This window comes from Paenibacillus dauci (assembly GCF_000971985.1).
Taxonomy (GTDB): Bacteria; Bacillota; Bacilli; order Paenibacillales; family Paenibacillaceae; genus Saccharibacillus; species Saccharibacillus dauci.
In genome coordinates this window covers 57,672-115,061 of sequence record NZ_LAQQ01000017.1, presented here as the reverse complement: position 1 = coordinate 115,061, position 57,390 = coordinate 57,672, and the positions used below count along the sequence as shown (strand labels likewise).

Genomic DNA, 57,390 nt, shown 5'->3' with positions numbered 1-57,390 from the left:
AAGTCTTTTTCGTTGTCGCCGTATCTCTCGGTGACAACTTTTATATCTTATCATGTTAGCAACCATTCTGTCAACATATTTTTTTGAAGAAGTTTTGAATGACGCTTCAGCACGAAGTGCTGTTGTTTCCGATGATAACCGGCTATTTCTTGGCCGGAATTAGAGTATAGCATGCTAGCAATTTAGATGCAACCCCTTTTTCGAATTAAATTTATCGATCGTTTATATCTTTAGGGTACTCTGCTTTATCTCTGTAATTGTCCTGCTTTGGATTATGGTATTGGAGTTGGATCGATTAGCGGGTACAGATCTCTTAATGGATACTAATAGTAATTATAAGATCATTTTCAGACAGCTAATCACCAGCACTCAATGACCTCTATTAAAGATACGCTTATATAATAACAGCCACCTTGTCATCTTCAAAGCAAGGTGGCTGTAGTATTACTATTTTTATAATGGAGCTCTATCTATTATTTCTATAGATAGCTTTATTTCCAAACATATCTTTCTAAGCATTAATTCTTTTGGCATATTCGATCTTCATATATCCCAATGTGTACTTTTTTCTATAGTTGCTGTTCTGCTGTTTTAGATCTTATTCCTTTGACATTATCCTTTTATTGGGGTTTCGTTAATCATTAACTGTCATACTGGTCTGTGACTCTTTATTCCTTGGTTGGCTTTTTATTTCATAGAGTTGTTATCTTCTATAGTATGTTCCTGCTGCTCGACAATCAGGGGCAGGGTAATTTTGACTTTGGTTCCTTCTCCTTTTTTACTGGAGATGGTTACGCCGTATTGCTCACCATATAGAAGTGTAATGCGGTGATGTACATTCTGGATACCAATACCGGTAAATAGCTGGCGTTTGCTTTTGGGATTGGGTAGTACGCTTTGCTCGCCCTGCTCCAGGCCATCCATGCCGTCTCCATTATCGACGACTTCGCAGACCAGCGTATCTTCCAACTTGGAAACTAGAATGTAGATCACACCTGCACCTTTTTCATTAAAAGCATGGAAAAAGGCGTTCTCGATAAAAGGCTGAATGATGAGCTTGGGCACATGATATTCCATACAGTCCGGCGAAACGAAATAATTGACCTGAACTTTGTTGCCATAGCGTACATGGTTGATAAATACATAATTTTTCATATTATTGAGTTCCTGCTCAATCGTGATGGTCTCGCTCACATTGCTGATTGTATTCTGGAGCAGCGAGATCAGGGCATTTATTGTCTCTGCGGCGGTATCCTTGTTGCCTTTTTGCACCAGCATTTTGATCGAAGCCAGCGTATTATATAGGAAATGGGGATTGATTTGCCGCTGTAGAGCAGCCAGCTCTGCATTACGCTGTTCCTTCTGAGTCTGAAGCAAACGCGCAATGTAATCATTTAATTCATCCAGCATATAATTAAAAGCACGGCTCAACTCCTGCACTTCATAACTGCCGGTCACATGCACATAATTACCGAAGTCTTTTTCCGTGATAGTCGACATCTGACGCACCAGCCGAGTCAGGGACTGAGTTAGTCTTCTGGAGATCAGGAAAACGGTCAGTAGTGCCGCCATTACGATACCGATACAAATTAGCGCAATATCGCGCACATTTACAATCTGTCCTACCGCATATTCGCGATCGATCATATTGACCAGGTAGATATTATAGGACGGGATATAGTTGGACAGGATAATATGATTTTTGCCCATAACATCTGCATTGGTATAGCTTAGCTGCTTCTCGTTAATTTCTTTGGCATATCCCAGCAGGTCCGGCGAGAAGCTGCCGATCAGCTGTTCCTGGTTACTGGAAATAATACGTCCATTGGCATCCAGAATAAGCACGTCGCTGCCGGTACTCGTAAAGTTACTATAGAAGCGTTTGAATTCCTGCTCTTTGATGGCCATATAGATTGTACCGTACAGGAAACCGCTGGTACGCTCCATCAAGGCTTTGGAAGCTACGATATATTTGTCTTTGAGTACGCCGGACCGAGCCGATTCTTCATCATATTGATACATGAGACGCTTTGGTTCGGCTATGGTGCGTTCGGTGAGTTTGCTTTTGGCGAGCTTTCCCGGATTGACCGGCCAGTAGGACCAGTCTGACGAATAGCTGCGTCCATTCACTCCGCTGACAATAATACCTACATCATAAGCATCTACATTCGACTTGATCTGCTTCATCTGCTGACCCATATCAAAGTAGGAACTGGACATTGTAATTGAATCACTCTCGCCGCTGGTCAGATAATTTTTGACCGTACCATTCTGGGAAGCGTGACTCACTCCATTTACAATAGAGTCATTAAAAGATTCCATGCTGCTCTTGATCTGATTCAGCACTTTGGAATTGGTAATGCTGAATGTCTCGGTAAATAGCCTTTCCGACATGCGTATGGTCACCAGTGAGGTCAGCAGACAGACGGCGATAATACTGACAACCATTACAATGAACAATTTAAAAAATAAACCCTGCTGCTCAAACCGGAGCGCATGTTTCTTCCAATTCATCGGACTTCACACTCATTTTCTGTTCGGGTTATAAAGAAATCGGACTGACCGGCGCCTGCATAAAATCAGCATACAACAGCCTGACAGCTGAGTATGTATGAACTAAAAGGATGATTAACCAACAACATCCCTGCAGTAAAAACACAGGGATGTCCTAACACATACATGTCTAACTTCTATAAATACAAAACGGCAAATTAGCCGCGTACATGCTGTCTTCGGTATTGACTGGGCGATAGACCGGTCCACTTTTTGAATACTTTGGTAAAGTAGCTGTGATCCGAATACCCTACCTTGCCGCTGATCTCGGAAATAGAGTACAGATCCGTGCGCAGCATCTCGGCTGCCTTTTCCACCCGGATCTTGTTAAGGTGCTCACTGAATCCTTCCTTGTTATGTGTCGTGAAGTAGCTGGACAGATAGGATGGATTGAAATGAAAGTGCTGCCCCAGTCCAGTCAGGCTCAGCGGTTCGGCATAGTGTTCTTCTATATATTCCAGCAGCATCTTCATATTGGTACTACCGTTCTGGGAAGAACGGGATTGGATCTGCAGATGAATCCTGCTCAGGAATTCGTTCAGTACGGCTATGGTATCCTGCACATGAACCGCATCATTGATTTCTCTAAAATAATCATACTTTTCTTCATCCAGCTGTCGGACATCATAATCCTGATTCCCCAGCAGCGTAATAATGTTAAAGATGATATTGCCGAGAAAGGACTTCAGCTCAAACGGAGTCGCCCGATAATTGCCTGCCATTGCATAGACATACGTATCCAGCTCGGTAAAAGCAGAATCAAAATTCTCGCGCCGCATCTCCTCGGCAAACTGCTTCAGATTAAACGCTCCTGGCACATGTGCCGGCTCACCGAGCTCTGCCTCTATCATGAATGGGCGATCAGGGAAGTAAAAATGATATTCCAGCAGTTTGAGCATTTGCTGGTAGATAACTCCCAATTGATCGATATGTGCAAATTCTTCGCTCATTGCCCATAAGGTCTGCTGATCCTCTGCCGATCTTGCATAAGCAAGCTCGCGTATTCGTGCAATGACAGCTGCCTCACTATCTCTGTTCATATTTAAAAGAAAAACAATCAGCTGGGGATCTGCAGCTACCGGGCGGAAACTGACTGGAACACCAGCAGATTCTATGGACTCTGCCAATCGGCTGCTAATCGCCGATACGTAGCTGCTTTTCTGCTGAAGGGTCAGATCCCCACCAGATGCCCGTAGCTGGTGAGGCTGAATTCCCACCAGTATATATTCCCCATATGGAAAATGAACGGCCACCATCTCCGGATCATAATCCATCTCATAACCTGCAATCAGTTTCTCCATAATATGATCGACCGTTATCTGCTCATCCCCGGATGTTTCATCATAAGCAAGAGAAGGAATACGCCGCGCAGTATTTTGCAATACCTGCAGCAGCTCCTGTGTCTCCAGCTTGGGCTTGAGAATATAATCTGCTACGCCGCTCTGAAAAGTTGAACGCACATAGCTGAACTCTCCATAACTGCTGAGCACGATCACTTCAATCTGTGGATAGTTTTGCTTGACGATTCGGGTGAATTCTTCGCCATCCATGACCGGCATTACAATATCGGTAATGACGATATGAGGCTGAAGCTCATCGATCAGATCCAGCGCTTCCCGGCCATTGGATGCTTCACCGATAATCTGAAATCCATATTGTTCCCACACCAGATAATGCTTGATTCCCTGACGAACCAGCACTTCATCATCTACAATCAATATTTTGCATAATTCTTTCATTCAGACACTCCCTATATCACCAGATGCCTCAGTTTTAAGTTAATTGTGAGCATGCCGGAAATGGTTCTTTTATTCGCAGCAGGCTGTATCTCTACGACTGCAATCTTCACGATCTAGCAGCCCAGTCTATACTCATTTATATTGATAGCGTTTACATTATAGCTGTATACCAAATGTCTGATTTTGTCTTTTTATGCTATCACATAATTCATATTTACGGGACAAAATGTTTTATGTATCCGGCTGTTCTCCCCCTTATGTGCGGAGATAGAAACGCATGGTAATTACTTGAGCCTCTATAAGTAGATTGCAGCGCTTATTCATTTTGCGGTTAATCTTATCTATAAATAAGTATACAGCATCGGCAGAGACTATCTGTGTTAATAACACGCTGCTATGTCTAAAATAAGGAGAGATGACGATGTCGGATTCACCTCATACCGAACCGGTAAACGAATCAAAATATACTCAACAGCATCTTGCAAATGAACGGACTTATCTCGCATGGATTCGCACCAGTCTCGCTATTCTGGGGATTGGCTTTCTGGCGCCAGGGCTTACCTTTCGATCAGAGATGTTCGCGCATACGGGTCATCTGATCGCTTCGATCGGCGGAATCGCTGCAGTGCTGATGGGCGGTTGTGTGTTTGGACTGGCGACACGCAGCTATTTTCGCAAAAGACAAGGGATCAATAATGGAAGCTTTGAATCCACCGGCGTACTGATCTGGTTTGTCGTAGCTGCGCTGGGATTCATTATGCTGCTACTGATCATGCTGGTCATTCTGATGCTGCTGTAAATTGGAGTATGCAGGACTACAATAACAAACCGCCAGCGTAATATAAGCTGGCGGCCCTTTTTATTTATTCATACTCTTTGTAAAAACATACTTGCGACCGGCCGCGACGTTTGGCTGTATACAAAGCCTGATCTGCATAATTCAGCAGTAGTTCCGCCTCTATTCCATCATGCGGATAGACGGATACTCCGATAGAGGACCCGGTTATGACCGATTGCGATTGAAGATTCCAAGGATGCTGGAGATGACTGCATATCCGTTCGGCTATTTCGGAAATACGTTTATGAGTGGTGATCAGCGGTAAAATAATAACAAATTCATCGCCGCCAATTCGGGCAATCGTGTCCAAGGGACCCAGTTCTCCGGATATCCGCTTGACCATCTGTACCAGCAATTCATCGCCGGCATCGTGTCCCAGCGTATCATTCACTTCCTTGAATCGATCAATATCCAGATACAGTACTCCAAGAAGTGTGTCATTATCTATCGTGGTCTGCATATCCTGAGTCATCTGATTCATCAGATAGCGACGGTTGGGAACGCCGGTGAGCGGGTCCATATAAGCGAGTGAACGCAGTTGCTGCTCATGGTTTTTGCGCTCCATGATATTACGGGAGACAATGAGTATATAGTCGGTATCACTGCCACTGCGGACTACGTAAGTCATATTCATTTCGAACCAGAGATAATGACCTTCCGCATGCTGGTATCTGCATTCGTCTTTGAAACCGACTGCGTGATTAGCCAACGTCTGTTCAAAAGCATCCATAAAATGCTCTACATCGTCAGGATGCAGCAGGGAGAAACGTTCCATTTCACGGAATTCTTCGGGTGAGTAACCCAGCATCGTCTCCAATGAAGGAGATACATATTGAAGCTTCCGTTCAGGTGTCATCATCGTTATTACGTCTGACATATTTTCGGCAATAAGTCTGTACTGTTCCTGGCTGGCGAGCAGTGCTTCTTCCGCCCTTTTGCGCTCGGTCACATCCCGGCTTACAATGACCAGTCGATGGCGGTCTCCGTATTCGTCAAAAATCGGCGTTTTCATTACTTCCCATGTGCGGTGAATACCGTCAGGAGCAACAAATGATTTTTCGACCAGCAGCGGAGAGCCCTTTTCCCAGGCCTGCTCATCGGTCTTGTAATTATATTCAAACAGCGTCGTATAATGTGGCCGATAAGCCGCAATCTCCAGATCGGTATGGTACAAATAATCTTCCAGTTCCAGACCATACATATCCATAACGAGTTTGTTGCATACAAGCCAGCGTCCATCACCGTCTTTTAATACGATAAATTCGGGAATTAAATCAATCAGTGTACGCAACTGGGACTGATCGTTCAGGCTGGAAAGCAGTGACTGGTGAAAATCCATAGGTTGTCCTCCTTTCGGATGAGATAAGATAGCAAACAGGAAAATAGCACCGCTATTGCACATCCTGCTGAATCTCTATCATGCCGTGTTGTTTATTCATTACCTTATATATCGGTTGCAACCGTAAATATGAAGAGAATAGCGCCTGTTTATGGCATTTTTTTATATTGGATCACAATAGACCCAGCCTATTCTCTTCCAAAAAGGACAATCCGTGCTATACACCAATCGGATATGCCTATTTTACGGGATGTAATTTCATATTTTTATCGAATCTTGCCGATTTCAATGCCCTCCCAATGATATAATAAGGGGATACCAATTCTGACTTGATAGCAGGAGAACTGAAACTTATGGAACCTAAAGATAAAACGTATATGGATGCAGATATGCACCCTTCCAACTATTCCATACCTGCCTGGCAGCAGCAGATGAACGAACAGCTGGCTCCGCTGGAAGGCAGTATCCGGAATGTACAATATACCGAGCAGGCACTGGAGATGCTGATGCAGCATCAGCCCCGACTGACTCCGGCTGCACAAATAATCTATCGGCTGAATGCACTGCTGTTGATCTATAACAATGTGATGCAGCCTACTCACAAAATCACCGGCTCTAGTCCTCTCTCGCTCGGCTATCATACCCGAATGGCTGTGACAGAGATGCAAAATCTGCTCAACCTGGAGCTCAGTCAGTCTCTTCCTGCTTTGCAAAATGAACAGGAATGGCAGCTGCTCACCGATATGTTGGCCTATATCCGGCAGGACATGCTGGCTGAAGTAAGAGACTCCTATGCCCTGCTGTCCTGTTATTACGCATTCTGGCACAACTGGATTCTTCCGCTGGAACGTGGAGAGCGGCTGCTGCGCGATGAACCGATGGCGCTGCAGCAGGCAATACCCGAGGAGGAGCCGCAGCCGGGAATACGCAGACCCGGCAATTCCTTTGCCTATGCTTCCCTCCTGCTGGCACAAAGCTATATTGATTTTCTGTTGGAACAGGACGATCAGGCACTGGAGATTCTGCATGCAGCCGCAGAGCGGCATGACTTTTACCCGGAGAGATTACCGGACATACTGACCCAGCTGGAGCAAAAAGAACAGTGGCCGCGGATGGTAAGATGGCTCGTGGAGCTCGCCCCCATTTTGCGCCGACAGTATTCGGATCTGCAAGGCTATGGCGAGCACTGGGAACAGGCAATCCGTCATCAGCCGGAAGCGCAGGCACAGATGTGGACTACACTGGAGAGTCTGCTGCCGCTGGGTGGACGTTTGTATGAAGATAAATTATTGGAATATGGAAAATGGCAGCAGTGGATGGATTATCAACTCTCTTCCGGCAAAGATCCGGCCAGTTACAAAGTAACCGAGCTGAAACCGCTGGAAATGAATGCACCGGAAATGCTGCTGCCCTTTTACCATCAGGCAGTAGAGCGTCATATGGCCCACAAAAACAGGGATGGCTACAAAGCAGCCGTACGGCTGCTCAAACGTCTGTCCAAACTATATAAAAAACTCAAACAGGAAGAGCGCTGGGAACAGTTCATAGAGCAGTTCACCGGACGACACAGCCGATTGCGCGCTCTTCAGGAAGAATTGCGGAAAGGAAAACTGATTCCATGAGCCACTATTTGCAAAACATCACGATTCAGGCAGGGATCAGCGAATACGGCGATGCCCTGATCTACGGTTCCAAGGAAGCCTATGGATTCGTCCCGGCGATGTACCTCAAGCATTTGCTATTTGCCTGGCATGAACCTTCCTTTTATGGCACAGAGCTACAAGTGGAACAGACACCGGAAGTAGAATTAATCATTCTGCCTGCAGAGCAGGTAATTTCTTTTTTTGCCGATCAAAAGCTGCTGCATCATGTGAACTGGAAGTGGGAAGGTGAAGCCGCCCAGCTGCATCTGCTGGCTCCCTATCTACTGTCCAGTCTGGACAACAAAAAATATATGCCCAGCCTGACTGCCTATCGTAGAGGCAAGCTGCAATGGAAATGGGATACGGAAGAAGTAATCAAAGCGGCCGGGCGCAAACGGCAAAAAGCCGAAGTACAGGCCCTCCTGAAAGAAGCAGACAGCGACTTCCTGCAGGGACTACAGGCTGCCTACTCGGCGGCGGTATCCGAACGCTACTACAATGATGAAGCCGAAGCTGCGGATCTGCGCCGGGAATATCCACAGTTATTTGACCGTAACAATAGTACCGCAGGTCTGGATGAGAATACCTGGCTTGTCTCGATTGGCTGGAAAAGCGATATGGCTCCTTTCCGGCCGGCGCTGCAGCTGCTGGAACCGGAAGATACCAACAGCGGATGGCGGCTGCGGCTGGTGCTCCAGGACAAAACGGATGAGACCCATCTGGTACCTGTACGGCTGGAAATGAGCGGCTATGCAGAAGGAGATTGGCCAGACGGTTGGGAGCATCATGTACGCGATCGCTCAGCCGGATGGCGGGAGCAGCTGCGCGCGGTTCTGCCGGTGACCCAATTTGCTACGGAACAGGATATGATCGGCCGGACACTGAATAACGAGCAGGCATGGAAATTTCTGTCCCAGTACAGCAATCGACTACTGCAATCCGGCTGGCTCGTCCTGCTACCAGCCTGGTGGGAAGCGGCCCGCCGCAAGCGTCCGAAGCTCAAAGCCAAAGTCAGCGAAGAAGAGGAAAAACGCACCGGCAAGTCCTTCTTTGGACTGGATGCACTGATTGATTTCGATTGGCGGGTATCGATTGGAGAAACCGAGCTGACCGAAGAAGAATTCGCCGAACTCGCAGAAAAGCAGGAACGACTTGCCCTGTTCCGCGGACAGTGGATTGTGCTCGATCCGGAGCTATTGGAACAGATCCGCCGTGCAATGAACGGGATTGACCGGCGGCGCGGGCTTTCTTTTCAGGATGTGTTACAGCTGCATCTCATGCGACAAAGTCGTGCTGCCAAAGAAGAAGAAAACGAAGCGGAAGAAGAGGAAAATCAGCGGATTGAGATTGAAGTAGAGCTGAATGAGCATCTCGCCGGACTGATCAGCCAGATCAGCCAGCAAAATGATATGCCGCTCATCCCCGTTCCTGCCAGTCTGAATGCCCAGCTGCGTCCGTATCAGCAGGAAGGCTTCTCCTGGCTATCCTTCTTGCGCCGATTTGGACTCGGTGCCTGTCTGGCCGATGACATGGGACTCGGAAAAACGATCCAGCTCATTACCTATCTGTTGCATATTAAGGAAGATGCAGCTTCGGAAACGCTGCGACTGTCCCGCCTGCTCCTGGAAACGGCAGAGGAAGACATGCAGCATACGCAGTTGGCAGCAGCAGCGGATATACTGCCTGGCAGTATGGATCATCAGGATATAGCTCCCCAAGCGGGTAGTGTCCGATCAACCAAAACGAATGACCAGAAGCTGAACGAACATGCGGACAAGACAGCTACGGCAATGCTTCAGGTCAGTCCGGCGGTATCCAATCCGACCTCACTGGTCGTCTGCCCGACATCTGTTCTTGGCAACTGGCAAAAGGAAATCCTGCGCTTTGCGCCTTCGCTCAAGGTAGCACTGCATTATGGCAGCAAGCGATTATCCGGTGATGCTTTTCACCAACTGGTCAGCGATCATGATGTCATCCTTACTTCATACGCGACCGCATCGCTCGATCAGGAGCTGCTGCAGGAAGTCACATGGGCAACAATTTGTCTGGATGAAGCGCAAAATATCAAAAATGCCCAGACCCGCCAGTCCCAGACGGTACGCAGCCTGTCGGCTCTTCATCGCGTCGCGCTGACCGGTACGCCGATCGAGAATCGCTTGGCTGAGCTGTGGTCGATTTATGACTTTATCACGCCGGGTTATCTGGGCAGTATGAAAGGATTCCAGGACCGGTTCGCCCAGGCGATCGAAAAAGAGCAGGACGAGCAGCGCACGCTCGATTTGCAAAAGCTGGTCAAACCGTTCATGCTGCGCCGGACGAAGAAAGATCCGAATATACAGCTTAATTTGCCCGAGAAAAATGAAATGAAAACCTACATTAATCTGACGCCGGAGCAAGGGGTTATGTATGATCAGGCTGTTAACCAGCTCATGCAGCATATGAACGATCTGGAAGGGATGAAGCGCAAAGGAGCCATCCTGTCTGCACTGACCCAGCTCAAGCAAATCTGTGATCATCCAGCATTGCTGCATACCCGTGCCCAGACTCCTGATCCGGAAGAAACCGAAATACAGGATGTACCAGAGGATCTGGAAGCACTGGTCAGCCGCTCTGCCAAAATGGAACGGCTGCTGGAAATGGTACGCGAGCTTCGTTCCAAAGACGAGAAGTGTCTGATTTTCACCCAGTATATCGGGATGGGACAGATCATTCAGCGTGTGCTCAGTGAAGATCTGAATGAGCAGGTCCTGTATCTAAATGGCAGTACGTCCAAAACAGCGCGTGACCGGATGATCGAGCAGTTCCAGTCTCCGGGCGAGCCCAATATTTTCATACTGTCCCTGAAGGCTGGCGGCGTCGGCCTCAATCTGACGGCAGCCAATCATGTCTTCCACGTCGACCGCTGGTGGAATCCGGCTGTCGAGAACCAGGCGACTGACCGGGCTTACCGGATGGGGCAGACCCGGGATGTACAGGTACACAAATTCATTTCGCTCGGTACGCTTGAAGAGCGAATTGACGAGATGCTGGAAAGCAAACAGCAGCTCAGTAACAACATCATCTCCACGTCGGAAGGCTGGATCACCGAGCTGTCCAACGACGAGCTGCAAAGTCTGTTCAGTCTGCGGCGGGAATGGGCTGAAGTGTAGGCTGCGCATTTACAAGGTTAAAGAACATAAAAAGCGTGATCTGTTCAGGAGAACAGGTCACGCTTTTTTGTGATTTTCAATTTGTTCAATCTACTTTAATATGACTGGTTACATATAGGAGTTGCTCCATTGTTGCTTTACCACCAGCATTGTTTATTGTGTAAAAATAATCTTCTGTAAGCAAAAACACTTGTCTTCGGGTATGGTTGGTTTCTTCAGCAAGAACGGGATAACCATTTATTTCCAATTCAGTTAGGACAGTGGAAGGATTGTCAAAGCCCTGCTTCATTTCCTCGATCGTTACCGGATTACCTTTCCAATCTTCATTAAATGATTGATTGACACGGATCTCTGATTTACCGTCTTGAAGTCCATATGTAATGCGTACCAACTGATTATCTTTTCCAGTAATAATTCCGCGAGTATACTTTAATTCCGTAATAGGATTATTCGGATCATCTTGATAAGAAGAGCTGTTTAGCTGAGAAGTAGAGTGGTCTGCTTGTGCCAAATTCATAGGAATATTAAGCTTATAATCGTCCGATACATTGAAATACATAAGCGGTGGAACGTTGGGATCTGTAGTATTGGAATACTGATTCGACTTTGCATGTGCCGGATAAGTCTCTACCTGCTGTCTCTCCCCAGGTATTCTGACCTGTTCTAATTCCGCTGCAAAAGAATCTGTATACACAAATGTAGTTATTCCCGTTATTATCAGCCCTACTGCCAATAAGCCAGTCCATCTTTTATTCTTCATCTTTGAAGCTCCTTTCTTCTTCCTGGTATGCTACTTTCATTCCTTATTAACAATAAAGCAACTTAACATTACCATAAAATCCCATGCATTTCTCAAATTATTCTCTTTATAATAAAAAAGCTTTTTCTCCAATGGGTGCTTGTCCGCATTCCATCAAGAAAAAGCCTTCGAATCCATACATTTTTAATTATTGGGGTATAGCCTTGTCTGGAAAAGTACCTGCTTTGGATCCATCCCAGCTTAATCTACAATGCAGGTATCGCTCTTGTAAATAAATGATCTGTCTTCTATCACATATCTTTAAATATCCACTACAGCCATTACGCCAAAATGATCTGACACGACTGCACCATTCTCACCATTTAGAGCTACCTGGGAAGATTGTACCTGCACCGGGCGATTGGCGTAGATATAATCGATCCGCAGATTATGCGCATTACCTTCCCAGCCAGCAATCGATTTAACGACGGTATGACCGGCGTCTTTGACCGCTGCAGCTGTGTACGTATCCTGCCAGATCTGCTTCATCATATAGTCGTACCCTTCGCCGCGAATCTCGGCTACATTGTTGAAGTCACCCAGGAAGAACATCAGTTGCTTCTGGTACGGTTCAAGCAGCTTCTCGGCTTCATCCCACTGTTGGCGGAATGGCTCCAGTTCATCATTCCACCAACCAAAATGTCCGTTGACCAGCCAGACTGGCTGCCCTGCATGTTCGGTCTCCACTGCCAGTATTTTGCGTGTCTTGGAATTGTCATAGTCCAGCAGCTGGGATACATGTCCATGCATATGAGCAGTCAGTGGTGTTTTGGACAGAATCGCCAGTCCTTCATCCAGTGTTTTGCGGGAAGCGGAATGCACAGGAATCCATGTCCAGTAATAATCATATTCCAGCTGTTGGAGCAGTACGTATGCATAATTATTTTGGCGGATTACCGTTTCCGGATCGGCCTCATAATAGCGTCCCAATTCCGACGGAGATACGATCTCCTCGGCTGCCAGCTGATTGACTTCCTGCATCGCAATCACATCAAACTGCTGCTCATTGATAAAATCCGCCAATTGGCCAATTTTCTCCAGCTGATTCTCTTCGTGCCAAGCATGGGTGTTCAGTGTAAGTAGCTTCATGGATGGTCTCCTATCCTTTATAATCGCTCGCTGTTTATTTCATATCTCTATTTACTATAGCATACGGCTGCGTATGTATTGATTAGAGATGTACATTTAAACCAAATCATATGATTAAATAAATAGATCCGCTAAATGTTATTCAGACCAAAAACGCCGCTTTCTTTTGGGAGAACGGCGTTTTTGGTCTGAATATATTCATTATAAGTGTACTGCAGTAGATGCTATTTGCCTTCATTGCTACGCTGCATCTATATACTACCTAGCTGTTACGGCTTCCACCAATTACCGGAAATAAACAGCAGGTTCAGCATATTATACGAATCACTGAAATAACTTTCCTTGTGCGTGACCATCCAGCCCCAACCTTTGTTGACCCAGGCTTGATTGTTGCTGTCGGTCACCCCTGCCGAGATAAATGGGGCAACAAATACAGCGGTCGCATAACTGCCTCGATCGTTACCATTTAACTGGTAGCCATCCTTGATATTATCCGGATTACCGCCGGTTTTCTTTTGAATCCATGTTGCCATTTTGCTCGCGATATTCTTGCCGCGTGTGTCACCATAGAGTGCATAATCCATCACGATTCGCAGGGGTACGCGGGAAGAATTGTAATTGTATTCATTGGTCTCCTTGAACTCGTCCAGGAACCATTCTGGCGCAGGCTTCGGCGGATTACCAACGACAAAGTCGGAGATCAGACCGGTCGTTGGCGAATAGGCAGCACTGAATTGGGCATATTTGTTGTACAGATTATTAATGACATTCAGCCAGGTCTGGTCGCCAGTGACATCATAATAAGCACGCAGATGACTGAGCATCCAGTCGGAAGGACGGGTATCATAACTGGACTTGGAATCCCAGTCACCGAGATTGATGCCATTATTGTTCGTAATGTAACTGGACTTGATCGCGCTGATCATCTTTTTGGCTTCGGCGAGATAATTGATCGCACCGCTGGAGCCCCACTGCCGATCTGCCAAAATCAGTGAGTAGGCAATATCCAGATCACCATCGGTTGCAGAACCAAAGTGGCCCTGAGCTGCAGGATCATCTGCTACTACCCAGCCCATTAGCGCAGGATTGCCACTGCTGTGGTAGGCTCTGACCGTTTTGAATAAACCATCGTAGATCGTGCGTGCATTCGTATCATGACCAGCCATCAGTACGGTAATAACCATACCATAGCCCTGCCCTTCCGAAGTACCCAGCGGTTCAAACCCTTCCGCATCACCGGTAATATCACCCCGTACGTAATAGCCGCCTGGTAGCGAAGACAGATCATGCTTTAGATAGGTTGATTTCCAATAATCGTAATAACCGGATACATCCCGGTTCATCTGCGCCTGGGTAATATGGTTCGGCTTGATTACCCCCGGATAATTCACCTGCTGGGGAAAAGGTTTCTTTTCTCCGGCAGCATGAATTGTGCCTGGCATCCCGGTCAGCCCCATAGATGCAATAACCATCGCCAAAACAAGAGAGAGATGAGTCAGACGTGCTCTTACCATGTTCCTTTTGCGGATAAGATGTCGCATACTTCTGATTCCTCCTTTATTTTTTTGTGTACGGCAGAGCATGTAATTGGGGAGCTGTTAGACCAGTGCTTTATCTGCCGCAAGAGTCTCTTTCCGGAAAAATTGAGGCAGGTACTGCCGGTTGGCCTCCAGCATTTCTTGCAGAAGTGCTTTGGCAATATCCACTGAAGGAACAAGTGGATGATGAACCATGGCTTGCAGCGCAATATCCCGATCCCCTGTAATCGCAGCTTCGATCGTCAGCTGCTCATATGTTTTCACTGCATGGATCAGTCCTTTGATATGCTGCGGAACCGTCGTGAGCTGAACAGGCAGTGGACCGTTCGCAGTAACCAGACAGTTCACTTCGATACAAGCTTCATCCGGCAGAAAATCGATAATCCCCCGATTGGGCACATTCAGCGTCTGTACGTCGCCGGTACCATTATATAGAGAGCGCATCAGATTGACAGCTGCTTCGGAATAATAAGCACCTCCGCGCTGTTCCAGCTGCTTGGGCTTCTCCTGCAAATTCGGGTCACTGTACAGCTGGAATAATTCTTCTTCGACCTTTTTCACAACTTCGGCGCGGCTTCCTTCGCCCTGCATCGCCTGTATCTGATCTTCCAGCATCGCAGGAGTCATATAGAAATATTTCAGATAATAAGAGGGAAGTGACCGGAGCGAGCGCAGAAAATCTCCATCCCAATCCTGATGGGATACATTGACTGCCGCGTACTCCTGTCGATTGTCCAGCAGCTCGGTTAGTTTGTCCTGACCGTCCACCTCGATCCGGGTGATCCAGTGCAGATGATTCAGTCCGACAAACTCGGCATATACACGATCCGGGCTGACCTGATATTGGGAAGTCAGCCATTTGATCATTCCGATCGGTGCATTGCATAATCCGACACTGCGTACCTTGCTGTGCCGGGTAATCGCTTCGGTTACCATGCCGGCAGGATTGGTAAAATTAAGCAGCCATGCGTCTGGTGCCAGCTCTTCAATATCCCGGCAAATATCCAATAGTACCGGAATCGTACGCAGCGCCTTCATCATGCCACCTGGTCCCGTGGTCTCCTGACCGATAACGCCATATTTCAGAGGAATACTCTCATCCAGCGCCCGGGCATCCAGCATGCCCACCCGCATCTGGGTACTGATAAAATCCGCACCCTCGATTGCTGCTCTACGGTCTGTTGTTAGATGAACTTCTATCGGTAATCCCGACGCCAATATCATTCTTTTGGCAAGTTCGCCTACAATATTCAGCTTGTGCAGCCCCGGCTCAATATCGACCAGCCACAACTCCTGTACCGGCAGCTCACTGTAATATCGAATAAATCCTTCCACCAACTCCGGTGTATAGGAGGAACCTCCGCCGATCACCGCAATTTTCAGTTTCTTTTGCATATTCAATCACATCCTGTCGTATAGTTCAAATCTGGAAATTCACATGGATCAATCTGGATAATCTGCCCATCATTCGAGTCGTTATTTGTTCTAGGGTTCGATGGTCTCTGCCGATACCGGATACAGACTACCCTGTTCACGCAGCTGGTTGTATACGCTATCATGAACGACGATGCCCGCCTGTTCCATAGCTCGAAGGACTGCCCCGACCACCGGTTCCATATTCAGTCGGACCAGCGAAGCATAAGGAGCACATTCCTGCATTGCCCGTTCAATCCATGGGCTGATCCAGCCCCGGTCTCCACGGGTCAGCAGACTGCCTGCCATCACTACATCGAAAGTCTCATGTTGCATACCGAGCCGGTGGACAATCGCTATAACCGATCGACCGATCTCGCGCCCTTGATAAGCAAGAATATTCAGTGCCGCCTGATCGCCCTGCGCTGCTGCTACAAATAACAGCTCTGCTACCTGAAGTGGGACCTGCCGCTGATGATCCAGATAATCATTAAACATCGTAGACACATCCGGATAACCGAGCTTTTCCAGTAGCAAACCAGTCAACAAAGTAGGCTGTTCCCTTCCATCCCAGGCACGAATAACCGTACGAAATACCTCGGTACAGAGCATTCCCCCTCCTCCAAAATCTCCATACATATAGTCAAATCCACCACACTGGAAAATCTCACCTTCCGGCGAGATACCAGCACTGTTGGTGCCGGTACCACAAATGACCGATATACCATACGGTCGATTGGTGCCGGCACGCAGGCCGATAATCGTATCACATACAATTTCATAATCTACAAAGCCAAGACCACGAATCATCGGATGCAGGATATCATAATCGGCCTGCCGATCAGCTCCTGCCAATCCAAAGCAGCTAAACGTCAGCTGTTCCATCAAGATTCCAGCCTGCCTGAGCGCCTGATCGGCTGCCTGACCGATATGGTCTGCAGCCAGCTGTCCGGCAATCTGATGATTGCCGTTACCCGCATGGCCGCAGCCGAGCAGACGACCAGACTCGTCGGTGACATAAGCCAGTGTCTTGGTTCCACCGGCATCAATACCCAGGTAATAGTTCACATTATTCACCTCTAGCGGCAGTCGATTGTCGTATAATCAGCTCCGGTTTTAATTTGATTCCATTCATGCGCTTGTTCTGATTCGCCATTTTGCGCAGCAGGATATCGACAGCTGCCAGACCGATCTGATCGGCAGGCTGACGCATCGTTGTCAGCAGCGGATGCAGCTGTGAGGCGAGCATCTGATCATCATACCCGATCACCGACATGTCTCTGGGTACCTGGATTCCTTCCCGCATAAGCGCGTTGATAAATCCGATAGCCATATGATCATCCCCGGCGAATAGCGCTGTTGGCAGCTTACCGCTTTTCAGCCATCTCTGTGCCGTCTCATAGCCAAATTCCACACCATATACACCCTGTTCCATTGCAAAAGGTTCTATTCCCGCTTCTTTCATGGCCCACAGGAATCCTTGCCGTCTCTCACGGGTACTGAGGAAGACTTCCTGACCGCTCAGGTGCGCAATCTCCCGGTGACCCAACTCCAGCAGATGACGTGTTGCTTCGTAGCCTCCGCTAAAATTATCTACACTGATCGAAGCCGAATTGTTCTCCTGCAGCTGATTGTCGATCAATACATACGGAATATTGCGCTTTTTCAGCTCGGCTACAAAACGGTCTTCCTCGAGTGGGGATAACAGGATCAATCCATCTACCCGATCTTCCTGAATCAGATAATGACTCTCTTCATTACCAAATCCACTGGATACCGAGATTGCCAGATAGTATCCCTGCAGGGCGAGCGCATCATTAATCTCTTTGGCTACCGAGTCAAAAAAGGAATCGTGCAGCGTGGTGACGATCAGACCGATTGTTCCGGTCCGTCCGCGAGCCAGTGAGCGTGCCGCTGCACTGGGACGATAATCAAGTTCTTTGATCGCATCCAGTACTTTCTGGCGATTTTTCTCCCGTACGGTATCCGCACCGTTCAGCACACGGGAGACCGTGACGACGGATAGACCGGAACGTTTGGCAACATCAAATATACTGGCTTTCATTGTGTATTCTCCTAGTTGATGCAGTCTTTCCTGTATCAGCGAACTGAATATGGCTTCCTTCACTGCAGTAAAGCTGACATCCGTTTTTGTGCTCATTATACAGGAAGGAATACAGTACCCACTACAATTGCAGGTATTTATGACAGAATTTTATTTTTTGGAACGGGCGAGAATCTCTTCCATTTTTTGCTGAACCTTCGGCATCACATCCTCTACCTGGGCTGTGCCATTTTGCAGCGGCTGCATTTCGTTGATCATCATATCGTTGATCTGGGAGTAGTTGACGATCAGATGATTGAAAGATTCATAGCCATATTGATAAGCACCTTCATATACATTACGCAGATCCTTGGGATCAATACTCTGGAAATGAGAGTAATACTCTTCGGCTGCATCCTGGTTCACTGGAGGTGTACCACCGCTCAGTTCAATCGACTGTTTCTGGATATCGGTCTGCAGCAAATATTCAATCCACGCCAGTGCTTCTTTTGGATGCTTGGAATCCTTGAGAATAAAGAGCGGATCGACGAACAATGTACTGCGTACCTTGTCATTGCCGCCTGCAGGCACAGCAGCCACACCTACATTAAAGCCAAAGTCATTGGCACCCGACAGGTTCCAGGAACCACCGACTGACATAGCTACCTTACCGGTAACAAACGGATCGCCGCCCTGTCCGGCTACGCTGGCAGACCATTCGGGAGGTGGAGAGACTTTGTCATCGAATACCAGCCCGAAAATTTTCTTATACGCTGCAATAGATTCCGGGGAGTCAAAATAGGATTCGGACGGTACGCCACCATTGGTCCACGTATCATCGGAATACATCTTGGCTCCAAAATAGAATGGACGGTTATCCAGCTCGCCCCATCCGAACTGCAGGCCATACTGCTGCTTGTTCGGATCGTCCGAAATCACAGTCAGCTTTTTGGCGTCTTCGACCATTTTGTCAAACGTCCAGCTCTTGTCGTTATAATCCGACGGTGGATAGGCTACCCCTGCTGCATCGAACAGATCCTTGTTGTAGAGCAGCAGCGTCACATAGGAGCTAAAAGGAATGCCGTACGTATGACCATCCACCTGGTAAATGTCCATCAGATTCTTTGGAATCTTGTACTTGTCTGCCTGAAAGCCGGATTCCTTGAGCAGGTCGGTCATATCCAGCAACATGCCTTTGTTGTAATACTCTGCAAACCCTCCATAGCCAAAATGAGAGGTGATATCCGGAGCATTGCCGCCCGCGATCATCGTCTGCAGCTTGCTGTCAAACTGCTCGTAGGGAGCGGTTGCGACTTTGACCTTGATATTGGGATGCTGCTTCTCAAAGTCCGGAATCAGTTGTTCGACAAAGGTACGGTCCGGCGAATCAATCGTATAATAGGTGATCGTCACTGCATCGCCATCGGCTCCTGCACTGCTGCCACTGCCCCCGCAGCCGCTCAGCATGACTGTAGTAGCGAGTAGGGTACTGAGGACTGTCAGCGTTTTTTGATACCATTTCCTTTTGATATTAACCATGAACCATTCCCCCTTTATTTGATACCTGTCAGCACAATGCCTTCAACAAAGCGCTTCTGGGCCAGGATAAACAGTACAACTATCGGGAGCAACGCCAGCACAGAGGCTACCATTAGTAGGTGCCACGGAGCGACCCGGAATTTGGATGAGGTTAGGGATGCCATGCCGACCGGCAGTGTGAATTTATCTGCAGAGTTCAGATAGAGTACGGGTGTCAGCAGATCGTTCCAGCTGTAAATGAAGGAAAAGATCGCGATTGTCGCCATTGCGGCTCCGGAGAGCGGCAGCGCGATTTTCCAGTACATGCCGATCTCGGTACATCCGTCCATCCGTCCGGCATCGAACAGTTCCTCTGGTAAATTCGCAAAAAATTGGCGCAGTAAGAAGATGTTATACGCAGATCCGAAAAAGGCAGGCACGATCAGAGGCAAAAAGGTATCCACCCAGCCCAGCTTGCTAAACAATACAAACTGCGGAATCATAATCGCCGGATACGGCAGCATCATCGTACTGAGCAGCAGCATAAACATCAGATTGCGACCCTTGCCACGAAAACGGGCAAATCCATAAGCAACGAGGGAGGAAGATAACAGCGTAGCCAGAACCGTAATCACAGCAATCATCAGACTGTTCTGATACATCGTACCGAACTGCAGTCGGGAGAAAATCTCCGTATAATTACTGAACTGCAGACTGTCCGGGAAAAGGGTCGGCGGATACTGCATCGTCTCCCGCTGGGACTTGAACGAAGTCGTTACCATAAAAGCCAGCGGCATCAGCATAATCAGCGTAATGATCACCAGCAGGATAAAGCTGACTATTCTCGTCAGATCCATCCTGCGCCGTGAACGAGCTGCTGTCCATACGCCCGATTCCTGCATTCGGTTGGACGTAATCATCGGCTTTTCCCTCCTTCATAATATACATACCGATTCGACAGCTTCATGATGATATAGGTAACGATGAGAACGACAATGAGCAGCACCCAGGCCATCGCTGAGGAATAGCCTGCCCGGTATTCTTTGAAAGCACTCGTATACAGACCGTATACATAGAACCAGGTCGAGTAGTTGGGTCCTCCGTGTGTCATAACAAAAGCCTGTGTAAACACCTGGAACGACTCGATAACACCGAGAATCAGCTGGAACAACAGAACCGGTGAGATCATCGGCAACGTCACATGCCAGAAAATCGATAATCGTCCCGCTCCATCCAGCCTTGCTGCTTCCAGCAGACTCGTCGGCACTCCCTGCAGACCAGCGAGGAAAATAATCATCGCACCGCCCACGCCCCAGAACGACATAATAATAAGGGAATAGAGCGCTGTGTTCGGGTCCATCAGCCAGGCAGGTCCTTTGACACCGAACCAGGACAGCATGTAGTTGAATAATCCAATCTGTGGATTGAACACCCAGTACCAGAGCAAGGACATGGCTACCCCCGATACCATACTCGGAAAGTACATTGCTGTACGAAAAAAGCCTTTGAACGGCAGCTTCTGATTCAGCAGCAGTGCGAAGCCCATCGCCAGCAGCAGCTGAAGTGGCACACTGATAAAGGTATACTTGAGCGTGACCATTACCGAATTCCAGTACAGATCATCGGCGAACATCTCCTTGTAATTGCCCAGCCCGATCCACTGAGGAGAATGAATAATGTCATAATCAGTGAAGCTGTAATAGAGCGAGGCCAGAATCGGAAACAGGGCAAAAACCACAAAGCCAATCACCCACGGAGATATAAAAGCGTACATCAACAACGTCTCACGTCTCATCTCACGAGTCAGCATTTTATCACTTCCCTACTGCTAAATTTGAATAAAGTTATAACGCTTTAACTTTAGAGTTGGATGTATAGGGTCTGCTATTTCCAAAAAAGATAAACCCATCCTTTGCGTGTGTAACAGTAAGCCTCCTTTGATACGATCAATTTAATACTTTACAGTAAGCAAATAAAAGACAATTAACGGACAGCAGGAGAAAATACTTGCGATTACTTTTTTGCGTGCTTGCTGTATGGATGACAATCATACTTCTACAAGCTATTAACTCTTCAAAAGTTAAAGCGTTATAACTTTTAATTGGATTTATCATAGATGATCTTCTTGCCAATTACAATACTATTTTTCGTTTTTTCGCATTTATATGTCAGTATATTTAACTGATATATCGTTTTTAATTCAAAAACGGTTCTTTTATGTAATATTATTTATCATAAATAGTTATATAAATTATTTTCATCCTATTATATTGATTATCCTGTTCAGGATAAATACCATGCTGTATATCCAAAAGGCAAAGCCATAATTCCAGTTATAACCTACAGCTAATCGCCTGATTGGCTTGGCTTTAAACTTCAAATAACAAGATTAATACCTTTACCATTTTTTTGAATACGCTTACATTCGAAAAGGCCAAATTCCTTTTCGAATTTAGCCACTGTTATTTTCACCTTGTCTGAATCGTGATTTTAAACCACCTGGAACTTTTTATACTAACTGCTACTGCTACTGCTACTGCTACTGCTACTGCTGATTAATGATAATGAATATTTATCGTTCATTCTGCTGATCTGTTAGCCATTGATCTATTCGTTGCTGCATGGTCTCGGATATGGGCCAGTCAGGAATCTCCTGCCGAATTTGTGCCAGTGTGAGATATTCTCGGCTAAAACCATTCAGCCGGGCGGCAAGGGTAGAATGAAATAAATCGTTCTGATCCGGATACAGCTCATACAGTCGCTCCATCAGCTGATGCTGACGCTGCAAATAATACTTCTGGTGCCTTGCTTCAGCCAGATACCATGCCTGATAAGGCTGGATTTCCGTTAGTCTTCTTCTCTCCAGGACAGCAGGATCGATCGTTCCAGCATTTCCGGCTTCTGTGGAATCAGCAGTGTAAGACCTATCCTTTTGCAAAGAAAATTCATCAGTCTTAGCTGTCGTCCGCTTCATCTGTTGCATCTGTTGCATCTGCTTCATTTTATGATGCTGCTGTTCATTCCGGTAAAATAGCAGCGACTGGTACTGTCGCCCTTTGTATCCGTTGATCACAGAGGGATTATGATGATTCCAGAACAGCTCCAACAGCTGCTCCAGCGTAATAACGGATGGATTGAATTCGATCTCTACCGTCTCGGAATGATCTCCTAGCTGACGGTATACAGGCGCTGGAGTCGTGCCGCCAGCGTAACCGGTTCGGGTATGCAGCACACCCGGCAGATGACCAAACAATGCTTCGGGTCCCCAAAAGCAGCCCATTCCCAGCGTGAGTATCTCCGTATCGACTGCTTGGCTACCTTGCTTCTTTTCAATATCATCGTTATGGACAGGCATAGCTATCCCTCCTTCCTATCTATATCAACCAGTCTGCGGATCGTTCTACCTAATTGGTTATACAAAAAGAGCAAGTGTGCCTTTATCAGGAAGCAGCACTTGCTCTTTGCTTGCGTTGGTTTGTAGTGGTGCTTAGTCGTTATACAGGATCAGGAGACGGTGATAGTCAGTACCTTGTCCTGCGGAGCTGTCACACTGCCAGTGTATTCTTCCACACCCTGAAGGGCATCCTGACCGTCAGGAATAATAACCGGTGTGATGACCGGATAACCTGCCGCCTGGATCTGGGCAATATCGAATTCCAGCAGCAGCTGGCCTTTTTTGACCTGATCGCCTGTAGCTACATGCGCCTGGAAGCCTTCACCCTTGAGGGAGACGGTATCAACGCCAACATGAATCAGCATCTGCACACCAGAGCTGTGTTCCAGCATGAGGGCATGTTTGGTTTTGAACATTTGCGCTACATTTCCATCGAAAGGAGCATATACTTTGCCTTCGGATGGCTCAATAGCGATTCCCTGACCCATCATTTTCTGGGCAAAAGCCGGGTCCGGTACATTGGACAGATCGACTGCGTTCCCTGTAATAGGAGCAGGAATGTCTATGTTTTGTGTCTTATTTTTTTTGAAAAATGACAGCATGGTGTACAACCTCCTTGTTTTGTGCCGGATCATGAGTGTCCTCTCACAACAGTACGAGTGTACCGATCCATGGCAGCCTGTGTCTCTATGTATATGACAGGCGCTGGTATCAATAATCATATAAGCGGGACAATCGCTCTGTCAAACGAGCTATAGAATGGAATGTATTGTACTTCATGCTGCTTCAAATGAATAGCTGGATGCAAGGCATTCCACCCTTTATCTTCTTTTCACCAAAATAGCATAAAGTCATCGGCCATTTGTATGATTTAGGATCTATTTATATAAATGAATGTTAATTTTTCTGTTTCCCTTGCTATTTCGGTATGATTTACGTCATATGAATGAATAAATTAGATCTCCCTCTCCTTTTCACCATCTATATTTATCGTATCATCCAAAGTTAATTTCATTTTGGTTAAAAGATGATATACTGGAAAGAGTGAACAAAGGAGACGGTTATGAAAACATCCTATAGATATCAACTTAAGACATTGCTGGAATTATTTCTGGTCTTTTTTAAAATAGGCCCTGCCACTTTTGGCGGTGGCTATGCCATGATTCCGATGATTGAACGCGAGATCGTCCACAAACGCAGCTGGATCAGTGAACAGGAGCTGGATGAGCTGCTGTCACTTGCAGGCTCGGCACCAGGTGGTGTGGGCGTAAATGCTTCTACCTTTATCGGTTATCGGATGGGGCGTATTCCCGGCGCTGTTGCAGCGCTGCTCGGCATTACGTTCCCTACCTTTTTTATTGTTTTCGCGATTAGTATGTTCTATTCCCGATTCGGTGATCTGCATAAGGTACAAGCGGCTTTTCAGGGAATCAAAGGCGCCGTGATCGGCCTGATCGCAGTCGCTGGCTATCGAATGGGCAAAAACGCACTGTTCGACCGGACGACGATTGCAGTAGCGGCTGGAGCGCTAATTCTGCTGCTGGTGACCGGGCTGAATCCGGTCATTCTCATTCTGTGTGGTCTGCTGTTGGGCATTCTGATTATCCGTGTCAAAAAGCATCTGGGGCTGAATACACGAACAGAAAAAGAAAGACCTGCCGACCAGGATCGACAGGCACAGATTGAATATTATATTTAAGGAGGTGCTCCGGTGATTCTGTGGCAGCTATTTATCTCTTTTCTCAAAATAGGCTTTGTTTCTTTTGGCGGTGGTTATGCGGTCATCCCGATGATCCAGCATGAATCCCAGCGTTATGGCTGGCTGACACCGGAGCATTTCCAGCAGACGGTATCGCTGGCCGGCATGTCTCCGGGTCCGATTGCGACCAATAGTGCAACATTGATCGGCTATCAGGCAGCCGGGATCGGCGGTGCATTTGCCGCTACCGCTGGTATTGTGCTGCCTTCGCTGGTACTGGTGGTACTAATCGCCAGCTTTTTCTACAAAATCAACAGCAGCCCAGCGGTCAAATCATCCTTTTATGGACTGCGACCGATTATTACCGGCCTGATTATCTACGCAGCACTTCATTTCGGATTCGCCAGCGGCTGGTCGTCCTTGCTGCAGCCGTCAAATTGGCTGGTTCTATTGATCGGGGCAGCTGCCTTTATGGCGATTGTAAAATACAAAACCCATCCGCTGCTCGTTATTGCCGGTTCTGCCGTACTGGGTATGGCCTTTTTCTGATGCTTGGTATTACCGGCTTCACAGTACCGGACATCATTCTGCCTAGCGGGCTGCGCTGCACCGGTCGGCCAGCATGGTGAATGCCTCCTGCAGTTTCTCCTTCGGTATATGGAGATAATTGTCTCCGATACTCACCTCGTAATAGCTTCCACCCTGTTCGTTATCCCGGAGCGCAAGCGCAAAGCCTACTCCTGTCGCCTCGGTTACTTCGGCCAATAGGTGCTCCGCCTGCTCACGTGACAGCTCAAAATGCACATGAAACATATTCGATACCGGTACCGACGGATAAACGGTAATTCCGCGGCATGCCCGGAAATATCCTGCCAGCTCTACGGCTCCTTCGTAATACTCCTTCATTCGGCCTTTGCGCTGCTCATAATAGTAATCCGAGCTAATGATATACGGATACAGGCTGATCAAATCGCCGCCATGGCGTCTTTTCCATACTTTGGATTCTGCTGCAAAGCCCTCCGGTCCTGCCAGAATTGCTCCGGCAACCCCGCCAATCCCTTTATAAAAGGAAATATACACACTATCAAATAATGCACATACTTCCGCAGCCGTTTTCTCATAGTACGGGAGAATCTCGAATAATCGCGCTCCATCCAGATGCAGCCGGATTCCCTGCTCACGGCAATACGCCGATATCTGCTCCAACTCTTCAAAAGCAGGCAGCTGACCTCCAATCTCGCGCTGTGGCAGCTCCAACAGCAGACAGGCAGTAGTCGGGTCCATCTTTTGGACATCTTCCAGAGTGATCACACGATCCCGCTCGGCGATCAGCTGTGGCTCCAGATGATGCAGCTCCCGTAATCCATCCTGCTCGTGAATCTCCAGATGACAGAGCGGATGATAGGCTACTTTCCTGCTGCCTTGGTGATCACACCAGATTCGCAGAGCAATCTGCTGTGCCATCGTGCCGCTCGGAAAAAACACTGCCGCTGGCATACCCAGTTCCTGCGCCATCTTGTGTTCAAAGTCATTGATAACAGGTCCATTACCGTACATATCGCTGGCTGTCTGTGCATCGATTTCAGCCATTGCCTGCTGAAGCACTCCAATCTCGCGTTTACCATGTCCGGATAGTGAATACCGGGCCGCACGGAACTGTTCCGAAAGCCCACTTGTTGCAGCTGGAGTGCCTGCATAGGAATCTTTTTTCATGTATTTAGTCTCCTTTGGATCATGTGGATTATCCCAGATTCTCTGCCCATAGCAGATCATTATGACGATCTCCATACCGGTTCATTGGAATAATAAAATAGAACAGCGAACCGGTACCTTCCGCAGAGCGGACGCCGATTTCTCCATCCATCAGTTCAATCAGATTTTTGCAGATAGCGAGTCCCAGGCCGGTTCCTTCATAGGTACGATTAATCTTGGAATCAATCTGGTAAAAAGGCTGGAACAGCTGCCGCTGGTCTTCCTCACTAATCCCGATCCCGGTATCGTGTACAGTAAAGTTAAACTGCCAGACCGGCTCTTCTGCAGAGACCGATGAATCAGGTGCTGCCTGAACGGCAATATGAATACCGCCCTGGAAAGTAAACTTCACTGCATTGCTGATCAGATTGATCAGTACCTGACGAATACGCTGCTCATCGCCGAGTACGATATCGGGGATCGCATCATCCGAAGAGAAATGCAGTTCCAGATTCTTCTGCCGAACCTGCGCCTTGAACAGACCCGATGTTTCTTCGAGCAGCTGCCGGATACTGAATGGTTCACGTACCAGACTCATTTTGCCGGCTTCCAGTTTGGAATAATCCAGCACTTCATTGATGACATGCAGCAGGACGGTTCCACTATGATGAATATGACCGACAAATTCCTTTTGCTCTTCATTCAGATCCATCTCCAGCAGCACATCACTCATACCAAGTATTCCATTCAGCGGAGTACGTAGCTCATGACTCATCATCGCCAGAAAGTCGCCTTTGACACGAAGTGCTTCTTCCAGCTCCTGCTTGGTCTGCAGCAGATCGCGCTCTGCCCGCTTGCGGCTGGTAATATCCTTGGAAATGGTATAAATATCTTTGACCCCGTCACTCTCCACCCAGGGAACCATGGTAGAACTCATCCACATCTCCCGGCCATCCCGATGACGAAGCATAAATTCGACAGTATGGGAGATCCCGTCTATCGCATCGCGGAAGCAATCCCGGATGATATCCGAATAGGGTTCCATAATCATCTCGACAAAGGAAAGCCTTTTCAATTCATCCATCGAATAACCCATAATCTTCTCTGCTGCCGGATTGGCACGCAGCAGCTGCCCACTGCGATTGAACAACAGCACCACATCCGGGTTATGCTCAAAAATCGAATCATACCGGCGCTGATTGATCTGTGCCTGCCGAAGTGCAAAACGTTTGTCGAGAATCTGGCTGATCATCAGCAATAGCAAAATAAGCAGCATCGCGCCGCCAATCATGATCGCAAGAGTATACTTATTTGTCTCATAAGCCGGGCTTTCTATCGGCAGATTGTGCATATTATGAATATGCAGAGCGTTCATCCCGGTATAGTGCATACCGGCAATCGCACTGCCCAGCAGCAGGGACATGAGCAGCTTGGCTTTGCGGCTGATCGCCTGTTCCAGATGACGGTGTCGCGCCGAGATTTTGAGCGCAGCAAACGAGGCACTCCAGGCGATCAATACCGACAGACAGACCATCCACCAATCATAGTGCTGCTCAAATGGCATATCCATCGCTGCCATCCCGGTAAAATGCATGGCCACAATCGCGAATCCCATCCATAACGAACCCATAAGCAGACTGCTTGTTTTCATAAAGTCCACACTGATCATCCAAAATGCAGCCAGTACAGCAATAATGGGCAGCAGCATAGAGACGGTCAGCCAGAGTGGATTATAATGAACATCCGTCGGCAGATTATAGGAGAGAATACCGATAAAATGCATCGACCAAATGCCCAGCCCCATAATGACCGAGCCGAACAGAATCCAGATCAGACGCGAGCGTCCATGAAGCATCAGCACGCGTTCATATATATACAATGCGCAATAAGAAGCAAAAAAGGAAATAAACAACGAAAGTAGAACAAGCGGAATATTATAGGTTCCCTGCAGTTCTGTCATATGCATGTTCCTTCCTGGAGGTTGGTAGACAGCGTTCTACTATAATATCTTCTATTCAATCCGTTTCTTATAAGATTAATTTAACCTAAAATTCGAAATACTCAATACATTTTGGAATGAATTGTAAATGCATCCTGCCTAAATTTATATTTTTCGCATATTTCATGCGTCAACTCTATGAAATCAGGTGAAAATTTTTCAGAGCTATGCTATCCTAAAATATTAGAAGAGATCATTGATTTTGTTAAGCCTATATGAATGTTGTTGGTATGACACGGATACTTGTCGGGTGGTGAAAGATACACCCATTTTGCTGTGCAAACTTCATGTTCGTCCTGTACAAATATTTTGATTTCATAATGCGTTGGTTCTGACGCTGAATTATACTGTGTTTCTAACTTTAGGGAGGTTTATTCAAACGCCATGCTCATTATTGGTATTGCCGGTGGTACCGGCTCAGGCAAAACAACCGTCGCCCGCTCCGTCATCGAACGTATGGGAACGAGAAAAGCAGTTACTTTCATCTCTCAGGACAATTATTATAAAGATCACACGCATCTGAATCTGGAAGAACGGGCACTGATCAATTACGATCACCCTTTCGCTTTTGATAACGAACTGCTGATCCAGCACCTGGAAGAACTCAAGCAAGGCAAAACGGCATATGCGCCAGTCTATAATTTTACGATGCATGCTCGTTTTACCGACCAGACGCTGGAACTTCAGCCCAACAATATTGTAATTATCGAAGGACTTCATGTACTGTCCGACGAGAAACTGCGTGAACAATTGGATATCAAGGTATTCGTGGATACCGATCCGGATGTACGCATTTTGCGCCGCGTACTGCGCGATATCGAAGAGCGCGGACGCAGTATTCAATCGATCCATCAGCAGTACATGACGACTGTCAAACCGATGCATGAAGCCTTTATTGAACCTTCCAAAAAATACGCCGATCTGATCATTCCGGAGGGCGGACATAATGAAGTAGGTATTCAGCTGCTGTCGATTCTGACCGAGAAATACCTGAACGGCGACCGCAAATGGGGCACGCTGTAACACAAATGGACTGCATAACGTATAAAAGCTGCCCGGGCGATGTCCCGGCAGCTTTTTGCATAAGGAGAGGAAATTGATAAATGAACCGTAAAATTGTAGCTGTCGACATGGATGATACGATCTGCCATCTTCTTCCCAAAGCTATTCATTATCATAATGCACTCTATCCCGATCTGCCGCTGACGATGGAGCAGATTATTAACTTCGATCTGAGCCGGATCTGGCATCATGAATGTTCGGAAGAAGTCTTTTTCGGCAGACCCGGTCTGTATGAAGAGTTGGAGATTTTCGACGAACATACAGTGGAGGAGATGCGCCGGATTCATGAACAGCATGACCTGATCGTCGTTACTGCTGCCCGTCCTTCTTCGGTGCCGGAGAAATGGAGATGGCTGCAACAGCATTTGCCATTTATTTCGTATGAGAATTTCTTCGTAGCCAAACGTAAATATCTGCTGGAGTTCGATGTACTGATCGACGATGGACCGCATAATCTACTGGCAGCCCGTGAAGCCGGCAAGCGTACGATCGGTATCCCGCGTCCATGGAATCTGCCGTTGCAGCAGGACTTTCTGATGAAGGATTCGTGGGAAGGCATGAGTGATCTGGTAAACAAGGTACTGGCGGAACAGCCGCAGAGATAAATTCAAAGCAAGATCGGTTTTATCGCCTCGCCGGCCACTCAGGATTATTGGTCATTGTGCTCAATCCTGACGGCTCTCTCGTTGTGAGAAGGCATTCATGCTATGATTATCTTTTTTTAAATACTGGATTAACCTCATAGTAAGCGATCTTTTAATGGATCAATTAAAAGCCGGATCATTGTGATCTGTTCAACGAACAGACGGCAGTGATCCGGCTTTATTGGTATATAGATGTTATAGAATGAGTCTGTATCTTATGCTTATTCATACATGTGACTATCGATGAGATGCATAAAGACAATGGAGATATTGGTAATACTCCTCACCACCGGCAGGCGAAAAAGTGATAGATCTACGCCCTACCGCATCAGACGTGTATTGGTACAGTGACGCTTCAGCCAGGCACTAATTCCCTGCAGCCCCGGATAAATGATCCGTTCATTCACATTGGCCTGATCCAGCTTGTCCCTTACCTCCAGCTTCAATTCAGCCGGGATAATAATCTTTTTGTACAGTCCCGGGTACTGCTTGAGCCAATCGTCCAGTCCGCGATCCCGGTTGCTCATGATCGTGAACATGGCGTACTGATTCACAATCCGTTCATCAATCGATGGCGGATCCAGACAGATGACAAAGTCATCATCGCCTTTTAATTGTTCAAAATCGTTCATATTCTTGAACAGCTCATCTAGCAGTTCGACAGTAAATACGAGCAGGTCGTCATCATTCAGCCGATGCTTGAGGCTTGGCGGCAAGTGTGCATGGACCTGATCCGTATCCAGGCACCAGACAGCTCCATCTTCATGGTAGCGGGTCAGATCGGACGTGGCAAAATGCAGCGCCACGTAGGGCGAAAATGACCAATCCAGCATACGCGTCGGCAGTCCATGGTGCTGGGCGACTGCCAGCAGCTCCCAGTCATTGCGCTCGTCTTTGAGTGATGCACGCGCAAACTTTTTGAAATTACGCAAAAGGTGAGATTCCATCCCTGTATTTTCAATCCTCATCAGACTGGTACTCAGATCAAAAGAAGCACTATCCATTCCCCGATAGGCATATGGAGAATGAAAGCGGCCATGTTCAGGATGAGGAGGAAAGTTAAACAGTTCTTCATGGAGGTCCAACCAGCTTTCTGCTACGCTTACTCCATCCTCAATTGATTTCAAGCAAAACACCTGCCTATGCAATCTATATTTGACTCCTCTATTTTATTACACTATTTTGGACTTTTTTAATGAGCTTTGAAGGTATTTTTTTACATAATACGATGTATTCAAAATAGCCAACAGCCCTGCTGCCAAAGGAGAAAATGCAATTCCGCTATTCGCCTGCTGCAACCTGTATGCTACACTGATAGATGTAATTCAGCTAACAGGGAATATGCAATATGAATGAGAGAACTTAGAATAGCGTATGATAATTTTTAATTGAGGATGGCTATTTTGTATATACATACTGAAAGTTCATCTTGGTCCATTCCTCTATGAATGATTGTATTTGAAAAGGAGTGAATAGCAATGCTTGGCAGTATTATGATTGCATTGGTCGCCCTGGAACACCTGTATATTCTGGTTATGGAAATGTTCCTCTGGACAACACCTCGTGTAATGAAGACGTTTGGCACAACATCCGAGCAGGCACAAATAACCCGCCCGATGGCGGCGAATCAGGGGCTGTATAATGGCTTTCTGGCTGCAGGTCTGATCTGGTCGCTGCTGCACCCGGATGGCAGCATAGGCAGACAGATTGCTTTCTTTTTTCTCGGCTGTGTTCTGGTAGCTGCGCTGTACGGCGGATGGAGTGTTAAAAAGTCCATTTGGCTTATGCAGGGTCTGCCTGCCCTGATCGCTTTGCTGCTGCTCTGGCTGGGGTATTAATCAGCTCATGGAGCATTAGAATGCCTGTTGATTGCATTAAGCCTACGGTATGCCCAGATCGTCAGAGCGTTTGTTTATGTTTGGTATATGTAGAGTAGATTACTGATTATATATAGTGAGCAGCTCTATTGCATATTCCGCTCACAGTATACTCACAGGATAGGTACTATCAACAAAAAGCCTGCCGACTGCTCCACGTGCAAAAGTATTCAGCACAAGGAACAGACAGCAGGCTTTTTCGGTTGTACTTCATTTATTCATAGGCTCCCATATTTACAGCGGAACCGGAGGTTCTGGGTTGTCCATCCATGTCCTTGCTATTACGTAATCCAGGATCGGTATACCCATTGTCTACTGCCGGAGAGGAAGATTGCAGATGATAATCGTTAGTCCCGGCATCGACAAATTGCGGATTGGCAAAAAGCGAATGAGCATCATTGCCGCTGCCTTTACGATAGGCTTGCAGACCACTATATTCCTTGCCTTTCCAGATCCAACTGGAATCGGCACTGCCTCCCTGCGAGAAATATAAATTATGATCTACCGTATTACCGGAATTACGGGTGTATTCATTGTAGATAAGCACACCGGCATCTCCGGCAACCATTATATTATTGCGGATCACATTGCGACGGGTATCATACTGGATCAGCAGCTGTCCATTACCTGCCCCAAGGGTATCATTATTATAGAGCGTATTATTCACGATCCGGGAATCTGTCGTAGAACCGCGTTGCTCATCATAACCGCCCATGGCGATTCCGGTCTGCCGATTATGATAAATGAGATTACTGCGTACGATCATACCGCTCGTGCTTCTCCCTTTATGCTCGGAAGCAATCTCGATTCCGATATCGTTATCGTAGCTGTAATTCCGCTCGATCACACTGTTTTTGCCTCCATCCACATAGATGCCGCCTGCCGAGTTGCTGTGGTTAGGCAGCTTTTTGCCATATGAAGGATTGTGATTGGAAGAGACCTGGTAGATTCGGTTGCTGCGAACCAGACCATTACGCGCCTGGTCGTATAGTTCATCTGGCGATATACCTTCGAAGCCGATCAGATCAATACCAATATTATCATTATTGTAGATCCGGTTATTTGTTACAGCGAATCCATTCACATTGCCATTGATGACCAGTGACTCGCTGCTGCCCAAGACCAGATCATGCAGCTCGTTATGATCGATCGTCACCTGCTTGAGCGCAGCCGGTGCCTGATCGCCATACACGGCAATACCGTGCGCATCACGACCCGTCAGATCCGGTCCGGATGGAGTTGCCGTATTGGCAATATGATGCACATGATTGCCGGTTAGCTGGATCTGCTGCCCGCTCCCATGTACATAGATACCAATCGGCACGGCATCACGGGATTTTGTTGTATAATTACGCACTTCCAGATCCTGAATACGCACATAACTGGCATCAGCAATATCGATCAATCCCTGCAGACCACTCACCTTTACCCCTTTGCCATCCAGTATTGCCTGCTCTCCCGGATAACTGGCAAAGGTAACAAAACCTGCCGCTGCCGAGCCAGAACGGCGAATTTTTACTTGCTCATGATACACGCCAGCACGAATATAGATCGTACTGCCAGGTACTGCCTGATCGGCAGCATGCTGTATCGTTCGCCACGGAGAATTTTGAATACCAGACTGGCTATCCCGGCCTTCGGGCGAGACATAATATACTGCTTTCTGGCTGTCCGCTGCAGCTGCCTGTGCATCTTTTCGATGTTCTTGAGAGGAACAAGCTATACTTCCGGCACCCAGAAGGAGCACAACGAGCAGACCGGCTGTTCTTTTAAAATAATGATACAAGAAGCCGCACCCTCTCTTTTAACAAATATTTACTTTTTATTCGATTTGTATATACAATGAAATATATGCTGCAATAGCTCTGGAGGGGACGGTGATCATGTAACCATTCCGATTCCTAAGCGATCATAGCATTCCTTTATTGGAATTCACACTCGGGAGGAATCTTCATGAAACAAGCAATCCTGCAATTTGCCCGTAGAGAGCTCTGGTGGAACCTGCTGGCAATGTGTCTGTTATTTATTGCACTGCCGCTCGCTCTGCATCAAACACTGGGTATACAGCCTCTGATCGGTCTGCTCTTTTTTATCGTGTTATCGATTATTGGTATACGAGGCAAGTATCGACAGAATCAAGCTTGAATGAATAACGATCAGTTGTATTCTTTTACTTGGCTTTTAGTAGATAGGGATATCGCGCCAATAGACCGTACACAACCAGCGACGGAACGATCACCCATAATACCTCGAAAGAGCCAAACATCAGCATAACCCAGACAACAGCGACAATCATAGTCAACATACCGGTGAGATGGCGCCTGGACCAGCGATACATCACATGACCCAATACTGCAACGAGCAGCGCCAGAATCAGAACAAGCCCTATCATATAAATGGTACCCATAAGAAAAACCTCCTTCATATTGGGATCTGTCCAGTATACCATTCCATTTTACAATTTGTGGAATACATAAATACAAGATTGTACATGCACTCGCACAGAACGTAAGAAAAGAAATAAGAGCAAAGGACGACATTTAAGCCTGGAGATCCCCTGTACTTATACCAATTCAGGGATCTCCAGGCTTAACCGGAGGACGTGCTCTTATTCTTTTCTGGAGTGCATGATGTACAATGCGAAGGATACAACGCATTCCCATTCTTCATTGCACAACGCTCCATACCGCTCTACATGTTCCACACCATCCGCTAAATAATCCGATGCTGCAGCCACTTCTTCCCATAAAATCGTTTCATGAAAATAACACCACGTACCGCCCATTCGCAGTCCATTGCGATCCATACCCCGAGGACACCCCAGCCGAGTGTAACACCCAGCACATACCCGAGTACCACCCGGAACAGCCACATCGACAGCATCGATACCATCGAGGTAAACTTGGCATCTCCGGCAGCCCGCAGCGCCGATGGCGTAATGAAGCCGATCGCCCACAGCGGAATCTGGGCCAGTGTATTGATCAGCAGCACCCAGAAAATCTCATCCACAATCTCTGCCGGCGGATCAAACAACGAGATCAGCGGATGGAACAATGGCAGAATAATCAGCCCCATCAATACAAACGACATGGACGCCAGCACCAGGAACGACTTGGTGAACTTGCGTGCTTCGTCGATATTGCCGCTACCGATACACATGCCGACCACGGTAATAATCGTCAGTGACAGCGCATTGGCAGGAATCTGCATCGCGCCTGCCAGTGCGGAACAGATCGCATTGACTGCAATCGCATACGTCCCCATGCCGACAATGAAGATCTGGGTCAGTATTTTTCCGCCGTTAAAAAACATCTGCTCGGTCGCAAACGGAAAGCCGATAAACAGGATCTTTTTGAACATCTCCCATTTGACCTCAAACAGCTCTCGTACACGTACCTTCAGGTTAACGTCCATTTTGAACAAATAATACAGCGCACATGCAGCGCCGCCATACCGGGCAATATTGACGGACAGCGTCATGCCGAGCACACCCATATCCAGTCCATTGATAAAGACAAAATTCAGCAACACATACAGCAGATTCATGATCAATGACAGCATCAGCGAGGCTCTCGTACTGCCAACACCGCGCAGCGCACCGCAGACCGCTTCCACAATCGCAATCCCGACAAAGGAAATACAGCTCCCGATCAGGTATGTACGTGCATGATTCATAACTTCTGCCTCTGCCGAGCCGAACAGCAGACTGAGCAGCGGCCCGTGAAAGACAATACCGATCAATGCTACAGCCAATGCCAGCGCAGATACGGACGAGACTGCTCCTGCAGTCGCCTGTGATACTTTCAGTTCATTGCCATTACCCTTGTACTGGGCGACAACAACGGTCCCGCCTGTAGCGACCGCGATAAATACGCTCAGCAGGAAAATATTCAGCGAATCCACCATATTAACCGCACTGACAGCCGCTACGCCTGCCGAACTGATCATGGCGGTATTGATCAGATTCAGTCCCATCACAAACGCCTGATCGATCAGGATCGGAATAAACAGCGCGATCATCTGGCGGTAATTCATTGTTGCTCCGGAAAAATACTTTTCCAGCAGATTATGAGCTCTGCTCCATCTTATGCTGGGGTCTCCCATGTGATTACCTTCTTTATAACTGGATTCATGGCCTGTCCGACGGTTTACATTCTCCACATTATACCGGAATCTCTACAAGATTCCAGTGAAACTCATAATAAAAACGCCCTCCAGGTTAAAATAACTGAAGGACGTAATTGACTGTATGAATATTCACGTTATAAATAAATAAGAATGCGGTCGAGAGGACTCGAACCTCCACGGGGGTAAGCCCACACGGACCTGAACCGTGCGCGTCTGCCAATTCCGCCACGACCGCAAATGAGTTAGTGAGCTGCGTTACGCAATCACAAGGAATAATATATCATGATATTTCGAAAAGTACAAGCTTTTCCACAAAATATTTTAACGCAGCTCTGTATCCCAATCTCTCTGATCTATTTCACGTATTGTACCCGTGCAGACTGTACACTTTATATTCAAATTCGTTCCATGCCCGCGTCTCTCCGGCCTGCACATATTCGAGCCGAATCGTCACATGATCTTTGCCTGATGTATATCCAGCTGGAATCTCATATTCATCATCCAGCCAGCGCTGATATGGATTGCGGTCAGCCACATACCAGCTGCGCTCCTGTACCAGTACATTATCTACATACACTTTCGCCTTTTGCCGGCCGGTCATCTGGTCGGATCTTCGCCGCAGACGCACTCCCCGGTTATCCGGATGGATCGATATGACGAATTCACTCCATCCCTCTGTCTCGTGTCCGGTGTCTGTAATCAGCACATGATCCTGATCCCCTTCATAACATGCACACAGGGTATAGTATCCACGGCTGCCGGATGTACGATAATGATGGATACCTTCCGAAGCCTTGTTACCGATATCCAGTACATCGGTCAGCTCCATGCCCGGCTCATCCACGCCATAGTAAAATAGAATACCCGAGTGGCGCAGATATTGATTATTATACTCGCCGGCCTCGATGCCGAAGACCAGTTCCTGCCGAAAAGGATACACATCTCCACTGCACAGCCGCACCATCGACCACGGACTATCTGGCAGGCCGTCATATGCGCTGGACGGATTCATCTCCGGCGGCGTAGGGAATCCCCAGCCGTAATTCACCCAGCTCTCGGAGCCGTCACTCTCCACCTGCGGGGTTAATTTGCCATCGATATGAACACGCACATCTCCTTCACAGCTAATCTGCCCCGTAGTCCGGCTGAAGGCTGTCACCTGTCCGGCTACCAGATGTCCGCGTCCGGTGATACGGCCGATAATGCTGTCTGTTCCTTGCGCAGCCTGCGATGGATAGTAGGCCGAGGAACGGAAGTAACCGGTCTGCCCTTGAAGATACAGATCATTATATTCCGTCGTATAACGAATCTCCCAATAGGCAAAGGTAACTTCCGCCGCCCCCCGATTGATCAGCTCAATGTGCGCACGCTCCCAATACGGCATCGGAAAGTATTGATACAGCATGCCCGCTTCCGTTTGTCCGTGAGACAATAGTCCAATACGGTTGTACCCCAGTTCATTACCGAAAAAAGCACCCAATGGACATTCCACATCCGGCCGCTCATGGTTATCCCATGTCGCTCGTATCCAAATCTGCTGCAGCTCCGGATACGGAAAATCGTTCAGCGGCGCACCAGAGTCTGCAGCTGGCAGAGAAGTATTCATTTCAGCGAGTATCGCGGTAATACTGCCTGCTCCCTGCTCATCCAGCAGAACCACATGTTCTCCACCGCGCAGCGTTAGCTGCTGGGTAACCGCCGATTGTGCAGACACATCCGGCTTGGGATCTTCTCCTGTATGGTTCCAGGTGTTCAACAGAGCATCCAGATGTTCATTGCCTGTAAATGTTGTTATTCCACTCGCATCCTGGTAGGAGTGATAAATGACATGTCCCCAGCCTCCATCGCCTTTGGCGGCTCCTTTGAGCCGGATATCCGATGTGATGCGGCAGGAACGCTCATACTCCATTGGTACAAAGCTCCGTACCACCCGGATCTGCCCTCTGCCGTTATCATCTGGACCCATATAAGCATCCGCCAGTGGCGCTACAAAAGGAGCCTCACGACCAAACTCCGAATGCCGGATACGGAATCTCGGTTCGGCTTCTCCATCAAAATAAAACGAAAACGTCGGCTCTTCACTGTCAGGATACCGGTGCTGCACAAAGTTATAGATACAGCCCGGACCATCCACATCGAAGATCACCCATTCCGATCCTTCCTGATACAACCACCAGTCCCAGTCGGCATTGCCTCCCTGCTTGTCTATACTGCCTTCATAGTGAACCTGTACTCCTTCACGCAGCAACGGCAGCTGTTCGAACTGCTGCATGGCTTTTAGACCTTTGGGTACGATTTGATCGGATTCCTGGCTTGATCTCATTATGCTGCTCCTGTTCTCTATGTGGATTGACGAACAATACTGAACGACAAGGCTCCTGGCTCATTTGTATAGATCTACTATGCTGTAATGAACATTCCTTCTGTATTCAGTATAGAATGCAGAGTCTTCTGCCGGGATTGAACAATTTTCAGATGAGTTGAACATTATTGCTGTTGAAATACAAAAAGAGACAACGATCCACTAACAGATCGTTGTCTCTCGGTTTATGATATTTGCTACGTCTTTTGCTCAATTTCTATCGTATAGCTCTCCAGAAATAGTCTCGCAGGGTACTGATTATTTGGAAGACAGCTCCGCCAGTTGGGCTGGAGTCAGTCCGCCTTCGAATACCTGCAGTTCATCCAGTTCGCCTTTGAATGGAGCATCCCAATAGTTCACGCCCAGGCCAAAGCTGGCATTGTCCGCAGCCGAGAAGCGATCCGGGAATCCGCTACCTGTAAAGGTTGCTTTGCCGTTTACATAGACGGTAACGGTGCCCTGATCCACGGTAAACGCCAGATGGCTCCACTCTCCTGCCGGAATCTTCATGCCGGTGCTGGCATCATACCATGGTGTGCTGCCTGCCCATAGCATCGTATTATCGCTGTCTGTTCCGCGCGGCAGCAGGCTGATCCAATGATCACTGTCTGCTGCACCAAAGAATGCCGGTGAGTAGACACTCAGCTGCTCCGGCTTCACCCACATGGAGACGGAATACGAATTACTGTGAATAAGTCCATTTGGCAGACGGATACCTGTTGTACCATCCAGTACAGCCGATTGTCCGTGTACACCTGTGCCATACGTAATGCTACCCACGGTTGCCGGACGATCCAGACGATCGCCGGTCAGTTCACCTGCGCCATGCTGGCCAGTGCTGTCGTTCAGATTCTGGTCGAAGCTGTAACGGGCGGTCAGCTCGGCATTTACATAAGGCATTACGGTTACATCGAATGTTTTGGTACGTGTCTCGCTCCCATGAGCAATACGCGCCGTCAGTGTCACCGGTACTGCCGTGCTACCGGATTCCGGACGGGTTACCTGTCCATTTGCAGCAATAATCTGTTCGTTGGAAGACGTCCAGCTGATGGTTGTACCACGGCTGCCGATAGTTGGCAGTTCCAGATTGGCTGTAATGCCACTCGTGCCGCTCAGTTCCAGTTCGCCATATACATCTTCAATAACCTGTTTATCGGGAGCATCTGGCAGACGACTGCCCCAGCCCATGGTTGCCTGGTCAGACAATGCCGTGAAGGTCATTACATACTGTTTGGACATTGGGTCCCAGTCTTTTACGAATACGCCAGTATACATTTTGCCGTTAATGGTCAATTCTGCATCATTGGTGCCTTTTTTCTTCCAGGTACCCTGCAGTTCGCCTGTAATGGTATGGTCTTCATTCAGACGGATATAGCTCGCTTTTTTGATCGTTGGTGAAGAATCGCTACCATGATCGACAAACTGATAATCACCGGTGATCATTTTGTCGCTGACTTTGGCTTCCTGCTCGCCTGCATAACGGTATGGCGAGACAACTGGCCAGCCTTCTTTATTGATAAACATCTGATGGATACGCAGTTCATGCTCTTCTCCACGTCCCGGGAAACGGGTATGGAAGACGAGGAACAGCTGCCCGGTCTTCGGATCGGTATAGACGGAGTTGTGTCCCGGAGACACATAACCGTAATCCTGCTCTTTGCCTGGATCGCCTACTTTGCTGTCGAACAGGAAGTTGCCGATCAGCTTGTTGCCGTATTCATCATTACTGGTATCTGCCGGCCATGTTGCCTGATGTCCTCTGGCGTCTACATAAGGGCCATCTGCAGACTTGGAGCGGAATACACGCATATTGTACCCGCCGTTAGCTGCGAGTCCACCATAAGTCATGTACAGATAGAAATAGCCGGTATCCTTGTTGTACTGGATATATGGGCCTTCACCGGATTTGCCGTAGCCACCGGCGATTTTCGTGCCAAAGTAGCGGTCGATCATGCGGCCGTCCTTGGTTTTGCCATCTTTGCCCGGATAGATCGGCTTGCCTGTCTTCTGGTCCACTTCCAGCACGAAGATACCGCCGGACCATGAACCATAGGTCATCCACATTTTGCCTTTGGCATCCTGGAAAATGGTAGGATCGATCGCATTCGGATACTGCTGGTTGGCATATGATCCATTTTCGTTAAACCATGCCGGATTCTCCGCGCTGATTTTTTTCTGGTCAATCAGCGTCTTGATATTGGTATTGGTCCACTTCTTGTCTACCTGACTGTTGGCATCGAACGCCTTGTCTTTGGTAAATCCGGTATAAATGAAGGTGTCTGTGTATTCATACGGTCCTTCGATCTTCTGGGATACTGCCATGCCGATCGCGGAGCGGATATACGTAGACGATGTAGAATAATACAGTGTATACGCACCTTTGGAGCCGTCTTTGTTGACATATTTGGGATTCCAGATCACGTCGGGTGCCCATACAGCGAATCCGCCTTTGCTGTCCGAATCATTCTCTCCTGCCCATTTGAAAGAACCTGCCAGTGTTTTGGACAGATCGCCGTACAGTGTGTTACCCGGAGTAGTGTAACCGTTTGCAAAATTCGACCAATGCATCAGATCCGGAGACTTGGCTGCCGAGATATGGGAGCCGAATACATAGAAAGTATTGCCTGTTTTGATAATGGAAGGATCGTGTACGGTAGCATTGGAAAATGTCGGTTCAGCCGGTGTATTATCCGCTTTGGCTGCGGAAGCCTGTTCACTTGTTACACCTGCGGCAGATACCGCCAGTGAGAATGCCAGCGTCGCGACAGCGAGCTTTTTGGTTACATTTTTGCGCATCAGGTAATCCCCTCTCGTCTTGCTCATGAATGGTAATCTATAATGTGTTCCTGCAGATTATGAAATGAACTGCCTCCATAACTCTAAATGATCGAAATAAAATCTATTCTTCTCATACTCGAAGCTTATGAAGGCAGTCATGTACATAACTACCTTGAATCAGGTGATGATCAGTTGTTCAGACGCAGAATAAGTACATTGACCGAGCTTGCTGGCAGATCCAGTACGACTGTAGTACCTTCCAGCTGAATAGTCTGCTCGGATGGAACCACCTGCTCATTGTTTTTCTTGTTCACATTCGGTGTATGCAGGAGCGATGCATCGCCAGTCAGCGTAATCAACTGTGCTTCTGCCTGTACATTCAGTTCTTCCAGATTCAGACGAGTCGCCTTGTCTGCAGCATCGGCATTGACCAGCTTCACATAGACATGCTGCTCATCACGGGTTACAGAATGGAACACTTCACGATTATAGGCTTCGAGCTTGTAATCCAGCACTTTGCTCTCTGTCTGGCCATCGGTATAGGAGCAGATCAGATTGCGTCCGGTCTCGCCGCCATAATTGACCGTAATACTATATTCCGTACCGTCCGCAAGCGGTTCATAGCTGGCTGCCCGCAGGTTGCCTGCTGCCGTACTGGAGGAATAATCGCCCAGCGTATAGCCTTCAATGCCCTGCTTGTACACTTTGACGCCGGTAGCATTGCCGTTGTAGTTGATCGCATATTCGGTCACATCTTTGGTATCCGGATGAATATCTGTCAGTCCGGCACCAATGTAGAACCCTTCGGGACCTGTCAGGCGGGTAGCGGTTACTTCCACTTTGTAGTTGGTCCATTCATCATTCAGAATGTACAGACCATTCATTCCGCTGCCCTGTGCAGCAAGTACCAGACCACGCTCCTTATCGACCGTGTAACCGGCTGATCCCGGGATAACCTGCCATGCCGGATTCAGCTCGGCGGTAAAGTCCTGTTCCAGCAGTACACTGCCATCGACATTGGAAGTGACTTTGACATGCTTCACTGCGATCTCGGCATTGCCTGTAGCGATCTCGATCCCACCACGCGGGATCAGATCGAGCTGGCGGCCATGCTTGTATGTGGAGAATGATGTATCCAGCACTTTATGTCCCAGATATTTGGCGAATAGATGCTGTACATAATAGTTCGGCGTATACCATACGGTCTCATCGTCGAACCAGATACAGTCCGGCGTCCAGCGGTATGTGCCATCCGTCAGCACTTTGTTGAACAGCGGCGCGTAGGCAGCCAGACGAACCACATCGGCATTATTCTCGAATCCGGTCATCACAGCCGCTTCACCAATCGCGCCTGCCAGCGTATTTTTGTCAGTCGATGCATATTCACCAACGAATACTTTGGATGTTTCTTTCCAGTTGATGCTGCCATCGGCATTATAGGCTCTGTAATAATAGTTGTAGCGATCGGCATTGTTGAGCAGGTACTCATTGGAGCGATAGTAGTGCTCATCCGCAATCGTATCCATGTAATTGTCTTCCTTGGCGTACCAGGTAATCGTTTCTTCGATGACTTTGTCCCGATCGGCAAAGGCGACTTCGGCTGTTCCTTCCAGATTACCACTCAGGAACTTCCATCCCTGTTGATACGCATCATCATCAGCCTGTGCGCCAACGGTCGAGATAATATTCAGTTCATGATCCGGATAATGCTTGGCCATGTACTCGTCGATCGAGGTCTTGAACACCTCAAAGTTGGCAAAGAACTCGGTACCCCAGTTCTCGTTACCCACGCCCAGATAACGCAGATCAAATGGCGCTTCATGACCCATATGCTTGCGCATCGCTGCCCATTCGTTATGTTCAAAGTCCATACTGATCGCAAAGTCGATCAGATCGGTAAAGTTCTTGATATAGTAGTCACGCAGCTCGCCACCGGCTGGATGCGCATAATCGGAGCGTGCCTGACAGAGTACACCGCAAGCCATAACCGGCAATGGTACTGCATTCAGATCTTCGGCCAGCTGGAAATACTCCATATAGCCGAGTCCCATCGTCATCATGTAACCCCATACATTGAAGTTTTCTTTGCGCAGCTCGATATCACCGACCGATTCTTTCCAGTCATACACATTCTCCCAGATAAAGGAGCCTTCCGAGATACATCCACCCGGGAAACGCAGGAACGTCGGATGCATGTTCACCAGTGCGTTAACCAGATCCTTGCGCAGACGGTAGTTCGGGTTGCCGGTATAGTTGGCATGGGCAGATGGAGAACCTTCTTCTTCGCCTGCTCCCCATACATCCTGCGGATACAGAGATACCATATCGATCGATATGTCTCCGTCAAAGGTCAGTGCCAGCTGTCCCAGCACTTCGGCAGATCCGGTCAGTGTCAGCTTCGGCTCTACACCATATTTGCGCCAGGTTCCGTTACCTTCCACCTGTACGGTCACCGTATCACTGGCTGGCTGTCCATCCGCTGTCTGTAGCTGCAACGTAATCGTTCCGGCTGCTTCTGCTTTGGCCCAGATCGTAAAGTCGTAACGGGCATCACGCTGGATAAACATGGCGCAATTGTTATTGGTATCGTTAAATCCGCGGTTGATAATCGTTGCACCGCTGGCTACTTTTACATAATAGGAGTTCACATCGGGATCACTGACACCGAAATGTTCATTCAGTCCACCGCTATTCTGCGGAGTCATTTTGTCGGTATCGCCATACCAAGCGAATAATGGCTCACGATTACGACCTGTCGAGCATCCGCATTCACCGGAAGCATGGGAGTACGTATCAAAAGCAAACGATTCAAAGGAGCGGTTCTGCACCATTTCCGCATAGATTCCGCCATCGGCCGCATTGTTGATATCTTCGTAGAACAGTCCGTACATCACTTCGCTGACATCCAGTACTTCCCGGCTGCCATGAATCGTCAGAGTATAAGGCGGCAGATCCTTGGGCAGTACGGATACGTCAAAGCTTTTCTCCAGTGTGCTGCTGCCGCGGGCCATGCTCGCTGTAATCGTCACGCCTTCCGCTTGGCTGACTTCCTGAATCCGGCCGTCATGAGCCAGAATCTTCGGTCGGCTCGATGTCCAGCTGATCTGCACCCGGCCGCCCATCAGAGACTCGGGAAGTGTCAGATCACGCGTAATAATCGTCGTAGGGAAAGATAGATATTTGTCCCGTGCCAGACGAGTAACCTCTTCATCTGTCAGCGAGTCGCACATGACTTCGATGACTTCATCTTCGGACAATCCTGCTTCATATACCCGGAAGTCTGCGATCGCTCCGGTGTAATCATCATCCGCTGCGAACTGGGAACGTCCGATATAATTGCTGTTGTAATTGCCTTCTTCGGTAAATGTAGCAAACCAAGCGCGCAGACGAGCGTAGTTACCGCTCGATGTCTGGCTAATCGTTCCATCTACAGCAATTTCGCCATTTACATAGACGACCGGACCCGCGCTGCTCAGTGTTCCGCCTTCTGTGCCTTTGACCGAGATGGCGACGTGCATCCACTCATCACGGACAAATCCCTTACCAGGGTCGACAGCCAGATCGCCGTCTGCTGTCAGGGTTCCACGCATTTGACGGGTGAGGAAAATAGAGGGCTTACCTTCTCCGGCACCAAAGTCAAAAATACGTTCCCAAATGCTCACGCCCATACCAAAATTCACCCATGCCGTTACTGTAAGCCCTGTGTTATCGCTTACATCTTTGAGTAAATCAGCAGGCAGCTGTATGTAGGAAGAACCGTTTGCTCCACCGGTAAAGGAAGCTGCATGACGTCCGTATACTTCTTGAACAACAGGCGCACTCTTACCGGAAGCGGTTGCATGATTATCTTTGCCGGAGCTGTCTTTGCCGATCTGATCGGCATTGTCGAATTTGTACTGTGCAATGAGTCGATCTTGAATATGTGTCATATGCAATACTCCTATACTTTTATAGTTAATATTTATATTAATATATTAATGTAATTATATTCTATAAAGTCATACTACTCTATATGAAGGGTGTTTTTCAACTCTTTTTCGGTTCGTCGGTAGATTTTGGGTAAATAGTCGTTTATAGATTTGCTGATGAGTAACAAGGGAAGCAACTTATTAAGGGAGCCCACCTGTATATTAAAACGACTACTTTAGGAGAAGGCAGTGACTTTAGCTGAAGACATTACATAAAATATGGATTACCCTGTTCGCAGGTATTCTTATGATCGCAGGAATATGGATGTTCCTTCCCCCTGGTACACCTTCAATCAGGCAGCTTTATTACACGGGTATCATTACGATATCGAGAAACTGGACAGCAATATAGATGGTGCCAAGTTATACTATTCAATCACTCCGGATGACGGATCCATTCACTCCATCAGCAAAAAGCCCTTCGCTAATCATACGAAGGGCTTTTTACCAAATAGATAGCAGATATGATACAATGCTTTGTTCTGTTCATTGAAGTAAAATGCGAATAAACCTGGTAGCAGCACTATCTGCACTTTATTACGGACTATCGTATAATTACACGCGCTTGAACTCGATCCATTCCACCTGCATACCCGGCTTCACAAATTCAAATGTCACTTCATAGACTCCACTTGCCAGCTCAGCTTTGACCAGCTTCTGGCGCAACCATCTGCCTTCGGTGCCATTCGTCTGAATCGTCGTCACAACTTCGCCGTTCAGCATCAGATTGCAGGCACTCTGGGCCAGTTCGGTATCCGGTGACATCACATGAGCGAACAGACGGTAGACGCCTGGTTGCTCGACATAGATCAGTGTCGCTGCTGCTGTATCCACTGTTATCTGGCGATCTTCTGTCGCGGGCTGAGCCTGCTCGGCAGAAAGTGAATCGTTGGCTGGATAAGCATTCACCGTCTCTTCAATCACCTGATTGCGGGCAAATACCGGTGCCTGGATCAGGAAGTTACAGATATTAATCGCACTGCGCTGCAGCTCGCCACGGGTAAGTGTGCCATTCGCCAGCGATTCGATCGTATTGTCGCCCCATACATTCGTCTCTGCGCCATAGTTGCTGACGACCATGTACAGATCGTTCTGGGCGCGTACCATGGCATTGGTATTTTTGCGATCGGCTGGACCGCCATTTACAACGTCATTCATGATCGCCCACCAGTCGGTCATCACGATGCCCTGGAAGCCCCATTCACCGCGCAGAATCGTGGTGTTCAGATCATAATTGGAAGCTGCCCAGTGTCCGTTGACCGGATTGTATGAAGTCATGATACAGTTGGAACCGCCTTGTTTGACTGCAATCTCGTAGCCTTTGAGATAAATCTCGCGTAGTGCACGCTCGGATACAACGGCATCGACCTTACTGCGATACTGCTCCTGGTTATTGCAGGCAAAATGCTTCAACGTACCATTCGAACCGCCGCGCATAATGCCGCGTACACAAGCTGCTGCCAGCTGTCCGGTTACGAGCGGATCTTCGGAAAAGTATTCAAAGTTCCGTCCATTAAGCGGACTGCGGTGAATATTCATACCGGGTCCGAGCAGTGCATCGACATTGTTACGCACCAGCTCCTGTCCTTCCAGTATATACATTTCTTCGACCAGCTCCACATTCCAGGTGGATGCCAGCAATGTACCAATCGAGACCTGTGTAGACTTGTCGCCGCTGTCCATCCGGATACCCGAAGGGCCATCTGCCGTACAGCCTACCGGAATGCCGTAGCCCAGCAGACTGTCGCTAACTCCGCCAAATGCCGATGCTGTGCCAGGTGTAACCAGCGGACTGCTCATGCCTTCTCCACGTACAATCGCAGCCAGATCTTCATCGCTCAGCTGGGCAATAAATTCCTCCATGCTGACCTTTTGCTCCGCTACATCTCTGAGCTTGTAACCGCGATCCCCAGTCTGTTCTAGCTGAGGTGGCATTTGCTGTTCTATCCGTTCTGCCAGCGAAACCTTCTGCTTCGGCACTTCGGTGTATGTGATTTCATACGTACCATTATCCAGTTTCTGTCCCGGCTTGATCCGGTTAAACGTTACTGTCGGTGCCATCGCTTCCTGCAGCTGTTCCACAATCTGCAGCTCGGTCACCTCGTAACCTTCGCCACTGGCATATTTTACAGCCTCCAGCTGACGAATACTGCTGCCTGCATAGAAACGATATACTCCCTCTTCGAGCACATAGGCATGCGCATGTCCGGTAATCCCACTGTCATCGTAGGAAGCCATGCTATGTACCGGGAAAGTAATCACGAGACGCTCCGATTCGCCCGGCTGCAGCAGTCCGGTTTTGCCAAAAGCAGCAAGCGAACGTGCCGGCTGACCCAGCTGACCCTGTGGCGATTCGTAGTACACTTGTACGACTTCCTTGCCTGCATAGACTGTACCGGTATTCGTCACCTGCACACCGATCTCAATGTACTCCTGTCCTTCATGGCTTGTCCGCTGTGCTTCCTCCGGCTTCACTTCAAAGGAAGTATAGGATAATCCATAACCAAACGCATATTGTACCTTCTCCGACGCAAATGTCTCAAAGTAACGATAACCTACGTAAATATCCTCTTCATACAGACTCTGATGCTCATTGCCGTAATTCTTGGTAGATGGATAATCGTCAATGGAATAGGCGATTGTATCCGGCAGTTTGCCGCTTGGCGTCACTTCGCCGACCAGTACGTCTGCAATCGCATTACCGCCCTCCATGCCGCCATGCCAGGAATAGATGACCGCCGAGATCGGATGAATATGACTCTTGTCCTGCACCCAGCTCATGTCCACGATGTTGGATACATTAAGAACGACAACCGTCTGTTCAAAATGAGCCGTAACCTGCTTCAGCATATTCAGCTCATCATCAGTCAGACGGTAACTACCCGGCGCATCCGCATTATCCTTGTCCTCACCGGCGGTACGTCCAATTACGATAATTGCTTTATCTGACTGCTGCCTTGCCTCTGCGACCAGCTCGTCTGTCAGCGTCATCTCCTGCTGGTGCCACGGCTCGGCCGCCCAGCCTCCGCCTCCGTTATCGAACGGATTCTCTTGAATCCACTGCTCGTACACTTGTGCCAGCTGTTCATTGACACGAATATCCGTCTTGCTGCGCAATCCATCCAGTAGATTGGTGGTATACGCTACGTGTACACTACCGCCAGAACCTGTACCACTACGGTAATAATCGACCTGTACGCGCCCAAAAATCGAAACGCTTTCATTTTTCTGGATCGGCAGAACCTGATTGTTATTTTGCAATAGTACTGCACCTTCGGCAGCAACCTTGCGGCTAAATTCAGCAAAGCCCTCGAGCGGGACTCCGATTTGTGAAGTAGTTGGTGTAGTCAATGTATTCCCTCCTGAATCGTAAATAGTCTGGTGATACACATGATGTCCATAGTTACAATCTGCATACTCTCTTCTACCATTATGTACGTAACGAGCTGGAAAAAGCAAAGGCCTGCGCGGTAAATGACCATCCAGTTGTGGCTGATTTGTGAGATACACGGGTATGCAGGTCGTTTGCAGAAGCCAGCAGTAGATGTCCGGTATTCATTTAGCTCTTAGTGCTCGGTTGGTGAGTGCCTACTTCCAAACGGGACACTGTTGATATGCTTTTGGTGGTTTGCTGTGTGCTGTTTGTGGTTTGCTGTTCATTATTCTGGCAGGAATAACAATAAGGGAGTGTTTTGTAATTGTGTCTGATGGATGGTCACCGCTCCGGGAAGGGATCATACCGGCGGCCTCCGGTTAAGAATGGATATTTTGAAATACCGCTTATCGCGGTAAATATCCATTCTTAAATGTCGGCCTATGGTATGATTTCCTTCCCTGTGCTCCGTGCGTTTTATTGCATTCTTATGTATGCACATTTCATATTTTGTTTTTATGTGCCGTATGCCGTATGCCGTATGCCGTATGCCGTATGCCGTATGCCGTATGCCGTATAAAATGATACACCGCCTTGCACAGAATGCATACGCATAGAACGGAAGAAAGGAAATAAGGGAAATGGACGACATTTAAGCCTGGAGATCTTCCTTTACTCCTACTATCAAAGATCTCCAGGCTTAACCGGAGGACATTCCCTTATTCCTTTCTGGAGTGGATGAAGCATCCCCACGCCATACACAAGTCGCATACACATCCATACCTTATACCATTCCAGCCTCCAAACAAAAAAGGCACCGTAGCAATAACGGCGCCTTGCATTGGACAACGATGCAACTCCCATAACCATACGGGTTCACAGTATACAGACGATTTCCTGTTCAGCATCAAACTTCAGTGAAAATGATGCTTACCGATCCCGATGCACGATGTAATCCAGCAGATGCTTCAGAAAAGGAACATCCTTCGGCAGGGTACGCAGTGCTTCGATAGCGCAGCAGTAGTGGTTCCACATTTCTTTGCGTGCCCCTTCTTCCCCAAGAATGGAGACAAAGGTGGAATTGTTGTTCTGTACATCCTGACCGACCGGCTTGCCGATGATCAGCACGTCGCCGCCCAGATCGAGCAGGTCATCTTTGATCTGAAAAGCAATACCGGCGTGGTAAGCGAACGTTTGAAGTGCCTCGATTTCCTTTTCACTGGCTTGTGCGAGCAAAGCTGGCATCACAAGCGAAGCTTCGAAGGCAACCCCTGTTTTGTAAAAGCAGATCGTATTCAGCTGTTCCAGCGTTAGCGCCTGACCGCGGGCATCCAGATCCATCGCCTGGCCAGTGCACAGTTGTTCGGCCTTTTCAGCGGAATATTGCATCAACTTCAGTACGGCTCTGGCATCGAAGTCTTCCATGGAAGACTGTTCGCGGATACTTTTCTGGATCAGGAACAATCCACTCAGTTCGGCCGTCGCGCTGTCATGCACTTCATGGAGGGTAGCTCGTCCACGACGGGTAGACGCGTTGTCCTGGGAAGGCAGATCGTCGAAGATCAGCGAAGCGGTATGCATATATTCGAGTGACCGCAGCAGGGGCATGAGCGCCTGTGCATCCAGACCGTAATGATGCACCCCCATCACCCAGGCGAGAATCGGGCGCAACCTTTTGCCGGAGCCTTCGAGGCTGTAATTGGCTGCTTCGATCAGCCGTTTGTTCATTGGCAGCAGATTTTCCTTATTATCCAATAGTAGCGTATCATTGATCTGCTGCCGTACCTCATGCAGCGTCTGCCGGAATTGCTCCTGCTCTTCCCGATCCTGTCTCAGACTATTCAGCATCTGGTCACGCAGCAGCTTGTCCAGGAAATCCACATCTTCCGCTTTGCGCACCATCTGCTGGATCAGTTGGTTGAACTGAGGCATACCTGCTGTGAGAGTATCCATTATCTCATCATATTTGGCATTCCCCAGACGGACACGGGCACGCTTGAGACCATTAATGGCCCGGTCCAAAATAACTTCGCGAGTCCGGTAATCACTGCCGTATACATTGTGGATCAGATGAGCGATTACCGCCCAGTACAGCTCAAATGGGTTCACCAGATCGCTGCGCTGGCGGTGGTATTTGAGATAATACGTATACGGCGTTACCGAGCCCGCTTTCATATCATCGAACATATCGGCGAAATCATCTGCCAGTTGGTTATAGATACCATAACAGAATGTACGATGATCGAATCCTTCATCTTCCGGTGCTCCGATAATTGAGCGCGCGACCAGCCGGGAACAGGAGGATTTGAGAATTACGGGAATATACAGCTCTTCATTGGTATAGTGATCATGACTCAGATCCCGCGTCCGATCAATATCCTGGGATTGAAAGAATACATAAGACTGTTCAAAAAACACCTGCTGGGTTCCGGGCTGCTGTTTGCTTTTGATATATTCGAACGCCTCACGCAGTTCGGCATGAATATACCGAATTAGCTCCATATGATTTCCCGACCAGTCACCCAGCTTGGGCACCGTACCGGTCAACAATGCAGTACGGATCAGGCGGGAATACTGCTCTTTCTCCTGCACATTGAGCAGCGTCGAATCAAGAATATCATCCACAAAAGGATAGGTCAGTCCGTAGGAGTAGCCCAGACGAACCGCTTCATCGAGTCGGCGAGCACGCTCCGTCGCAGATACGCTATCCTCCATTTCCTCGATCGCATGCAGTACCACACCGACGATAATTTTGATTAGCTTGCGCTGGGCCTGCTCGGCGCTCAGCTCTTCCGGAATATGGTTAGTTACGCCCTGCAGCTTGTCCATTACCCAGATAATAGCGGACTCAATGCCTTCCTTTTGTGCCCAGCGGTAGACGCCATCCATACTCATGAACATCATAATATCACCCTGCGGACCTGTATCCGGATTCACAAGACGCTTACGCAGGCTGGTGATCACTTCCTGAATCCGTGCCTCCGTCTCGGGCGCATCCAGTGCCCGTCCCAGATCCCTCATATAAATGTACGAGACGCTGCGGTTCAGATAATTATCCAATTTGCCTGTCAGGTTCAGCCACTGGATATAACGATGATAATCTCCAGTATCCGGCGTCTTTTTGCGGGAGAAACGGGACAGCCAGGAATGGAGCGGAATATGATTCTTTTGCCAGAGCCGAAAATCACTGGTTAATGCCGGAATATATGCTTGTGCACGTACCTGCGTATACAACTCTGCAAAATAATCAGCCGCTTTCTGTTCAGCCAGCTGGTAGCCGGTATCTGCATGATTTACAAATTTTTCATTCATCAGAAATCCCTCAAATTCGATTTAGTCGTTATCCGGTACCTATCCGGGATAACCTATCAGATAAGCTTATGGGTTATAGTCAGCGATTAAGATACGTGGGCATACAGATATCTAATCCCGTATCGATTCGTATGGTTCACATCATGTAGTAGAGAACTTGGCCGTTCATATGTACAGGGTAATACGGGAAAACAGGAGCCGGGTTACGAAATATGCTCTTTCTCCTTGTATCGTTAGAAATGCGCAAAGAAACAAGCGTTAAATCAACAAAACCACCAACCGAATTGCGGCTGATGGTCTGATGATGGTATAGGGTAACGATAACAGCTAGGCTTGCTTAACAATCTCATCTAGTTCACTTTTGAGTAAAAGGTAACGATGCACACTTCGCATGATCGGCACCTTGGTCAGCTTGTTTTTATCGACGTAGACCTTCATTTGATCTTTGGACATGCCCAGTAGAGCTCCAGCTTCCGAGACGGTTAATACGACTTCATTGCTGGTTGCGTTAAAGGTTTCTTTCACTTTCAGATTCCAGTCCTTGAATACCTGCATAGATGGGCAACCCTTCCTATTCGCATCCAAAATCGTTTCCTGACCGAATCATTCCATTATATCACATTTATGTTGTGTTTTTCTTCAAAATCTGCTGGATCCAAAATTTTTGCAGCATGTGGTCTGAAATGAACGTGTTTGGACGTGTAGATGCTCGTATGAAGTAACACCGCTCCGAAAAGCGATTCTACCACTTCCTCCGGTTAAGAATGGATATTTTGACATACCGCTGATTGCGGTAAATATCTATTCTTAAATGTCGGTCGTTGATAGCATTCTCTTTTCTGCGCTCTATGCTTGATATTACAACTTCACTGTGCTTGTCTGCTGCTTCTCGCTCTCGATCCTTTCCCGGTTTCTGAAAAATTCGATTTTATCATCCACTTTCCGTAGTGCGCGTTCCAGTTCCTGCTGCTGCTCTACAATTCTGGCGCGATAGGTCTCCATAAATTCGCGACGTACTCGGGCTGAGTCGGCTGCGCTGTTATTCATGGCGCTGAACTGCTGCATTTCACGAATAGGCAGGCCCATATCCCGGAAATGCTTGATTACCTGAAACCATTTGATATCCGATTCCGAATATTGACGGTATCCGTTATCATCGCGCTGTATTCCGTATACCAGACCCATCTGCTCATAATAACGCAGGGTATGCACACTTAGTCCTGTCTGCTCGGCAACTTGTTTACTTGAAAAGGTAGTCTCCATTTTTTTAGTATACTCCCGCATTTGGGGTATTGCTATAGAGTGAACTCTATACTTTATGCTGAACCTGTAACTGAATCTCAACCATATAGAGGAGGATTTACCGATGAAAGTATTTGTTACAGGAGCAACAGGATTTGTAGGGTCGGCCGTGTTAAAGGAATTAATCCAGGCAGGCCATGAAGTCACCGGTCTCGCGCGTTCCGACAAAGCAGTCAAGCTGCTGACTGAAGCTGGCGTAGCCGTACATAGAGGCTCGCTGGAAGATACCGATAGTCTGCGTCAGGCTGCGCGGGAAGCGGATGGTATTATTCACCTCGGCTTTATTCATGACTTTTCCGATTATACGGCTGCAGCCGAGATTGACCGACTGGCGATCGAAGCGATGGGCAGCGAGCTGGAAGGCACGGATAAGCCGATTGTGCTCACCTCCGGCGCCTTGATGGTCGCATCGGGACATGTCGCTACCGAAGAAGATAAAGCAACTGCACATGCCACTCGGCATTCGGAAACTGCTGCACACACCCTGGTGCAGCGTGGAGTGAAAGCCTCTGTTATACGTCTGGCGCCTTCGGTGCATGATGTAGGGGATCACGGATTTGTACACACGCTGATTACGATTGCTCGCAGCAAAGGCGTATCTGCTTATATCGGCGACGGTACCAATCGCTGGTGTGCGGTTCATCGTCTGGATGCTGCGGTATTATTCCGCAAAGCTCTGGAGCGTGCAGCAGCAGGTACGATGCTGCATGGTATCGATGAAGAAGCCATTCCCTTCCGCGAGATTGCCGAAGTGATCGGGCAGGAGCTGGGATTGCCGGTAGCCAGCATCAGCGCGGATGAAGCAGCAGAGCATTTTGGCTGGATTCATTTTGCCGTCGCTGCGGATGCACCTGTATCCAGCAAGCTCACCCGGGAATGGATGGATTGGACACCTGTACATCACGGGCTGATTGCAGACTTGAAGCAGGAACATTACTTTACAGAAGCTTGAGCCAAATAACTGGAATCGATCGGTATACGGATCTGCTAGCTATAGAGATACAGGTTCGCTGACGAATATAGCTATACCAAAAAGCACCCCTTGCATAAACATTGACCAACCCTGAAGGTTCAACAATGTTCATGCATAAGGGTGCCTTTTATTTACTCGCAGAGCAATCTGTCTAGAGCGTATAACCTAACTCCGACGGTATAAGCAATATGAATACTTTCAACCTCAACTAGCCGCCGGGATCAGACCCTCTGTTTATTTAAGCGAGCTTGTAGCCGCAGTTTGGACAGAACTTGGAGCCTTCATTCTTGGTACCGCAGTTGGGGCAGAATTTCGGCGTGATTCCATTCTCGCCGGATGCTGGCGCTGATGTATCATTTTGCCCGTTATTCTCCTGCTGACCGGCAGCTGGATTCGCTCCCTGACCGGCATTATTGGCATTTGGATTAGTTGCATTCATATTCTTCATCATCTCGTTGGCCATGTTCATGCCCATCATCATCCCTGCCATGTCGGCTGCTGTACCGCCGCTCTGCACTTTGCCGGAAGCGATGCCGTCAGTCATGCTGACCTGCTGGTACTTCTGCATATTCCCGATCATCTCGTGGGAAGCGGTCTTGGTGATCATATCCTGAATCTCCTGCGGATAATTGAAGCTCATCACCTGGAAGCCGGTAATTCCGATCCCGATGCTCATCATCTGCATATCGAGATCTTCACGAATACCGTTCGCAATATCCGATGCATTGGCTTGCAGATTGAACATATCCTTGCCTTCGCGGCTGATCCACTTCATTAGCAGCTGATCCAGTACAGCCGTGATGCGGATTTTCACATCCTCGACGACATAGCTTTGCTTGATTCCTGCAACCTTGTCGATCAGGGCGACATAATCACTGACTTTGAAAGTAAACGTACCGTTCGCACGAATCGGCATTCCGCCCGGCAGCTGCGGAGCTGGGATCAGGACTGGACTCTGCGTTCCCCATCTCACGGTAAATTCCTTGGTATTCACAAACAGCACTTCCACACGCATGCCGCTGTTGAATCCGAATTTGAACCCTTTGAGTGTCGACAGGAACGGAATAATATCCGAATCCACATCAAAAGAACCTTCATCCTCGAAAATACCTTCGACTTTGCCGTTATTCAGGAAAATAGCATCCTGACCGGAGCGGATAATCAGCTTGCTACCTTTTTTGATCTCCCGATTGTTCCATTTCCAGAAGATCATATCATCTCTGAATTCTTCCCACTCCACTACATTGGCAAATTGATTTTTGAAAAATCCCATATTTCCGCATCCCTTCTATTTGGATATTCATAGGTATATGCTTGTACATCATCCACACAACTACTAAAAAGATCCACGGCTGCCGCTGTGCGAATGACCGCCGCTGCTCGTACCGCCGCCTCCGCCACTGCTACTGCTTTTCTCAATTTTGTGCTTGGTGACTGTCGTATGCGTATAGTTATCGTAGCTGTCCAGTACACCGGAGACATTGGAATCTTCGTAGGTAGACCGGTCGACCGTAACGACACCGCCAGAACGGGCGGCCATGATCCAGACAATGATTCCGCCGATGACCACTGCAATCAAGAACTGGAACCATAGCTTGAACAACAGATTATCCGGTGTGGTGCCCAGCTTGTAGTTCATGTATTCGTTGGAGAGCTGGATATATTTTGTAAAGGCTGCCTCGTAATTGCCTGCTGCCAGATCCGGTGTAATCTTGCTGCGGATTTTGTCCAGTTTGCTGTTATTCAGCGTGTGCTCCGCGGTGCCGAAGCCGGCAAGATATACTTCCCGGTTATACATATCCATCGTGAGGATCACGGCATTACCATAAGGCTGGTTATAGCCAAAGGCTTTGCGGTCGTAGAGATCTTCTGTCATTAGCTGAACATCCCGGCCTTCCGGGTTGTTGCTTGTATAGATAATAAAGTCGGTCTGGTGCTGAGGCGCATAGTTGCTGGCCAACTGGCTTAATGTCTGTTCTTCCTGCGGCGTAAGTAAATCTGCCTGATCGTAAATGAGTTTCTTGGAACTTCCGGAAGTTGTCGCCGCTGTTGTATCTGCTGGAAGTACCAGCCCTAATAGCATCACCAGTGTGATTACAGCGAGAGATATACGATAGATTCTCATAGGAAGTCTCCTCCCAATGCCCAGGCGAGCACTTTCATACCCAGCAGCGATACAGCCGTAATCCCGGCGAACCAGGCCGTGATTTTACCTTTGCTGAGCGGAGGTTTACCAACGACTTTACCAGTCTGGCCGTTCATGGCGAACATATAATTCTTTTGACCAAAGTCATAATTAACGATCCACACCGGCAACAGCGCATAATCGGTACGTCGTACGGTCGTATTCACCTGTTTGTCTCTGTAACTTACACTGCTGTACCCGGACAGCGACTGGGAGACGGACGAATCGATGTACGACTGCGTCTTCTCCTTGGCACGCGGCACCAGCTGTTCATCGTCGTAGTTGTATTTCTCTGCGATATAACCAGCCAGATACGGGGTTTTGAATTCTTTCAACTGCTCATAGGGAAAAGGCTCCAACTTGTCCATGAGTTCATCGTTCATTTTCTCCGAAGCATCCAGCGGCAGATTCACATAATCCAGGCGCAGCTTCCGGTATACATCAAAATGCCGGGTCTCGGTATATTGGTAGTCGCCCTGCGTGTAACTTCTTACTCTGGTCGCATTGGCATATACTTCAACCATATTATGTAATTCATATAACCAGAAAGGCACATAGATCCCCGTTATGCTCTTGATCCGGTCGGCACTCATGAATCCAGCCGGTGTCAGCAGTCCGTTACGACACCATTTACGAAAAGCTTCTTCTGCCTGTGCCTTGCTGATCGAAAAAGGTATTACCAGATCCGGTGCCAGATCACCGATCAGCCGGTCTCCCAGTACAACCGCCGATCCGCAAAAGCTACATGTGGTCGCACTCGTTTCCGGCTCGGTCATAATATCCGCGCCGCAGCTCGGACAATGGTACTGCTGGACTTCATTTTCGGTAAATACCTGCTTTTTCAGCGGATCGGGCAGCTGTTCGATATTATCCTGTCTACCGCAGCTTGGGCAGGATAGCGCTCCCGTCGCACTATCGAACATCATGCTGCTGCCACAGTTGGGACATTTGTAATCTATTACTGGCATCGACTCACCTCC

40 protein-coding genes and 1 tRNA gene are annotated in these 57,390 nt (G+C 48.1%); 10 read left to right on the top strand and 31 right to left on the bottom strand.

What is annotated here, in order from left to right; genetic code table 11:
• Window positions 1-687 precede the first annotated feature (687 nt).
• Window positions 688-2,514, bottom strand: a complete 1,827-nt coding sequence (locus WH46_RS22735; protein WP_046228472.1) for a sensor histidine kinase — start codon at window positions 2,512-2,514, stop codon at window positions 688-690.
• A 197-nt stretch (window positions 2,515-2,711) separates the two neighbouring features.
• Window positions 2,712-4,292, bottom strand: a complete 1,581-nt coding sequence (locus WH46_RS22730; protein WP_046228471.1) for a response regulator transcription factor — start codon at window positions 4,290-4,292, stop codon at window positions 2,712-2,714.
• Window positions 4,293-4,713: 421 nt separating this feature from the next.
• Between WH46_RS22730 and WH46_RS22725 the strand changes: the two genes are divergently transcribed.
• Window positions 4,714-5,091, top strand: coding sequence for a YidH family protein (locus tag WH46_RS22725; RefSeq protein ID WP_046228470.1), 378 nt, complete (start codon window positions 4,714-4,716; stop codon window positions 5,089-5,091).
• A 64-nt stretch (window positions 5,092-5,155) separates the two neighbouring features.
• Here WH46_RS22725 and WH46_RS22720 read toward each other — a convergent pair whose 3' ends face one another.
• A complete protein-coding gene (locus WH46_RS22720; protein ID WP_046228469.1) occupies window positions 5,156-6,469 on the bottom strand; it encodes a diguanylate cyclase domain-containing protein in 1,314 nt (437 codons plus the stop codon).
• A gap of 353 nt (window positions 6,470-6,822) precedes the next feature.
• Here WH46_RS22720 and WH46_RS22715 point away from each other — a divergent pair, with 353 nt between their 5' ends.
• The gene (locus tag WH46_RS22715) at window positions 6,823-8,091 is read left to right on the top strand and encodes a hypothetical protein (protein WP_052714343.1); all 1,269 of its coding nucleotides are present in this window, start codon (window positions 6,823-6,825) and stop codon (window positions 8,089-8,091) included.
• Complete coding sequence (locus WH46_RS22710; RefSeq protein WP_046228468.1) at window positions 8,088-11,261, top strand: DEAD/DEAH box helicase; 3,174 nt, start codon at window positions 8,088-8,090, stop codon at window positions 11,259-11,261. The genes WH46_RS22715 and WH46_RS22710 overlap by 4 nt, the downstream gene beginning before the upstream one ends.
• An 85-nt stretch (window positions 11,262-11,346) precedes the next feature.
• Here WH46_RS22710 and WH46_RS22705 read toward each other — a convergent pair whose 3' ends face one another.
• The 11 genes from WH46_RS22705 to WH46_RS22655 all read right to left on the bottom strand — a co-directional run bounded on the left by WH46_RS22705 (window position 11,347) and on the right by WH46_RS22655 (window position 23,658).
• On the bottom strand, window positions 11,347-12,021 hold the full coding sequence (locus WH46_RS22705) for a hypothetical protein (RefSeq protein ID WP_046228467.1): 675 nt from the start codon (window positions 12,019-12,021) through the stop codon (window positions 11,347-11,349).
• A gap of 300 nt (window positions 12,022-12,321) precedes the next feature.
• A complete protein-coding gene (locus WH46_RS22700; protein ID WP_046228466.1) occupies window positions 12,322-13,149 on the bottom strand; it encodes an endonuclease/exonuclease/phosphatase family protein in 828 nt (275 codons plus the stop codon).
• A gap of 269 nt (window positions 13,150-13,418) precedes the next feature.
• The gene (locus WH46_RS22695) at window positions 13,419-14,690 is read right to left on the bottom strand and encodes a family 8 glycosyl hydrolase (RefSeq protein WP_046228465.1); all 1,272 of its coding nucleotides are present in this window, start codon (window positions 14,688-14,690) and stop codon (window positions 13,419-13,421) included.
• A 57-nt stretch (window positions 14,691-14,747) separates the two neighbouring features.
• Window positions 14,748-16,082 (bottom strand): 6-phospho-beta-glucosidase, encoded by a 1,335-nt coding sequence (locus WH46_RS22690; protein ID WP_046228464.1) that lies wholly within the window; start codon window positions 16,080-16,082, stop codon window positions 14,748-14,750.
• 90 nt (window positions 16,083-16,172) lie between these two features.
• Entirely contained in the window at window positions 16,173-17,168 is a 996-nt protein-coding gene (locus WH46_RS22685) for an N-acetylglucosamine kinase (RefSeq protein ID WP_046228463.1), read from the bottom strand.
• Between the two features lies 1 nt (window position 17,169).
• Window positions 17,170-18,165, bottom strand: coding sequence for a LacI family DNA-binding transcriptional regulator (locus WH46_RS22680; RefSeq protein ID WP_046228462.1), 996 nt, complete (start codon window positions 18,163-18,165; stop codon window positions 17,170-17,172).
• Window positions 18,166-18,315: 150 nt separating this feature from the next.
• Entirely contained in the window at window positions 18,316-19,683 is a 1,368-nt protein-coding gene (locus WH46_RS22675) for an ABC transporter substrate-binding protein (protein ID WP_046228461.1), read from the bottom strand.
• Between the two features lie 14 nt (window positions 19,684-19,697).
• Entirely contained in the window at window positions 19,698-20,582 is an 885-nt protein-coding gene (locus WH46_RS22670) for a carbohydrate ABC transporter permease (protein ID WP_046228460.1), read from the bottom strand.
• A complete protein-coding gene (locus WH46_RS22665) occupies window positions 20,579-21,472 on the bottom strand; it encodes a carbohydrate ABC transporter permease (RefSeq protein ID WP_046228459.1) in 894 nt (297 codons plus the stop codon). Before WH46_RS22665 ends, WH46_RS22670 begins: the two co-directional genes overlap by 4 nt.
• Window positions 21,473-22,234: 762 nt before the next feature.
• Window positions 22,235-23,017, bottom strand: a complete 783-nt coding sequence (locus tag WH46_RS22660; RefSeq protein WP_046228458.1) for a peptide-methionine (S)-S-oxide reductase MsrA — start codon at window positions 23,015-23,017, stop codon at window positions 22,235-22,237.
• A 149-nt stretch (window positions 23,018-23,166) separates the two neighbouring features.
• Window positions 23,167-23,658, bottom strand: a complete 492-nt coding sequence (locus WH46_RS22655) for a PTS sugar transporter subunit IIA (protein WP_017814927.1) — start codon at window positions 23,656-23,658, stop codon at window positions 23,167-23,169.
• Window positions 23,659-24,119: 461 nt separating this feature from the next.
• Here WH46_RS22655 and WH46_RS22650 point away from each other — a divergent pair, with 461 nt between their 5' ends.
• Both WH46_RS22650 and WH46_RS22645 read left to right on the top strand, forming a co-directional pair.
• Complete coding sequence (locus tag WH46_RS22650; protein WP_046228457.1) at window positions 24,120-24,755, top strand: chromate transporter; 636 nt, start codon at window positions 24,120-24,122, stop codon at window positions 24,753-24,755.
• Between the two features lie 12 nt (window positions 24,756-24,767).
• The gene (locus WH46_RS22645; protein ID WP_082208496.1) at window positions 24,768-25,304 is read left to right on the top strand and encodes a chromate transporter; all 537 of its coding nucleotides are present in this window, start codon (window positions 24,768-24,770) and stop codon (window positions 25,302-25,304) included.
• Between the two features lie 42 nt (window positions 25,305-25,346).
• On the opposite strand, the gene WH46_RS22640 is transcribed toward WH46_RS22645, so the two are convergent.
• Both WH46_RS22640 and WH46_RS22635 read right to left on the bottom strand, forming a co-directional pair.
• Complete coding sequence (locus WH46_RS22640; protein WP_046228456.1) at window positions 25,347-26,468, bottom strand: threonine aldolase family protein; 1,122 nt, start codon at window positions 26,466-26,468, stop codon at window positions 25,347-25,349.
• A 28-nt stretch (window positions 26,469-26,496) separates the two neighbouring features.
• A complete protein-coding gene (locus tag WH46_RS22635; protein ID WP_046228455.1) occupies window positions 26,497-28,407 on the bottom strand; it encodes a sensor histidine kinase in 1,911 nt (636 codons plus the stop codon).
• Between the two features lie 423 nt (window positions 28,408-28,830).
• On the opposite strand from WH46_RS22635, the gene udk reads away from it, so the two are divergent.
• Together udk and WH46_RS22625 are read left to right on the top strand one after the other, a co-directional pair.
• Window positions 28,831-29,469, top strand: coding sequence for a uridine kinase (gene udk / locus WH46_RS22630; protein ID WP_017814922.1), 639 nt, complete (start codon window positions 28,831-28,833; stop codon window positions 29,467-29,469).
• An 80-nt stretch (window positions 29,470-29,549) separates the two neighbouring features.
• Window positions 29,550-30,113, top strand: coding sequence for a 5' nucleotidase, NT5C type (locus WH46_RS22625; protein ID WP_046228454.1), 564 nt, complete (start codon window positions 29,550-29,552; stop codon window positions 30,111-30,113).
• Window positions 30,114-30,472: 359 nt separating this feature from the next.
• Here the strand turns inward: WH46_RS22625 and WH46_RS22620 are convergent, their stop codons facing one another.
• Entirely contained in the window at window positions 30,473-31,288 is an 816-nt protein-coding gene (locus tag WH46_RS22620) for an FRG domain-containing protein (RefSeq protein ID WP_407944438.1), read from the bottom strand.
• A gap of 342 nt (window positions 31,289-31,630) precedes the next feature.
• Here WH46_RS22620 and WH46_RS22615 point away from each other — a divergent pair, with 342 nt between their 5' ends.
• The gene (locus WH46_RS22615; RefSeq protein WP_407944437.1) at window positions 31,631-31,990 is read left to right on the top strand and encodes a DUF1304 domain-containing protein; all 360 of its coding nucleotides are present in this window, start codon (window positions 31,631-31,633) and stop codon (window positions 31,988-31,990) included.
• A 253-nt stretch (window positions 31,991-32,243) separates the two neighbouring features.
• On the opposite strand, the gene WH46_RS22610 is transcribed toward WH46_RS22615, so the two are convergent.
• Window positions 32,244-33,815 carry a right-handed parallel beta-helix repeat-containing protein gene (locus tag WH46_RS22610; RefSeq protein ID WP_052714342.1) on the bottom strand — a complete coding sequence of 524 codons (1,572 nt, stop codon included), beginning with the start codon at window positions 33,813-33,815 and terminating at the stop codon, window positions 32,244-32,246.
• Window positions 33,816-33,982: 167 nt separating this feature from the next.
• Between WH46_RS22610 and WH46_RS22605 the strand changes: the two genes are divergently transcribed.
• Entirely contained in the window at window positions 33,983-34,174 is a 192-nt protein-coding gene (locus WH46_RS22605; protein WP_046228452.1) for a hypothetical protein, read from the top strand.
• A gap of 25 nt (window positions 34,175-34,199) precedes the next feature.
• Here WH46_RS22605 and WH46_RS22600 read toward each other — a convergent pair whose 3' ends face one another.
• The 10 genes from WH46_RS22600 to WH46_RS22555 all read right to left on the bottom strand — a co-directional run bounded on the left by WH46_RS22600 (window position 34,200) and on the right by WH46_RS22555 (window position 53,213).
• Window positions 34,200-34,436 carry a hypothetical protein gene (locus WH46_RS22600; protein WP_046228451.1) on the bottom strand — a complete coding sequence of 79 codons (237 nt, stop codon included), beginning with the start codon at window positions 34,434-34,436 and terminating at the stop codon, window positions 34,200-34,202.
• 305 nt (window positions 34,437-34,741) lie between these two features.
• Entirely contained in the window at window positions 34,742-36,133 is a 1,392-nt protein-coding gene (locus WH46_RS22595; protein WP_046228450.1) for an MATE family efflux transporter, read from the bottom strand.
• A gap of 175 nt (window positions 36,134-36,308) precedes the next feature.
• Window positions 36,309-36,392 (bottom strand) — tRNA-Leu (locus WH46_RS22590).
• Between the two features lie 123 nt (window positions 36,393-36,515).
• On the bottom strand, window positions 36,516-38,480 hold the full coding sequence (locus tag WH46_RS22585; protein WP_156172333.1) for a DUF2961 domain-containing protein: 1,965 nt from the start codon (window positions 38,478-38,480) through the stop codon (window positions 36,516-36,518).
• A 297-nt stretch (window positions 38,481-38,777) separates the two neighbouring features.
• Window positions 38,778-41,315 (bottom strand): LamG-like jellyroll fold domain-containing protein, encoded by a 2,538-nt coding sequence (locus tag WH46_RS22580; protein ID WP_046228449.1) that lies wholly within the window; start codon window positions 41,313-41,315, stop codon window positions 38,778-38,780.
• Window positions 41,316-41,485: 170 nt separating this feature from the next.
• On the bottom strand, window positions 41,486-45,226 hold the full coding sequence (locus WH46_RS22575) for an alpha-L-arabinofuranosidase C-terminal domain-containing protein (RefSeq protein WP_046228448.1): 3,741 nt from the start codon (window positions 45,224-45,226) through the stop codon (window positions 41,486-41,488).
• A gap of 594 nt (window positions 45,227-45,820) precedes the next feature.
• The gene (locus tag WH46_RS22570; protein WP_046228447.1) at window positions 45,821-48,616 is read right to left on the bottom strand and encodes a glycoside hydrolase family 3 C-terminal domain-containing protein; all 2,796 of its coding nucleotides are present in this window, start codon (window positions 48,614-48,616) and stop codon (window positions 45,821-45,823) included.
• A 952-nt stretch (window positions 48,617-49,568) separates the two neighbouring features.
• Complete coding sequence (locus WH46_RS22565) at window positions 49,569-51,950, bottom strand: polyprenyl synthetase family protein (RefSeq protein WP_046228446.1); 2,382 nt, start codon at window positions 51,948-51,950, stop codon at window positions 49,569-49,571.
• A gap of 327 nt (window positions 51,951-52,277) precedes the next feature.
• Window positions 52,278-52,505 (bottom strand): MerR family transcriptional regulator, encoded by a 228-nt coding sequence (locus tag WH46_RS22560; protein WP_017814909.1) that lies wholly within the window; start codon window positions 52,503-52,505, stop codon window positions 52,278-52,280.
• Window positions 52,506-52,808: 303 nt separating this feature from the next.
• Complete coding sequence (locus tag WH46_RS22555; protein ID WP_046228445.1) at window positions 52,809-53,213, bottom strand: MerR family transcriptional regulator; 405 nt, start codon at window positions 53,211-53,213, stop codon at window positions 52,809-52,811.
• 103 nt (window positions 53,214-53,316) lie between these two features.
• On the opposite strand from WH46_RS22555, the gene WH46_RS22550 reads away from it, so the two are divergent.
• Window positions 53,317-54,204: an SDR family oxidoreductase gene (locus tag WH46_RS22550; RefSeq protein ID WP_082208495.1), complete on the top strand. Its 888-nt coding sequence runs from the start codon at window positions 53,317-53,319 to the stop codon at window positions 54,202-54,204.
• Window positions 54,205-54,463: 259 nt separating this feature from the next.
• Here WH46_RS22550 and WH46_RS22545 read toward each other — a convergent pair whose 3' ends face one another.
• From WH46_RS22545 to WH46_RS22535, 3 genes are all read right to left on the bottom strand, one after another.
• Entirely contained in the window at window positions 54,464-55,498 is a 1,035-nt protein-coding gene (locus tag WH46_RS22545; RefSeq protein ID WP_046228443.1) for an SPFH domain-containing protein, read from the bottom strand.
• Window positions 55,499-55,561: 63 nt separating this feature from the next.
• On the bottom strand, window positions 55,562-56,350 hold the full coding sequence (locus WH46_RS22540) for a TPM domain-containing protein (RefSeq protein ID WP_046228442.1): 789 nt from the start codon (window positions 56,348-56,350) through the stop codon (window positions 55,562-55,564).
• Window positions 56,347-57,378 carry a TFIIB-type zinc ribbon-containing protein gene (locus tag WH46_RS22535; protein WP_046228441.1) on the bottom strand — a complete coding sequence of 344 codons (1,032 nt, stop codon included), beginning with the start codon at window positions 57,376-57,378 and terminating at the stop codon, window positions 56,347-56,349. The genes WH46_RS22540 and WH46_RS22535 overlap by 4 nt, the downstream gene beginning before the upstream one ends.
• Window positions 57,379-57,390: the final 12 nt, after the last annotated feature.

What these genes read in the sequence shown, in the direction of transcription:
- WH46_RS22695 (WP_046228465.1), bottom strand. Translation starts at nt 14,690, where the DNA reads ATGCGACATCTTATCCGCAAAAGGAACATGGTAAGAGCACGTCTGACT.
- WH46_RS22710 (WP_046228468.1), top strand. Translation starts at nt 8,088, where the DNA reads ATGAGCCACTATTTGCAAAACATCACGATTCAGGCAGGGATCAGCGAA.
- WH46_RS22640 (WP_046228456.1), bottom strand. Translation starts at nt 26,468, where the DNA reads ATGAAAAAAGATTCCTATGCAGGCACTCCAGCTGCAACAAGTGGGCTT.
- WH46_RS22655 (WP_017814927.1), bottom strand. Translation starts at nt 23,658, where the DNA reads ATGCTGTCATTTTTCAAAAAAAATAAGACACAAAACATAGACATTCCT.
- WH46_RS22700 (WP_046228466.1), bottom strand. Translation starts at nt 13,149, where the DNA reads ATGAAGCTACTTACACTGAACACCCATGCTTGGCACGAAGAGAATCAG.
- WH46_RS22565 (WP_046228446.1), bottom strand. Translation starts at nt 51,950, where the DNA reads ATGAATGAAAAATTTGTAAATCATGCAGATACCGGCTACCAGCTGGCT.
- WH46_RS22600 (WP_046228451.1), bottom strand. Translation starts at nt 34,436, where the DNA reads ATGGGTACCATTTATATGATAGGGCTTGTTCTGATTCTGGCGCTGCTC.
- WH46_RS22675 (WP_046228461.1), bottom strand. Translation starts at nt 19,683, where the DNA reads ATGGTTAATATCAAAAGGAAATGGTATCAAAAAACGCTGACAGTCCTC.
- WH46_RS22665 (WP_046228459.1), bottom strand. Translation starts at nt 21,472, where the DNA reads ATGCTGACTCGTGAGATGAGACGTGAGACGTTGTTGATGTACGCTTTT.
- WH46_RS22635 (WP_046228455.1), bottom strand. Translation starts at nt 28,407, where the DNA reads ATGACAGAACTGCAGGGAACCTATAATATTCCGCTTGTTCTACTTTCG.
- WH46_RS22550 (WP_082208495.1), top strand. Translation starts at nt 53,317, where the DNA reads ATGAAAGTATTTGTTACAGGAGCAACAGGATTTGTAGGGTCGGCCGTG.
- WH46_RS22660 (WP_046228458.1), bottom strand. Translation starts at nt 23,017, where the DNA reads ATGCCTGTCCATAACGATGATATTGAAAAGAAGCAAGGTAGCCAAGCA.
- WH46_RS22555 (WP_046228445.1), bottom strand. Translation starts at nt 53,213, where the DNA reads ATGGAGACTACCTTTTCAAGTAAACAAGTTGCCGAGCAGACAGGACTA.
- WH46_RS22560 (WP_017814909.1), bottom strand. Translation starts at nt 52,505, where the DNA reads ATGCAGGTATTCAAGGACTGGAATCTGAAAGTGAAAGAAACCTTTAAC.
- WH46_RS22615 (WP_407944437.1), top strand. Translation starts at nt 31,631, where the DNA reads ATGCTTGGCAGTATTATGATTGCATTGGTCGCCCTGGAACACCTGTAT.
- WH46_RS22595 (WP_046228450.1), bottom strand. Translation starts at nt 36,133, where the DNA reads ATGGGAGACCCCAGCATAAGATGGAGCAGAGCTCATAATCTGCTGGAA.
- WH46_RS22575 (WP_046228448.1), bottom strand. Translation starts at nt 45,226, where the DNA reads ATGACACATATTCAAGATCGACTCATTGCACAGTACAAATTCGACAAT.
- WH46_RS22730 (WP_046228471.1), bottom strand. Translation starts at nt 4,292, where the DNA reads ATGAAAGAATTATGCAAAATATTGATTGTAGATGATGAAGTGCTGGTT.
- WH46_RS22690 (WP_046228464.1), bottom strand. Translation starts at nt 16,082, where the DNA reads ATGCAAAAGAAACTGAAAATTGCGGTGATCGGCGGAGGTTCCTCCTAT.
- WH46_RS22605 (WP_046228452.1), top strand. Translation starts at nt 33,983, where the DNA reads ATGAAACAAGCAATCCTGCAATTTGCCCGTAGAGAGCTCTGGTGGAAC.
- WH46_RS22725 (WP_046228470.1), top strand. Translation starts at nt 4,714, where the DNA reads ATGTCGGATTCACCTCATACCGAACCGGTAAACGAATCAAAATATACT.
- WH46_RS22650 (WP_046228457.1), top strand. Translation starts at nt 24,120, where the DNA reads ATGAAAACATCCTATAGATATCAACTTAAGACATTGCTGGAATTATTT.
- WH46_RS22545 (WP_046228443.1), bottom strand. Translation starts at nt 55,498, where the DNA reads ATGGGATTTTTCAAAAATCAATTTGCCAATGTAGTGGAGTGGGAAGAA.
- WH46_RS22735 (WP_046228472.1), bottom strand. Translation starts at nt 2,514, where the DNA reads ATGAATTGGAAGAAACATGCGCTCCGGTTTGAGCAGCAGGGTTTATTT.
- udk (WP_017814922.1), top strand. Translation starts at nt 28,831, where the DNA reads ATGCTCATTATTGGTATTGCCGGTGGTACCGGCTCAGGCAAAACAACC.
- WH46_RS22720 (WP_046228469.1), bottom strand. Translation starts at nt 6,469, where the DNA reads ATGGATTTTCACCAGTCACTGCTTTCCAGCCTGAACGATCAGTCCCAG.
- WH46_RS22540 (WP_046228442.1), bottom strand. Translation starts at nt 56,350, where the DNA reads ATGAGAATCTATCGTATATCTCTCGCTGTAATCACACTGGTGATGCTA.
- WH46_RS22535 (WP_046228441.1), bottom strand. Translation starts at nt 57,378, where the DNA reads ATGCCAGTAATAGATTACAAATGTCCCAACTGTGGCAGCAGCATGATG.
- WH46_RS22680 (WP_046228462.1), bottom strand. Translation starts at nt 18,165, where the DNA reads ATGAAAGCCAGTATATTTGATGTTGCCAAACGTTCCGGTCTATCCGTC.
- WH46_RS22670 (WP_046228460.1), bottom strand. Translation starts at nt 20,582, where the DNA reads ATGATTACGTCCAACCGAATGCAGGAATCGGGCGTATGGACAGCAGCT.
- WH46_RS22705 (WP_046228467.1), bottom strand. Translation starts at nt 12,021, where the DNA reads ATGAAGAATAAAAGATGGACTGGCTTATTGGCAGTAGGGCTGATAATA.
- WH46_RS22580 (WP_046228449.1), bottom strand. Translation starts at nt 41,315, where the DNA reads ATGCGCAAAAATGTAACCAAAAAGCTCGCTGTCGCGACGCTGGCATTC.
- WH46_RS22585 (WP_156172333.1), bottom strand. Translation starts at nt 38,480, where the DNA reads ATGAGATCAAGCCAGGAATCCGATCAAATCGTACCCAAAGGTCTAAAA.
- WH46_RS22625 (WP_046228454.1), top strand. Translation starts at nt 29,550, where the DNA reads ATGAACCGTAAAATTGTAGCTGTCGACATGGATGATACGATCTGCCAT.
- WH46_RS22715 (WP_052714343.1), top strand. Translation starts at nt 6,823, where the DNA reads ATGGAACCTAAAGATAAAACGTATATGGATGCAGATATGCACCCTTCC.